Annotated in this window: 57 protein-coding genes, 2 tRNA genes, 1 other RNA gene, 2 pseudogenes and 1 riboswitch (1 of these 63 running past the window's edge); of the genes and pseudogenes, 32 read left to right on the forward strand and 30 right to left on the reverse strand. The window is 45.9% G+C overall.

The annotated features are described in order from the left end of the window. Positions 1-27 precede the first annotated feature (27 nt). Positions 28-243: riboswitch (cobalamin riboswitch) on the forward strand. A gap of 142 nt (positions 244-385) precedes the next feature. From C2755_RS07070 to C2755_RS07090, 5 genes and pseudogenes are all read left to right on the forward strand, one after another. Continuing rightward, positions 386-2,353, forward strand: a complete 1,968-nt coding sequence (locus C2755_RS07070; protein ID WP_215320403.1) for a TonB-dependent receptor domain-containing protein — start codon at positions 386-388, stop codon at positions 2,351-2,353. 27 nt (positions 2,354-2,380) lie between these two features. Continuing rightward, positions 2,381-2,668: a hypothetical protein gene (locus C2755_RS07075; protein WP_215320406.1), complete on the forward strand. Its 288-nt coding sequence runs from the start codon at positions 2,381-2,383 to the stop codon at positions 2,666-2,668. Beyond that, positions 2,649-2,864, forward strand: a pseudogene (locus C2755_RS10455) (cell division protein ZapA); the annotation flags it as partial. The gene C2755_RS07075 and the pseudogene C2755_RS10455, both read left to right, overlap by 20 nt. Positions 2,865-2,963: 99 nt before the next feature. After that, positions 2,964-3,182: non-coding RNA, 6S RNA (gene ssrS, locus C2755_RS07085), on the forward strand. Further along, the gene (locus C2755_RS07090) at positions 3,183-4,001 is read left to right on the forward strand and encodes a sulfite exporter TauE/SafE family protein (RefSeq protein ID WP_215320408.1); all 819 of its coding nucleotides are present in this window, start codon (positions 3,183-3,185) and stop codon (positions 3,999-4,001) included. On the opposite strand, the gene C2755_RS07095 is transcribed toward C2755_RS07090, so the two are convergent. The 9 genes from C2755_RS07095 to C2755_RS07135 form a co-directional block, all read right to left on the reverse strand. Next, positions 4,002-5,531 (reverse strand): malonyl-CoA synthase, encoded by a 1,530-nt coding sequence (locus C2755_RS07095; protein ID WP_215322332.1) that lies wholly within the window; start codon positions 5,529-5,531, stop codon positions 4,002-4,004. A 13-nt stretch (positions 5,532-5,544) separates the two neighbouring features. Beyond that, on the reverse strand, positions 5,545-6,900 hold the full coding sequence (locus C2755_RS07100; protein WP_215320410.1) for a TRAP transporter large permease: 1,356 nt from the start codon (positions 6,898-6,900) through the stop codon (positions 5,545-5,547). A gap of 1 nt (position 6,901) precedes the next feature. Beyond that, on the reverse strand, positions 6,902-7,420 hold the full coding sequence (locus tag C2755_RS07105; RefSeq protein ID WP_251368446.1) for a TRAP transporter small permease: 519 nt from the start codon (positions 7,418-7,420) through the stop codon (positions 6,902-6,904). A 1-nt stretch (position 7,421) separates the two neighbouring features. Then, on the reverse strand, positions 7,422-8,456 hold the full coding sequence (dctP, locus tag C2755_RS07110) for a TRAP transporter substrate-binding protein DctP (protein WP_215320412.1): 1,035 nt from the start codon (positions 8,454-8,456) through the stop codon (positions 7,422-7,424). Positions 8,457-8,598: 142 nt separating this feature from the next. Next, complete coding sequence (locus tag C2755_RS07115) at positions 8,599-9,903, reverse strand: malonyl-CoA decarboxylase domain-containing protein (RefSeq protein ID WP_215320414.1); 1,305 nt, start codon at positions 9,901-9,903, stop codon at positions 8,599-8,601. 138 nt (positions 9,904-10,041) lie between these two features. Next, positions 10,042-10,950: a LysR substrate-binding domain-containing protein gene (locus C2755_RS07120; RefSeq protein WP_215320416.1), complete on the reverse strand. Its 909-nt coding sequence runs from the start codon at positions 10,948-10,950 to the stop codon at positions 10,042-10,044. A 7-nt stretch (positions 10,951-10,957) separates the two neighbouring features. Then, the gene (gene lgt / locus C2755_RS07125) at positions 10,958-11,746 is read right to left on the reverse strand and encodes a prolipoprotein diacylglyceryl transferase (RefSeq protein ID WP_215320418.1); all 789 of its coding nucleotides are present in this window, start codon (positions 11,744-11,746) and stop codon (positions 10,958-10,960) included. Positions 11,747-11,751: 5 nt separating this feature from the next. Further along, positions 11,752-12,216, reverse strand: a complete 465-nt coding sequence (locus tag C2755_RS07130) for a DNA polymerase III subunit chi (protein ID WP_215320420.1) — start codon at positions 12,214-12,216, stop codon at positions 11,752-11,754. Between the two features lie 27 nt (positions 12,217-12,243). Beyond that, positions 12,244-13,848 (reverse strand): leucyl aminopeptidase, encoded by a 1,605-nt coding sequence (locus tag C2755_RS07135; protein WP_371816849.1) that lies wholly within the window; start codon positions 13,846-13,848, stop codon positions 12,244-12,246. A gap of 164 nt (positions 13,849-14,012) precedes the next feature. Between C2755_RS07135 and lptF the strand changes: the two genes are divergently transcribed. The 3 genes from lptF (at position 14,013) to C2755_RS07150 (ending at position 17,283) form a co-directional block, all read left to right on the forward strand. Further along, positions 14,013-15,128, forward strand: coding sequence for an LPS export ABC transporter permease LptF (gene lptF, locus C2755_RS07140; protein ID WP_215320425.1), 1,116 nt, complete (start codon positions 14,013-14,015; stop codon positions 15,126-15,128). Then, positions 15,125-16,279 (forward strand): LPS export ABC transporter permease LptG, encoded by a 1,155-nt coding sequence (lptG, locus tag C2755_RS07145; protein WP_215320427.1) that lies wholly within the window; start codon positions 15,125-15,127, stop codon positions 16,277-16,279. Before lptF ends, lptG begins: the two co-directional genes overlap by 4 nt. Positions 16,280-16,341: 62 nt before the next feature. Beyond that, positions 16,342-17,283 (forward strand): CysB family HTH-type transcriptional regulator, encoded by a 942-nt coding sequence (locus C2755_RS07150; protein WP_215320429.1) that lies wholly within the window; start codon positions 16,342-16,344, stop codon positions 17,281-17,283. 38 nt (positions 17,284-17,321) lie between these two features. On the opposite strand, the gene C2755_RS07155 is transcribed toward C2755_RS07150, so the two are convergent. Next, positions 17,322-17,406 (reverse strand) — tRNA-Leu (locus C2755_RS07155). 152 nt (positions 17,407-17,558) lie between these two features. Here C2755_RS07155 and C2755_RS07160 point away from each other — a divergent pair. The 8 genes and pseudogenes from C2755_RS07160 (at position 17,559) to rng (ending at position 24,247) form a co-directional block, all read left to right on the forward strand. Then, the gene (locus tag C2755_RS07160; protein ID WP_215320431.1) at positions 17,559-18,278 is read left to right on the forward strand and encodes a YebC/PmpR family DNA-binding transcriptional regulator; all 720 of its coding nucleotides are present in this window, start codon (positions 17,559-17,561) and stop codon (positions 18,276-18,278) included. A 64-nt stretch (positions 18,279-18,342) separates the two neighbouring features. Beyond that, positions 18,343-19,620 (forward strand): phosphoribosylamine--glycine ligase, encoded by a 1,278-nt coding sequence (gene purD / locus C2755_RS07165; protein WP_215320433.1) that lies wholly within the window; start codon positions 18,343-18,345, stop codon positions 19,618-19,620. A 42-nt stretch (positions 19,621-19,662) separates the two neighbouring features. After that, a complete protein-coding gene (gene hemF / locus C2755_RS07170; protein ID WP_215322334.1) occupies positions 19,663-20,574 on the forward strand; it encodes an oxygen-dependent coproporphyrinogen oxidase in 912 nt (303 codons plus the stop codon). Next, on the forward strand, positions 20,571-21,260 hold the full coding sequence (nadD, locus tag C2755_RS07175; protein ID WP_215320435.1) for a nicotinate (nicotinamide) nucleotide adenylyltransferase: 690 nt from the start codon (positions 20,571-20,573) through the stop codon (positions 21,258-21,260). The genes hemF and nadD overlap by 4 nt, the downstream gene beginning before the upstream one ends. Positions 21,261-21,305: 45 nt before the next feature. Beyond that, positions 21,306-21,692: pseudogene (gene rsfS / locus C2755_RS07180) on the forward strand (ribosome silencing factor); the annotation flags it as partial. Between the two features lie 23 nt (positions 21,693-21,715). Next, entirely contained in the window at positions 21,716-22,159 is a 444-nt protein-coding gene (rlmH, locus tag C2755_RS07185; protein WP_215320437.1) for a 23S rRNA (pseudouridine(1915)-N(3))-methyltransferase RlmH, read from the forward strand. Between the two features lie 4 nt (positions 22,160-22,163). Further along, entirely contained in the window at positions 22,164-22,787 is a 624-nt protein-coding gene (locus tag C2755_RS07190) for a nucleoside triphosphate pyrophosphatase (protein ID WP_215320439.1), read from the forward strand. After that, complete coding sequence (gene rng / locus C2755_RS07195; protein ID WP_215320441.1) at positions 22,784-24,247, forward strand: ribonuclease G; 1,464 nt, start codon at positions 22,784-22,786, stop codon at positions 24,245-24,247. Before C2755_RS07190 ends, rng begins: the two co-directional genes overlap by 4 nt. A 10-nt stretch (positions 24,248-24,257) precedes the next feature. On the opposite strand, the gene msbA is transcribed toward rng, so the two are convergent. Then, a complete protein-coding gene (gene msbA, locus C2755_RS07200) occupies positions 24,258-26,021 on the reverse strand; it encodes a lipid A export permease/ATP-binding protein MsbA (RefSeq protein ID WP_215320443.1) in 1,764 nt (587 codons plus the stop codon). 10 nt (positions 26,022-26,031) lie between these two features. Here msbA and C2755_RS07205 point away from each other — a divergent pair, with 10 nt between their 5' ends. From C2755_RS07205 to C2755_RS07215, 3 genes are read left to right on the forward strand one after another with little or no spacing between them, the layout of a single operon-like run. Beyond that, positions 26,032-26,793 carry a glycosyltransferase family 2 protein gene (locus C2755_RS07205; protein WP_215320445.1) on the forward strand — a complete coding sequence of 254 codons (762 nt, stop codon included), beginning with the start codon at positions 26,032-26,034 and terminating at the stop codon, positions 26,791-26,793. Then, on the forward strand, positions 26,790-27,569 hold the full coding sequence (locus C2755_RS07210) for a glycosyltransferase family 2 protein (protein ID WP_215320447.1): 780 nt from the start codon (positions 26,790-26,792) through the stop codon (positions 27,567-27,569). Before C2755_RS07205 ends, C2755_RS07210 begins: the two co-directional genes overlap by 4 nt. Before the next feature lie 2 nt (positions 27,570-27,571). Further along, a complete protein-coding gene (locus C2755_RS07215) occupies positions 27,572-28,741 on the forward strand; it encodes a glycosyltransferase family 9 protein (RefSeq protein WP_251368448.1) in 1,170 nt (389 codons plus the stop codon). Positions 28,742-28,755: 14 nt separating this feature from the next. Here the strand turns inward: C2755_RS07215 and dnaE are convergent, their stop codons facing one another. Continuing rightward, the gene (gene dnaE, locus C2755_RS07220) at positions 28,756-32,373 is read right to left on the reverse strand and encodes a DNA polymerase III subunit alpha (RefSeq protein WP_215320449.1); all 3,618 of its coding nucleotides are present in this window, start codon (positions 32,371-32,373) and stop codon (positions 28,756-28,758) included. 3 nt (positions 32,374-32,376) lie between these two features. Here dnaE and gluQRS point away from each other — a divergent pair, with 3 nt between their 5' ends. Beyond that, on the forward strand, positions 32,377-33,333 hold the full coding sequence (gluQRS, locus tag C2755_RS07225) for a tRNA glutamyl-Q(34) synthetase GluQRS (RefSeq protein ID WP_215320451.1): 957 nt from the start codon (positions 32,377-32,379) through the stop codon (positions 33,331-33,333). Here the strand turns inward: gluQRS and C2755_RS07230 are convergent. From C2755_RS07230 to C2755_RS07240, 3 genes are all read right to left on the reverse strand, one after another. Further along, positions 33,320-34,798: a DEAD/DEAH box helicase gene (locus C2755_RS07230; protein ID WP_215320452.1), complete on the reverse strand. Its 1,479-nt coding sequence runs from the start codon at positions 34,796-34,798 to the stop codon at positions 33,320-33,322. The two genes, gluQRS and C2755_RS07230, sit on opposite strands and share 14 nt — an antisense overlap. A gap of 6 nt (positions 34,799-34,804) precedes the next feature. Further along, positions 34,805-35,212: a heme-binding protein gene (locus C2755_RS07235; RefSeq protein WP_215320454.1), complete on the reverse strand. Its 408-nt coding sequence runs from the start codon at positions 35,210-35,212 to the stop codon at positions 34,805-34,807. Positions 35,213-35,356: 144 nt separating this feature from the next. After that, a complete protein-coding gene (locus tag C2755_RS07240) occupies positions 35,357-36,541 on the reverse strand; it encodes an alanine--glyoxylate aminotransferase family protein (RefSeq protein ID WP_215320456.1) in 1,185 nt (394 codons plus the stop codon). 216 nt (positions 36,542-36,757) lie between these two features. Between C2755_RS07240 and C2755_RS07245 the strand changes: the two genes are divergently transcribed. Then, complete coding sequence (locus C2755_RS07245) at positions 36,758-37,444, forward strand: GntR family transcriptional regulator (protein WP_215320458.1); 687 nt, start codon at positions 36,758-36,760, stop codon at positions 37,442-37,444. Continuing rightward, positions 37,441-40,518: an FAD-binding and (Fe-S)-binding domain-containing protein gene (locus C2755_RS07250; protein ID WP_215320460.1), complete on the forward strand. Its 3,078-nt coding sequence runs from the start codon at positions 37,441-37,443 to the stop codon at positions 40,516-40,518. Before C2755_RS07245 ends, C2755_RS07250 begins: the two co-directional genes overlap by 4 nt. A gap of 33 nt (positions 40,519-40,551) precedes the next feature. Here C2755_RS07250 and C2755_RS07255 read toward each other — a convergent pair whose 3' ends face one another. Genes C2755_RS07255 through queG form a run of 3 tightly spaced genes read right to left on the reverse strand, consistent with a single transcriptional unit; the run spans position 40,552 to position 42,818 of the window. Then, positions 40,552-40,893: an AzlD domain-containing protein gene (locus C2755_RS07255; RefSeq protein WP_251368449.1), complete on the reverse strand. Its 342-nt coding sequence runs from the start codon at positions 40,891-40,893 to the stop codon at positions 40,552-40,554. Positions 40,894-40,910: 17 nt separating this feature from the next. Next, entirely contained in the window at positions 40,911-41,696 is a 786-nt protein-coding gene (locus tag C2755_RS07260; RefSeq protein WP_215320462.1) for an AzlC family ABC transporter permease, read from the reverse strand. Positions 41,697-41,723: 27 nt separating this feature from the next. Continuing rightward, positions 41,724-42,818: a tRNA epoxyqueuosine(34) reductase QueG gene (gene queG / locus C2755_RS07265; protein WP_215320463.1), complete on the reverse strand. Its 1,095-nt coding sequence runs from the start codon at positions 42,816-42,818 to the stop codon at positions 41,724-41,726. A 43-nt stretch (positions 42,819-42,861) separates the two neighbouring features. Between queG and tsaE the strand changes: the two genes are divergently transcribed. The 7 genes from tsaE (at position 42,862) to C2755_RS07295 (ending at position 46,746) form a co-directional block, all read left to right on the forward strand. Then, on the forward strand, positions 42,862-43,404 hold the full coding sequence (gene tsaE, locus C2755_RS07270) for a tRNA (adenosine(37)-N6)-threonylcarbamoyltransferase complex ATPase subunit type 1 TsaE (protein WP_215320465.1): 543 nt from the start codon (positions 42,862-42,864) through the stop codon (positions 43,402-43,404). 14 nt (positions 43,405-43,418) lie between these two features. Next, on the forward strand, positions 43,419-44,765 hold the full coding sequence (locus C2755_RS07275) for an N-acetylmuramoyl-L-alanine amidase (RefSeq protein ID WP_215320467.1): 1,347 nt from the start codon (positions 43,419-43,421) through the stop codon (positions 44,763-44,765). 86 nt (positions 44,766-44,851) lie between these two features. Continuing rightward, positions 44,852-44,927, forward strand: a tRNA-Lys gene (locus C2755_RS07280). A 151-nt stretch (positions 44,928-45,078) separates the two neighbouring features. Continuing rightward, complete coding sequence (locus C2755_RS07285) at positions 45,079-45,369, forward strand: hypothetical protein (RefSeq protein WP_215320469.1); 291 nt, start codon at positions 45,079-45,081, stop codon at positions 45,367-45,369. Continuing rightward, positions 45,347-45,481, forward strand: a complete 135-nt coding sequence (locus tag C2755_RS10420) for a hypothetical protein (RefSeq protein WP_256441227.1) — start codon at positions 45,347-45,349, stop codon at positions 45,479-45,481. Before C2755_RS07285 ends, C2755_RS10420 begins: the two co-directional genes overlap by 23 nt. 168 nt (positions 45,482-45,649) lie before the next feature. Then, complete coding sequence (locus tag C2755_RS07290) at positions 45,650-45,892, forward strand: hypothetical protein (RefSeq protein WP_251368450.1); 243 nt, start codon at positions 45,650-45,652, stop codon at positions 45,890-45,892. Between the two features lie 152 nt (positions 45,893-46,044). Then, on the forward strand, positions 46,045-46,746 hold the full coding sequence (locus C2755_RS07295; RefSeq protein ID WP_215320471.1) for a haloacid dehalogenase type II: 702 nt from the start codon (positions 46,045-46,047) through the stop codon (positions 46,744-46,746). A gap of 33 nt (positions 46,747-46,779) precedes the next feature. Here the strand turns inward: C2755_RS07295 and C2755_RS07300 are convergent, their stop codons facing one another. The 5 genes from C2755_RS07300 to C2755_RS07320 form a co-directional block, all read right to left on the reverse strand. Next, positions 46,780-46,971 carry a hypothetical protein gene (locus C2755_RS07300; protein WP_215320473.1) on the reverse strand — a complete coding sequence of 64 codons (192 nt, stop codon included), beginning with the start codon at positions 46,969-46,971 and terminating at the stop codon, positions 46,780-46,782. Between the two features lie 29 nt (positions 46,972-47,000). Beyond that, positions 47,001-47,261 (reverse strand): translation initiation factor IF-1, encoded by a 261-nt coding sequence (infA, locus tag C2755_RS07305; RefSeq protein ID WP_215320475.1) that lies wholly within the window; start codon positions 47,259-47,261, stop codon positions 47,001-47,003. A gap of 85 nt (positions 47,262-47,346) precedes the next feature. After that, entirely contained in the window at positions 47,347-47,550 is a 204-nt protein-coding gene (locus C2755_RS07310; RefSeq protein ID WP_215320477.1) for a cold-shock protein, read from the reverse strand. Positions 47,551-47,856: 306 nt separating this feature from the next. Then, complete coding sequence (locus tag C2755_RS07315; RefSeq protein ID WP_215320480.1) at positions 47,857-48,198, reverse strand: helix-turn-helix domain-containing protein; 342 nt, start codon at positions 48,196-48,198, stop codon at positions 47,857-47,859. 44 nt (positions 48,199-48,242) lie between these two features. Further along, on the reverse strand, positions 48,243-48,569 hold the full coding sequence (locus C2755_RS07320; protein WP_215320482.1) for a hypothetical protein: 327 nt from the start codon (positions 48,567-48,569) through the stop codon (positions 48,243-48,245). Positions 48,570-48,855: 286 nt separating this feature from the next. Between C2755_RS07320 and C2755_RS07325 the strand changes: the two genes are divergently transcribed. From C2755_RS07325 to C2755_RS07335, 3 genes are read left to right on the forward strand one after another with little or no spacing between them, the layout of a single operon-like run. Continuing rightward, positions 48,856-49,449, forward strand: a complete 594-nt coding sequence (locus tag C2755_RS07325; RefSeq protein WP_215320484.1) for a response regulator transcription factor — start codon at positions 48,856-48,858, stop codon at positions 49,447-49,449. A 3-nt stretch (positions 49,450-49,452) separates the two neighbouring features. Further along, complete coding sequence (locus C2755_RS07330; RefSeq protein WP_215320486.1) at positions 49,453-51,210, forward strand: hybrid sensor histidine kinase/response regulator; 1,758 nt, start codon at positions 49,453-49,455, stop codon at positions 51,208-51,210. A 23-nt stretch (positions 51,211-51,233) separates the two neighbouring features. Beyond that, positions 51,234-51,941, forward strand: coding sequence for an outer membrane protein (locus C2755_RS07335; protein ID WP_215320488.1), 708 nt, complete (start codon positions 51,234-51,236; stop codon positions 51,939-51,941). Between the two features lie 164 nt (positions 51,942-52,105). Here the strand turns inward: C2755_RS07335 and C2755_RS07340 are convergent, their stop codons facing one another. The 7 genes from C2755_RS07340 to C2755_RS07370 form a co-directional block, all read right to left on the reverse strand. Beyond that, positions 52,106-52,267 carry a hypothetical protein gene (locus C2755_RS07340; RefSeq protein WP_215320490.1) on the reverse strand — a complete coding sequence of 54 codons (162 nt, stop codon included), beginning with the start codon at positions 52,265-52,267 and terminating at the stop codon, positions 52,106-52,108. 297 nt (positions 52,268-52,564) lie between these two features. Further along, positions 52,565-53,500, reverse strand: a complete 936-nt coding sequence (locus C2755_RS07345) for a hydroxymethylglutaryl-CoA lyase (RefSeq protein WP_215320492.1) — start codon at positions 53,498-53,500, stop codon at positions 52,565-52,567. A gap of 10 nt (positions 53,501-53,510) precedes the next feature. Further along, the gene (locus C2755_RS07350; RefSeq protein WP_215320494.1) at positions 53,511-54,704 is read right to left on the reverse strand and encodes a CaiB/BaiF CoA-transferase family protein; all 1,194 of its coding nucleotides are present in this window, start codon (positions 54,702-54,704) and stop codon (positions 53,511-53,513) included. 119 nt (positions 54,705-54,823) lie between these two features. Continuing rightward, positions 54,824-55,432, reverse strand: coding sequence for a glutathione S-transferase (locus C2755_RS07355; protein WP_215320496.1), 609 nt, complete (start codon positions 55,430-55,432; stop codon positions 54,824-54,826). A 22-nt stretch (positions 55,433-55,454) separates the two neighbouring features. Next, positions 55,455-55,766, reverse strand: coding sequence for a hypothetical protein (locus C2755_RS07360; protein ID WP_215320498.1), 312 nt, complete (start codon positions 55,764-55,766; stop codon positions 55,455-55,457). A gap of 110 nt (positions 55,767-55,876) precedes the next feature. Next, a complete protein-coding gene (locus C2755_RS07365; protein ID WP_215320500.1) occupies positions 55,877-56,029 on the reverse strand; it encodes a DUF2256 domain-containing protein in 153 nt (50 codons plus the stop codon). 8 nt (positions 56,030-56,037) lie between these two features. After that, positions 56,038-56,915, reverse strand: partial view of a cryptochrome/photolyase family protein gene (locus C2755_RS07370; RefSeq protein WP_215320504.1) — the 3' portion only. Its footprint extends 694 nt past the window's final position; only the last 878 of its 1,572 coding nucleotides appear in the window; the start codon falls outside the window, past its right edge; its stop codon occupies positions 56,038-56,040.

Here is a 56,915-nt window from a genome sequence, read left to right on the forward strand (position 1 = left end):
ATCCCCTCTTGGCGCACTTCAAATCCGCTAGAATGATGAGGTCATGGTGCTTTATTGCAGTGCAATAAAGTTAAACGGGAAACACTAAACGTGTGCTGCCCCCGCAACGGTAGGTAAATGCGTCTTTTCTAGCGGTCAAAGACGTCAGGAGTCTGACAAAGCCACTGTGCGCGTCAATCGCATGGGAAGGCCAGATTCTGATATTTACTAGCCCGGATACCGGCCAAGACAGGTGGAATTTTGCGGACGGGGACCTTCGCGCGCCAATAAAGCGCTTAGTTTCTTCATACTGCGCCCAATTGACGCCTGAACTCTTGCAAGTGAAATTCTGTTCGACCCAGCTTACGGGGAAGTGAGCTAGGCAATCGATGACAGAAAGTGGATCATGAAGCAGCAGTTCAACAACAAAAAAGCCGCACTCCTTTTGGGTGCCCTCATCAGTATTAATGCCTTCGCACAAAACAACGCACCAATAGTTTTAGCAAGTGTAACTAGCCCACTTAACCCCATCATCGTCACTGCAACGCGCACGCCAACCAAAGCGAGCGATGTATTGGCTGATAACGTTTACATTGGCCCTGAAGAAATCGAGCAAGCCGGACAGACGAGCTTGGTTGAATTACTGCAACGACAAAAGGGTGTGACCATTTCTAGTTATGGAACAGGCGGATCCAATGCCAGTGTTTTCTTAAGAGGCACTACTAATAATCAGACTCTGGTATTGATCGATGGCGTTCGTATTGATGATGCAATTAATGGCGGCACCAACTGGTCAGTCATCCCACTGACGATCATCGATCATATTGAAATCGTATTTGGCCCTCAGAGTAGTCTTTATGGCTCTGATGCCATCGGTGGAGTTGTGCAAATCTTTACCAAAAAAGGTGATGGGCCCGCTAAGGTAGGCGCTTCTTTTGGATATGGCAGTTACGGCACGAGTATTAGTGAAGCCAGTATTAATGGATCTACTCAAGACGATCAAAAAATTCGCTACTCGCTTGCCGCAAGCCAAACCCTCTCTATGGGCTTTAATACCATCGCACCTAACAATAAGGATGGGCTTACCGCATCAGGCAGAACGGGCTACGCTCAAGACAGCATTACTGGCAGACTATCCCAGGAGTGGAGTAAGGGACAAGAGTTTGGATTGCAGTTTTTAAATAGTCGCCTGAATAACCAACTGCCCGGGTTTGATCCGCAAGAGTTTTTATATCAACAAACTCAAAATCAAGTTTCTCAATTGGGAACCTATTCCCTCTACTCTAAAAATCAAGTGATGGAAAACTGGCGCAGCCTCCTGCAAGCATCCGCACAAACAGGAACCGCACTAAACCATGCTCCTGGCACACCAGATAATCCAGCATACGACAGCACCCTGAATCAAAGACAAAATATCTACACCTGGCAAAATGATTTCGCTATTGGCGCTGATGTTTTGCAAGTATTAGCGGAAAGAAAAACCCAAAAAGTTTCCAGCAATCAATTGGACTACAACAACGGTGACTTCAACAACTTGACAGCGCCCTACCCTTTTTTGGGCTTTAGTCAAACCCGTAACACCAATTCAGGTGCTATTGCTTATCAACTGAAAAGAGAAGCGCACTTAGCTAACTTCTCACTCCGCAATGACAGCATCACAGGTTACGGACCACAAACTACAGGCGCAGCAGCGTACGGCTACTTCTTCACCAAAGAATGGCGTGCGAACATTAACTATGGAACTGGCTTTAGAGCGCCAACATTTAATGACCTCTACTACCCAGGATACGGAAATACAGCCATCCTTCCTGAGAAAAGTAAAAATACTGAAGCAGGACTTCATTACGAAAAACCAGGTCTTGATGGGCATGTCGTGGTCTTTAGTAACTCCATCTCAAACTTGATTCAAGTTAGCAATTCTGACACGTGCCCGGTGGGAACGGGCATCTTTGGCTGTGCATCCAACGTGGCAAGCGCCAAAATTACTGGTAGCACTTTGAGTGGTACCGTACAAATGTCCTCACTCAGCTTAAAAGGCTCCTTCACACAGCAAAACCCAGTAAACGAGAGCACTAATAGCACTCTGATAAAACAAGCTAAGCAATACGGCAATGTGGCAGGTGAATATCTTTATCTCAAATTAACTGCCGGGATCGGGGCCACCTTTTCCGGAAGAAGGGATGACTTTCAGGGTGCGAACACCGGCATGGGCGGCTACACCATCTTTAACCTCTATGCCAACTATGATTTAGAGAAAGACTTTAGCGTCTTTGCCCGCTGGAATAATGCCTTAAATAAGACTTACCAACTTAGTTATGGCTATAACACCCCGGGCTCAAACGTATTTGTAGGACTACGTTACGCCATGAAATAAGCTCTTTTTTCAGACTACAATGCCAGTATGAGCGAGACCCCCCCTCTTTCCACTGGCGACCTAGCCTTAGGTATGGATGCGCTATGCGCATCCATCAATCGAGTGGCTGGAAAAATTCAGGTTATTGCTGAAGCTGTGCAAAGCATTAATCAAAATCGAGTGCAGCTTGAGGGTAAGATTGATGAGGCACAAAAGCGAGTTCAACGCATCTTGAGTCGCCTGCCAGAACAAAGCGACGGTCGCCAACTCAATCTACTTGGCGAAGCTATCCCACCAAATAACCCTGAGGATGACAATGAGCCAACAACGCATTGAGGTAAGTCTTGCCGGTCAGAAAATTACTCTGGCAACTAGTGCCGAGCATGAGCCATTACTCCGTGCAGCGTGCGTCTTGGTAGATGAACAAATTCAACTGGCTATTAATGGTGGTAACCGCAGTATTGAAAGAGCGAGCATGATGGCCGCACTCAAAATTGCTGGCGATCTTATTACCTTACAAAAAAATCCATCACAGCAAAGCAGTTCTTCCAATGTCAGCACAGATGAAGTTACTCGCCTACAGGGTGAGATTCGTGCACTTGAAGACCAGGTAGATGCTTTGATGCAAACCCTTTCCCTGCCTGGTTCGCCAAGGCCAATAGTTCCTTGAACCGATGCGCAAGCATCCGGAACGATCTTTACCTTGTGGGCGCGAGCGTTTTGCAAGTTCACAGTGCCAACTTAGACTTGGTTACTCCCTGAGCCTCTTAATGCACCCGAAACAGAGTAGCCGTTCCACCTTGAACCTTAGGGTTCAGGATGACGGCCTAGCGGCTAAGGCGGGGAATTCATGTTACTAAACGACATCTTGATGTTGATGTTGTGTGGTGCCATCTCTGGCTACCTGGCAGGACTGCTGGGTATTGGTGGCGGTATGATCCTGGTGCCCTTCATGATCTTGGTTTTTAATCATCTAGGATTTAGCCAAGAAGTGATTGTGCACATGGCCATTGCAACAGGCATGGCCACCATACTGTTTACAACCACCTCCGCAATTTGGGCGCATCACAAACATGGCTCGATTGATTGGAAATTAGTTTCTTATTTAAGTCCCGGAATGATTTTTGGTGGATTGGTTGGTGGCAGTGAATTATTCGAAGCACTCAAGACCTCATGGCTCTCACTCTTCTTTGCCGTCTTTATTGTTTACACCTCAATCCAAATGCTGCTCAATAAGAAGCCTAAAGCAGGTAGAGATTTGCCTGGGACGCTTGGATTATTTTCTTTTGGCACCTTTGCTGGAGCTCTTGCAAGCTTAGTAGGCGCAGGCGGGGCATTTATTACTGTGCCATTTATGCTTTGGTGCAATGTCAAACCGCATACAGCGATGGCTACTTCATCTGGCTTGGGTTTTCCAATTGCAGCAGCAGCAACTATTGGCTATATGTATGGAAGCTGGGGCAATCCTAATCTTCCGGCAGGCTCTCTGGGCTTTGTTTATTTACCGGCGGTTGCGTGCATTGTGACGGTCAGTATCTTTACTGCACCCTTGGGTGCAAAGATGGCCAGAAAACTCGATATTGCTCAGCTCAAACGAGTTTTTGGCATCATGCTTTTTTTCCTTGCAGCCTTCATGTTTAATGAAAGCCGCAAGGCATTCGGCTTCTAATTACGCCGTGTACTGCTGACGCAAAATATTCTTTTGCACCTTACCCATAGCATTACGAGGTAAATCAGCAACAATCTCTACGCGCTTTGGAATCTTAAAGTTTGCAATTTGTGTTTTCAAAGTAGCAATCATTGCTTCTGCATTGAGTTTTGCTCCGGCCTTAGGCACTACTACTGCCATCACTGCCTCACCAAAATCAGGGTGCGGAATACCAATCACAGCACTTTCATCAACACCAGTCATGTCATCAATGAAACTTTCGATTTCTTTCGGGTAAACGTTGTAGCCACCAGAAATAATCAAATCCTTGCTGCGGCCAACAATGCACAAGTAATCATTTGGAGCTTTACCACCATTGGCATCGCCACCCCAACGACCGACGTCGCCAGTTTTAAACCAGCCGTCTTTGGTAAATTCTTCAGCAGTCTTCTCAGGCATACGCCAGTAGCCAGCAAATATATTCGGACCCTTCACTTGAATACTGCCGATCTCGTTTACTTTGCATGGCTTATTATCTTCATCAACTACACGCACCTTAACGCCAGGCAATGGCAGACCAACCGAACCACCTACGCGCTTGCCTTTGTAAGGATTGGAAACCAACATCACCGTCTCACTCATGCCATAACGCTCAAGAATAGGCTGGCCAATCACTTCTTTGAAGGTATTAAATGTTTCTGTCAGCAAAGGAGCTGAGCCGGAAACAAATAGGCGCATATTGCTTGCTACTTTTTTAGTAAATCCTTTGTCAGCCAATAGACGTACATAGAATGTAGGTACACCCATCATCACTGTGGACTGTGGCATGTGCTTAATCAGCTGTGCCGTATCTAAACGTGGCAACCAAATCATCTTGCTGCCATTAATCAATGCGCCATGCGCCGCCACAAACAATCCATGAACGTGGAAGATAGGTAAAGCATGTAGCAATACATCGCCTTTTTTCCAGCCCCAGAACTTTTGCAACACTTGTGCATTGCTGCCAAGATTCTTATGAGTAAGCATTGCGCCTTTACTGCGTCCTGTTGTACCAGAGGTATACAGAATCGCTGCAAGATCATCATCTTTTGCTGGAATAGTCTTGAATTTGTCGCTCAGATTTCCTGCACGCTCTAATAAGGTACCCGTACGATTCTCATCCAGCGTAAATACATGCTTAGTGCCAGCCTTGGAAGCCACCTTAGAAACCCAAGAGAGATTCTTGCTGCTGCACACAACCACTGCGGGCTCAGCATTCTCTAGGAAGTACTGGATTTCAGCTGACTGATAAGCGGTATTCAGCGGCAAATACACATAGCCCGCACGAATCGTTGCTAGATAAAGAAAAAGTGCTTCAGGAGACTTCTCAACCTGCACTGCAACCCTGGCTCCTTTTGGAAGCTTCAGGCTAGCAAGTAAATTGGCAAGCTTGGCGGTTGCTGACTCAAGGTCACCCCAAGAGTAATAAAGACCGTCGTGCGTCTCGAGAGCGCACGCTTTTTTATCCTTTGGAAAACCTTTTTCCAATACTGAATACAAATTCATGAAAATATTCCTTGATTTCTTAAACTAGAGGCGCACCCATTACCCAATTAGATAATCCAGTGGCGATTTCTGGGAATACGCAAAGCAATACAACAGAAAAAAGCATGATGAATACAAATGGCATCACGCCGTAGATGATTTCACGCAAGGTGATATCAGGGGCAATATTCTTAATAACGAAAATATTCAGACCAACTGGTGGATGAATTAAGCCCGTTTCCATCACAATAGTCATCACCACGCCAAACCAGATTAAATCAAAGCCAGCGGCACGCAGAGGTGGCAAGAAAATTGGCGAAGTCATCAAAATAATTGAGACGGGTGGCAAGAAGAATCCTAGAACGATCACCATCAGTAGAATGGCCCCCAATAACACCCATCTAGAAGTATTTAGATCAACAATTGCCTGTGCAGCAGACTGACTTAAATGCAAGTAACTCATCACATTTGCAAATAAGAGGGACATCCCAATGATGAACATCAACATCGCGGATTCGCGGATCGTGACATCTAACAAGGGATATAAATCCTTGAAACGCCACATCTTATAAATCACTGCAATTAATAAAAATGCAAAGACTGCGCCCAAGCCCGCTGTTTCAGCAGGCGTTGCATATCCTCCGTACAAGGCTACCATTACACCAATCAATAAAACTAAGAAAGGCAGCACTCTAGGCAATGAGCTCATTTTTTGCTGAATGGTGTAGGTTTGACGCTCCAATATGGGCGTAGAAACCTTAGTGACAGCATAAGCTTCGTAAGCGCTGGTGTACTCTTTACGGAAGCGATAGACGGTGTATGCGGAAAAGAATATGACCAGCATGACGCCAGGGCCAATGGCCGCCAAGAATAAGCGCCCCAATGATTGCTCTGCTGCCACAGAATATAAGATCATGGTGATTGAAGGTGGCAATAAAATTCCCAAGGTGCCACCAGCAGCAATAATGCCTGCTGCAAAACCTGGAGAGTAGCCGCGCTTACGCATCTCAGGAATTCCTGCGCTACCAATCGCAGAACAAGTTGCAGGGCTAGATCCGGCCATAGCAGCAAACAGCGCACAAGCAAATACGTTCGCAACTCCTAAGCCGCCAGGTATCTTACCCATCCATACATGAAGAGCATCATACAAATCCTTGCCCGCGCGTGAACGGCCAATAGCGGCGCCTTTCAAGATAAACAATGGTATGGACATCAAAGTAATGCTGGACATTTCCTCATACACGTTCTGCGCAACCGTATCTAATGATGAAGCAGGCATGAAGAAATACATAAAAATAATTGCAACAATACCTAAAGCAAAAGCAATTGAAATCCCTGAAAACATAATCACAAGGGTTACAAAAGCAAATAAAAGACCAATGGTAAGAATAGACATATTAGTGACCCCCACTCACAACATCAGTAGTGATCGTTTTTCTGATGAAAATTTGTAGAAATAGTTGAAATGTGAGTAATGCCATGCCAGCAAACATCATAGAATAGGGAATCCACAAAGGAGGAGCCCAAGTGGAGTTGGTTACTTGACCATCTACCCATGCTTCCTGAAGCAAATCCCAAGTTTTCGTAGAAAAAAAGGCAAAAAATAGGCAGGAAATCACATCAATAACAATTCCGCGTACTTTATTAACTGGGTGAGGCAACAGGCCCTCAATTGCGGAAATTCCTATATGGCCACGTCTCTCTTGCACATATGAACTGCAGAGAAAAGTTACGCCCACCAAGCAAAATAGAGCGGCCTCATCTTGCCAGTCGTTAGCCGTATGAAATAAACCACGAGACATAACGCTGTAACTCAGAATGAGGGCCGCAGCCATCAGGGCGAGTGAGCCCAGTAACACCAAGAATTTATTCACTGCCGACATCACCCTGTCGGCAGCTTCTAGAATCAACATCATTTTATGAAAGCTTTTCTGCCGAGCGCATCATTGCAGCACAAGTTTCATTACGCTCCGAGAATTCTTTCCAAGCAGAATTCTTAGCCACTGCCTTCCATTTATCAACTACCGACGTATCCATTTCAAAAACCTTGTTGCCGGCTTTAGCAAATGCAATGGATGCATCAATATCATCCAACTTGGCCTGTTCGGTACCAAATTTTTCCATATCCACCCCGACCGCCATAATGACGTCGCGTTGTTTTGGTGTTAAAGAATCAAACACCGTTTTTGACATCATGAGTGGCTCTAACATATACCAATAGGATTTATTTTTGGCGGAGGTAAAGTTTTTAGTTAACTCCGCAAGCTTGAATGACATTAAGCTTGCTGATGATGTGTAGGCTGCCTCTAGTGAGCCGGTTTGCACGGCCTGATAAATCTCATTCGAAGGAATCGAGGTCATTACGGATGCACCGGCTGCCTTAAGCATGGCATCAAATTCACGACTGCCACCCCTCACCTTAACGCCCTTAACGTCGTCCGGAACCACGATAGGACCAGAACGTGTAGCAACGCCACCAGCCTGCCACACCCAACTAACAATCACAATACCCTTGGACTCCATGACCTTATTCAAGATCTTACCAACTTCAGCATTTTTCCATTTAGCGCCCTGTTCATAACTAGTAACTAGCGCTGGCATTAGACCAATGTTAGCCTCAACAACCTCTCCACCCGCATAAGGCATTGGGTAGAAACTAAAGTCAAGAGCGCCTTTGCGGAGAGCGCTAAATTGAGCATTTGTTTTCATTAATGAGGATTGCGGATAAACGTCAAACTTCAATTCGCCGTTTGTTTTTTTAGTGACCTCTTCACCGAACTTCTTGCATAAACGATCACGGAAGTCTGTGCCACTTGGAAATTGGTGAGAAATCTTTAAACTTTTAGCGCCTGATTGAGCAAACGCGCTCAGATCGTAACCAGCAACGGATGCTCCAGCCGCACCCAGCAACAATGTGCGACGCAATTGAGAAATTTCTTTTGAATCTGTCATGCTCATCTCCTAAATGACTATTATTTTTCTACTTACAACTGTGGGTACTGCCAGTTTTGTAGCCGCTGGCTTCTTCATGTTCCATTCTAAAGCGAATACTCTGTGAATTCTGCTTTAGAGCCTCCTCTACTAAATTTCTTGCTTAGGACTGCATTAAACGACCAACCGCACGGGAATAATCAATTTCACCCCGGGTAAATCGCTCATGATTCTCCTCAACAGCCGAAAGATCATATAAATAATTAACCATAAGTGCCGCGGACTGTCGCAAACCCTTGCGAGAGAGGTCTCCAGCCCAGTTAATTTGATGAAGCTTGGCGCCGTTGCCCAAGTGAAATTTGGCAACCGGGTTACCGTTACGGCCAGCAGAACCTAAACCCAAGTAAATACTTGCGAGGCACAGTAAAGCGGCTTTTTCTTTTTCAGTAGCATTGTCTGGATGCCAACCAGTACTTAAACGCTCAGACCAAGAGCGATTAGAAAGCCCAAGAACTTCCAAGGATTGCTCACGAGCTGTGCGAACTGCCGGCTTAAGTTGGGTGCCAGTCTTTTCACCGCCAACATCTGCGCCAGCAGAGACCCAGTCAATGAAACCCGGGATTGGTGAAAGGGTTACAAATGTTTTAAGACTTGGGAACTCTGCATGCAATTGCTCTGCAACCCGCTTAATCAAGAAGTTACCCATTGAAACACCACGCAAGCCTGGCTCGCAGTTACTAATGGAATAAAAAGCAGCCACTTTGTATTGTGAAGTTTGATGAACGGTCTCTGCCTTTTTATCTACCAAAGGCGTAATCACAGCGGGGATTTCTGGCAATAGCGCTACTTCAACGAAAATCAAAGGTTCATTTGGAAGCTGCGGATGAAAGAACGCAAAACATCTGCGATCAGGCTGCAAGCGGCGGCGCAGGTCATCCCAACCATCAATTGCGTGTACAGCCTCATGCTGAATGAGCTTTTCAAGAACTTCGGCGGGCGACTTCCAATCCACCCGATGCATCTTTAAAAATCCTGGGTTAAACCAAGAAGATAAGAGGTGACGTAAGTCAAAATCAACTGCTGTTAACTCTGGCTGCTTTTCAAGTAATTGCAACAGGTCACGACGCATACCTACGAGCGCAGCAGTTCCATTGGTTGCACGGTTAAGTCGACGAAACAATTCTTGCCTCGGTGGCTCAGTCACACGCTGTAATTTAATGTAATTGCGAGCACTCGCCTCTGCTGAAAAATTTTGCGCGGCAGCCATGACCGCAGCGGCATCGGGATTTAGCTTTTCAAATAGAAAATTGAAAAATTTAGAATGCTGATCTTTGGAGAGCTTGCGATAGTTATGGATGACATCATCGGCCATGCTGACAGCATTCGATTCACCGCGCTCAGAAATGAGTCGATTGACCGCGCCTGTAACGCGGGAAAAGTAACGGGCTTTTGCTAGCTTTTCAAGCATGTGTATCTCTCAAAGAATTCAACCCAAAGGGTAGCGGGTTGATTACTAATGTATAGCTGAGCCATACCTGAATCAATTAATGAAAGTGTATATTCATTAACTTTAAGTTAATGAATTAGAAAAAGTGTTTAGACGGGTTTAGGGATTATTGCGATGCAACATGCGGGTTTCAGCCGCTAGAGCAAGGATGTTGGGGTTTGATTCATTAGCCTGGAGGTACATTAGGCCGATATGCTGCGTCACCTGATATTTTGGCAATAATGGGGTAAATTCAATCGCATCACCCATTAATGCCTTCACCCTGCCGGGCAACAAAGATCTTCCCAGGTCCCCTGAGACCATATTCATGAGAGAAAAGATATCGCCCACCTTCATGACTACATTGGGGGCAAATCCAGCCAACTGGAAAGCCTCATAAAACCCTGAGGTGGTGGCAAAACCATCTTGAAGGGTTAAAAATTTCTCATTTTGGTACTCAGATAAATCAATATTAGCTTCGGTTGGCTTATTGTTTTTTGAGGAAGCCAAAAACAACTGGTCCTCAAAAAGGGGGACTACCTGGACACCCTCCGGAAGATCTCTTGTGGGAACTGCCATGACTACTGCATCTACATTTCCCTCGCTGAGCCTTTTCATCAAATCCTCGTTAGATCCTAGATATAAATCAATATCTAAGTCGGGTCTACGAATTTTGGTACCCATGATAACTCTAGGAATAATATTGGCCGTCAAAGAGTACATTGACCCCAGACGAATTTGCCCACTCTCGACACCGGCTTTGGCTCTCGTCTTTTTTAATACACGGTCTACGTCAGCCAATAAATCGGCACTTGCTTCAGCCAAATAAATAGCTGCTGGCAAGGCCTTTAACTGACGTCCATCTTTTACAAATAGAGCGCACCCTATTCCGGACTCCAGAGAATGCAGCGCCTTATGAATACTGACTGAACTTAAATGCAACTCTTCTGCTGTTTTTGAAAGACTACCGGTCCGAATAAACGAGCACAGCACCTCTAATTTTCGAAGTGTTAGCTCTTCATTCAGCATGAGCTAATTATTGACTCTTTGATTTAAATGCAGCCATGAGATAGAGACCAAAGAACATCATTGGCACACACAACCACTGACCCATCGATAAACCTAAGCCTAGAAGGCCCAAGAAGGAATCGGGCTCACGCGCATACTCAGCCAAGAAGCGGCAAATACCGTAACCCAACATGAAAAATCCAGATATCTGGCCAACACGTCTTGGCTTACCCGCATAAATCCAAAGCGCAATACCCAGGAGCACACCCTCACCAAGCAGTTGATAAATCTGTGATGGATGGCGTGGCACAGAATCCACTAAAGGAAAAATCATTGCCCATGGAAGATCGGTAGGTCTACCCCATAACTCGCCATTAATAAAGTTACCCAGACGACCAAAAGCCAAGCCAAAGGGAACTAGTGGAGCGACCAAATCACTCACCACAAAAAAAGTGGTCTTATGCTTTTTAGCAAACCAGAAAAGTGCAACTAGCACCCCTAATAAACCACCATGAAAAGACATGCCACCTTCCCATATTTTAAAAATACTCAAAGGGTGAGTTAGATAGAAGCCTGGCATATAAAACAAGGTGTAGCCCAAACGACCACCTAACACTACGCCAAGAACGCCGGCAAACAGAAGATCCTCAAGATCTTTATAGGTCCAACCCAGGGCTTGATAACGAGGTGATTTAATGCGTAAGCGACCCAAAAGCAAAAATTGAACAAAGGCCATCAGATACATCAAGCCATACCAATGAATTGCAAAAGATCCAATACGAATTGCTGCAGGGTCAAACTGTGGATGAATCAACATAGTTCTTAGCTTTTGGATTGGTCAAAGTTATGTAACTCATGGCCTAACTCTCGGTAGGCTTTAAAGCGCTCGCGCCCTGCCAAACGCTCTGCTTCATTCACCGTGACCACCTCAACAATTCTGGGAAAGCGCGCAACCAAGGCCGGTACATCAGCAGGCATACGCATTCCTAAATGAATCATGACATCAGCATGAGGAATGTTATTCAGGGATGAAGATGCAAAGTCATCAGTTAAGACAATGGGCGTTTCTACTGCGGCCTCATCCTCAATAAAACAGTGCGGCAAGAAATCGGTACTGCTAAACGCCCAAAGAAGGTCGTTCAACTTTTTCAGATCTGCTTTCTCACCCACCATCACAATATTGCGGACTGGCTCACCTTCAGGCGTAGCACTCCAAATCTTACGCGTAAGGCGACAAGCGTATTCCAACTTATCACTCACATTGCTATGAAAATCAATTCGAGCCATTCAATATTTATCCGAGATCTAAGGTGCTTACTTGTGCTCGAGCAAGAAATTCACCAAGAGCGGCACAGGACGACCGGTAGAGCCTTTGGCGGCACCGCTTTTCCATGCGGTGCCAGCGATATCCAAATGAGCCCATTTATATTTCTCGGTGAAGCGAGACAAGAAGCATGCCGCTGTCACGCTACCAGCGGGACGACCACCAATATTAGCCACATCTGCAAAATTGGATTTGAGCTGTTCATGGTAAGCAGCATCCAAGGGCAAACGCCAAACCGTATCCAAAGAAGCATGGCCTGCTTTAGTCAATTCACTTACCAAGTTCTCGTCTTCAGAAAACAATCCGCTATGTACATGACCCAATGCAATCACGCAAGCGCCAGTTAAGGTGGCAACGTCGATCACTGCCGCCGGCTTAAAGCGCTCTACATAAGTCAGCGCATCACAAAGAATTAAGCGGCCTTCTGCATCGGTGTTGAGGACCTCAATAGTCTGCCCAGACATACTCTTCACAATATCGCCAGGACGAGTTGCTTGGCCTGATGGCATATTTTCACAAGTAGGAATGACGCCAATCACATTCTTCTTTAATTTCATCAAAGCAACGGAGTACATCGTACCGATCACTGAAGCTGCGCCACACATGTCGTACTTCATTTCATCCATAGCTTCGCCTGGCTTTAATGAAATTCCGCCAGTATCAAAAGTGATTCCTTTGCCAACAAGAACAATCGGGGCCTCTCCTGCTTTACCGCCTTGATGCTTCATCACAATAAATTGTGGCGGGGTATCAGAGCCCTTAGCCACAGATAAGAATGAACCCATTCCCAAGGCCTCAATTTGTTTGAGCCCAAGTACATCCACTTTTAGAGCGGTCTTTTTACTTAAGCCCTGCGCAGCCTTACCGAGGTAAGTTGGTGTACAGATGTTTGGAGGAAGATTACCCAAATCCTTCGCCAGGTTCATCCCCTCTACCATCGCGACGCCTTGCTCTACTGCAGGCTTCAGCTCTTTAGCACACGCATCGTTACCTGCAAAGACGAGATGCTTAAATGTGTCTGCTTTATCTTTTACTTTGAATTTCATTGCTGGTTGACGCACGCCAAAACGATAAGCTTGGTCGCCAGCGTATTGAACAGTTAGGCGAACCTCTTCGGCAATGAAGTCAGCTTTGTGTGCAAGCGCAAAGCTTGGTGTAAACCAAAGCGCACTTTCAACTGATCCGCCACTTAAAACCTTCAAAGCTGCGCGAGCAACTTTGGAATAAGTAGTCAAACTCCGTTCGCTAGCAAGATGCACATCGCCCAAAGCCACGAGTAATACTCGTTTTGCCTTAACCCCATTGGTGGACCAAGATTTTTCTGCGCGTAGCATGCATACGGAAGCTTGCGTGGAATCTAAATCCCCAACCAGATTGGCATGATTGACTGAGCCTCCGAGCAAAAGGTCTAGCCCTGGCAAAAATCCTACTTTTGCCTTTGCGTCTTTGGCGCCTGAGAAACCATCAAAATCCGCCTTGGAATACGCCAAAACCAAGCAGTCGGTATTGTAGCTAAGCAAGGATTTGAGGCTAGATTTCTGGAGTTTTAGACTCTGAAGGTCTGCTTGAGGGAAAATCTTGGTGCTGAATTGAATTGTCATAATCTATTACAGTGTTTTGGTCGATTCAAAAGGGGGTAATCTGCTAATTTGGGACGTTTATCCATTATCCTCCGACATGAGAATAACTTCCCTTACCTGCAGCAATATAAGCCATTTACAAGCCCAATAACCCTTCATATCCAGACCTATAAATTCTCATGATTTTTAACCAGGCCCTTCGCCGCGAACTCAGTTTTACGACTGGCGGGGTCTTTTTGGTCTTAGTCACCATTATGGTGACCACCTTGGTGATCCGAATTTTGGGTTATGCTGCTAACGGGGCGGTCAATCCAAAAGACGCTCTAGTGTTAATTGCCTTAGCTACCCTGGGTTATCTTGCGGTTCTTTTAACAGTCTCACTATTTGTCGCAACATTAATTGTTCTGGTGCGCTGGTACAAAGATTCTGAAATGATTGTGTGGTTTGCTAGTGGTCTAAGCGTTACCAATCTTATTCGCCCTATCATGCAATTTGCCACGCCGCTCATTATTGTGATCGCGCTCCTGGCTCTTTTTGTGTGGCCCTGGGCCAACCGAGAATCCACTTTAATTAGTCAACGCTTTCAACAACGTGATGACGTATCCATGGTGAGCGCCGGACAATTCAAAGAGTCCGCAAAAGCAGAGCGTGTATTTTTTATTGAAGAGCTCGATGTTGATAAAAGCGAAGTCAAGAATATCTTCGTAGCTGATTCCAAGAATGGTCGGCTGAGCATTGCAGTTTCCCAAACTGGATTTATTCAAAACTCTGCAGGTGGTGAGAAATCCGTTGTGCTTCATAGCGGTAGACGCTATGAGGGGCAACCCACTCAGCCCGATTTCAGAATTCTAGAATTTAACGAATACAGCACCAAGATACGGAGCAAAGAATCATTGGCACCCCCGCCACGTGATCGCGAGAAGACGATCACTGAGCTTTTAAATGACCCTAATCCAGTCTCTATCAGCCCTAATCGCGCTGAGTTACTGTGGCGCATTGGCTTGCCATTAATGGCATTAGGTTTGGTGCTGATTGCAATTCCGCTTGCTTATGTAAACCCTCGCCTGGGCAATTACACTGCGATGTTTTATGCGGTCTTAATTTATTTAATCTATAGCAACTTACTGAACCTGACGCAAAATTTTGTCTCACAAGGCAAGGTCAGTGTATTTGTTGCAATTTGGCCTATTCATTTGCTCGCCCTATTAATTGCGATAGCCTTAATTCGCAATCGTATGAATCCTTCTCTAAAGTGGTGGCGCCGTCAATTGCCCGCTTCAATGGCTACCAAATGAAATTGCTCTTTCCTTTTATTTACGAGCGCTATTTAGCCAAGCAGATTTATGCTGCTTTTGGCTTTATCTTGTTCGCCTTGGTAGCTTTGTTTTTGTTCTTCGATATCTTGAGCGAGTTAGGGTCCGTGCAGGGGGGCTACACGCTTCCTCTAGCGCTACTTCATGTACTTCTGAAAGCCCCAAGCCGCATTTCAGAAATCATCCCCATTGCAGGCTTGATTGGCAGTATCTATGTATTTGCAATGCTGGCTAGCCAGTCTGAGTTCACCATTTTGCGTATCGCTGGATTAGACGTTAAACGTGGGCTCATTACTCTCACAAAAATTTCACTTCCATTAATAGCGCTCACACTCATCATGAGTGAATGGGTTGGCCCTTATTCCGAAGCAAAGTCTGACCAGATTCGCATGAAGGCTATGGGCTCAGCCTATACGTCACAATTTAAAACGGGTGTTTGGGTAAAAGATCGGCTACGCGATGAGGATGGCAGCGGACCCGTGCGCCCAGGAGTGCGCTATGTCAACGTGGGCAAAGTTGACAAAGATAATGAGATTCAAAACATCCGTATGTATGAGTTTGATGATACCTATCATCTTCTCTCAATCCGTAGCGCAGCCTCCGGACAGTTTGATGAGACTGGCATTTGGGTTCTAAATGATGTCACCGAAACTCGCTTTAAAGAATCAAAGCAGTCCGACCCACTGAACCCCGTTTTTTCTGCGCAAACTTTTACGCACCCGATTCTCACTTTGGAATCGGAGGTCACGCCCCAAATTTTGAATGTTCTTTTAATTAGTCCTGAAAAAATGTCGATCATGAGCTTGGGTCGCTTTATCTCCCACCTTCGTGAAAACAAACAAGATGCGCAGAGACATTCCATCGCCTTCTGGAAGAAAGTGGTTTATCCCTTCACTATTTTTGTGATGCTCGCGCTAGCACTTCCCTTTGCATATCTTAAGGTTCGAGCAGGTAGCGTGGGTATTAAGGTGTTTGGCGGAATCATGCTGGGCATGAGTTTCCAGCTATTTAATTCCCTCTTCTCTAACGTAGGGCTTTTGGGCTCTTGGCCAGCGCTTCTAACAGCACTTACCCCGCCTTTGCTCTACTTCCTTTTGGCGCTATTCGGGTTGCGCTGGGTTTCCAAGGCTTAATACTCATAAATCATTTAGAATTTGATTCCTATATCATTGCTGATATATAGACAGGAATCCTCATGAATCTCCACCAATTTCGCTTTGTGCGTGAAGCCGTTAGGCAAAACTTCAACTTAACCACTGCTGCTAAAGCCTTATTCACCTCTCAACCAGGGGTTTCTAAAGCAATTATCGAATTGGAGGATGAGTTAGGCGTGGAGATCTTTCGTCGCCATGGCAAGCGGATTCGCTCCTTGACGGAACCAGGTAAACGCATTTTGAGCTCGGTTGAACGCATCCTTGATGAAGTGGAAACACTGAAGAGAGTGGGTAAGGATTTTGCTAGTCAAGATCAAGGCAGCCTCGTTATTGCCACTACCCATACACAAGCGCGCTACGCACTTCCTAAAGTGCTGACTGAATTTACTAAACGCTTTCCAAAGGTAAAGGTGAGTATTCAGCAAGGTAACCCAGGTCAAATTGCAGAGCTACTCACACATGATCGTGCGGATATTGCCATCGCTACTGAAGGGATTGCGAATACTCCGGGTGTACTGGCTTTACCCGGCTATCAATGGCAGCACGTACTCATGGTGCCGCTAAGCCACCCCCTTCTCAACCAGGCAACACTTACTCTAGAAGAGATTGCTAAGTACCCAATCATCACCTATGACAAAGCATTTGCTGGTCGCAGCAAGGTTGATGCAGCCTTTGCGCAAAGAAACATTGCGCCCGATATTATTTTGGAAGCGATTGATGCCGACGTCATTAAGACTTATGTAGAAACGGGTATGGGCATTGGTATTGTTGCGGGTCATGCTTATGACCCGGATCGAGATCGCAATCTTAAAGTGATTCCTGCAGGACATCTATTTGGCAACAATGTCACCCATCTTGGCGTCAAACAGGGTGCTTACTTGCGCTCATTTGTTTACACCTTCATTGAACTCTTCTCACCAACGCTCACCAAGAAAATTGTTGAGCAGGCGATGAATAACGAATCCGAGACTTACGAAATTTAAATAATCTGGGAATGCTCAAGGACTGAAGAGTCTTTGAGTGGTGCCTCGGGGCGGACTCGAACCGCCACGCCTTGCGGCACCGGATTTTGAGTCCGGCACGTCTACCAATTCCATCACCGAGGCAGGTGTTTGCAGTGGAAATTCTGCTTACTTTGCTACTTTGTTACTGCTAAGACATGAGAGTGTAACAAAAAATGGTTAGTTACCCCCTACCTTGGGTCTAGAACCCCTTAAAATGAGGTCTTCTAGCCAAATTATTAAAAGGACTTACCCGTATGGCCGGCCATTCGAAATGGGCCAATATTCAGCACCGCAAAGGTCGTCAGGACGAAAAACGCGGCAAGATTTGGACCAAACTCATTAAAGAAATTACCGTAGCCGCCAAATTAGGTGGCGGTGATATCGCTACCAACCCACGTTTACGTCTGGCTATTGATAAGGCCAAAGACTCCAATATGCCGAACGATAACGTGCAAAGAGCGATTCAACGCGGCACTGGATCTCTTGAAGGCGTGAACTACGAAGAAATTCGTTATGAGGGTTACGGCATGAATGGCGCCGCCATTATTGTGGATTGCTTAACCGATAACCGCACTCGCACCGTCGCTGAAGTTCGTCATGCTTTTAATAAGAATGGCGGCAATATGGGCACCGAAGGTTCTGTTGCATTTTTATTCAAGCATTGTGGGCAGATGTTATTTGCTCCAGGCACTAGCGAAGATCAACTCATGGAAGTAGCTTTAGACGCTGGCGCCGAGGATGTAATTACTCATGACGACGGCTCTTTAGAAGTGTTGTCTCCTGTTCCTGATTTTTCAAACGTACAAGATGCCATTAGTAAAGCGGGCCTCAAGCCTGAGCTGGCAACCGTTGCAATGCGCCCTGAAACCGAGATTACTTTGGAAGGTGATCAGGCTGAGAGCATGCAGAAATTGTTAGATGCGCTTGAGAATTTGGATGACGTTCAAGAAGTGTTTACGAACGCTGCTCTTTAATTGACTTTGCATATATAAAAAATTTACTGCATTTTTACTTCATTAATACTGACAAACTATCGTTATGAAAATTCTCCTAATTGGATCCGGCGGACGCGAACATGCTTTAGCCTGGAAACTGGCTCAATCCCCACAAGTCCAAACGGTTTATGTTGCTCCTGGTAATGGCGGTACAGCTACTGCTAAACAAACTGCTGCAGGCATTGAGAACTTACCGATCACTGGACTACAGGAACTGGCTGATTTTGCCAAGCGCGAGAAGATTCACTTAACCGTTGTTGGACCAGAAGCGCCACTTGCTGCTGGCATCGTGGATGTATTCCGCAATAATGGCTTGCGTATTTTTGGCCCAACTCAATTGGCAGCTCAATTGGAGTCTTCTAAAGACTTTTCTAAAGCCTTTATGAAGCGTCATGGCATTCCAACAGCCGATTACCAAACATTCTCTAGTGCACTTGAAGCGCATGCTTATATTGATGCTAAGGGTGCGCCGATTGTGATTAAGGCCGATGGCCTTGCGGCAGGTAAAGGTGTTGTAGTTGCAATGAGCCTTGAAGAGGCTCATGCCGCAGTTGACATGATGTTGGCTGATAACAAATTAGGCAATGCAGGCGCCCGCGTTGTGATTGAAGAGTTCCTAACCGGTGAAGAAGCTAGCTTCATTGTTCTCGTGGATGGCAAGAATGTTCTTGCATTAGCCACTAGCCAAGATCACAAGCGTTTACTCGATGCTGACCAAGGGCCGAATACTGGTGGCATGGGTGCTTACTCCCCCGCACCAGTTGTTACCCCAGAAATTCATGCACGTGCATTGCGTGAAGTGATCATGCCAACAGTGAAGGGCATGCAAGCAGATGGCATTCCGTATACAGGCTTCTTATATGCGGGCCTCATGATCACGCCTGATGGCAAGATTAAGACTTTAGAATTTAACTGCCGCATGGGCGACCCAGAAACACAACCGATCATGGCTCGCCTGCGCAGCGACCTTGTCAATGCACTAGATCATGCAGTTGACGGCACGCTCAATGAAGTTGAGCTGGAATGGGATCGCCGCACTGCCCTAGGCGTTGTGCTTGCGGCCCACAATTATCCCGACACCCCGCGTGCTGGGGATGTAATTACCGGCATTCCGGCTGACACGGCAGATCAAATTACATTCCATGCTGGTACAAAATTGCAAGATGGCACAGTAGTGACCTCCGGTGGACGGGTGATGTGCGTTGTTGGACTTGCCGATACCGTACGTGGCGCCCAACAAAAAGCATATGAAGCCATCAACCATATACAGTTTGACGGCATGCAATATCGTAAAGATATCGGCTACCGCGCAATTAAGTAAATCCATCAAGTTAGAACGCCCTTGTCAGATCAACAGACCCACATCGATATCACTACCTTAAAAGAATATTTTTTAGGTCTGCAAGATCGCATCACAAGCGCCATGAGCGCTTTGGATGGTAAGGTCTTTGTTGCAGATGAATGGCATAAGCCCGAAGACAGCAAACTCAAAGGCTATGGTCGCACCTGCATTTTGGATGGCGGCAATATTCTGGAAAAAGGGGGTGTGGGCTTCTCCCATGTCCGTGGTGATCAAATGCCTCCATCGGCATCTCATCATCGCCCAGAAGTCGCAGGTCGCAGCTTTGAAGCGATGGGCGTGTCTTTGGTATTCCACCCGAATAACCCTAAAGTACCCACCACGCACATGAACGTCCGTTGCTTTATTGCGCAAGCACCTGATAAAGAGCCCGTATGGTGGTTTGGAGGCGGCTTTGACCTCACGCCCTATTACGGCGTTGATGAAGACTGCAAACACTTTCATCAAACCGCTAAAGATGCCTTAGACCCTTTTGGCGAGCAGCTCTACCCTCGTTTTAAAAAATGGTGCGATGAATACTTTTACTTAAAACATCGCGAAGAGCCGCGTGGTATTGGCGGCGTTTTCTTTGATGACTTTAATGAGCTTGGGTTTGAAAAGAGCTTCGCTATGACTCGTGCAGTGGGTGATGCATTTATTAACGCTTACCTACCAATCGTACAGCGCCGCTATCAAGATAGCTTCACCCTTGATGAAAAGTCTTTCCAAGAATATCGCCGCGGCCGCTATGTGGAATACAACCTGATCTTTGATCGCGGGACTATCTTTGGTTTGCACTCTGGTGGCCGCACCGAATCTATCTTAATGTCGATGCCGCCAGTAGTTCAGTGGTGGTACAACTGGCAACCCAAGCCTGGCAGTCCTGAGGCTAAGTTGTATGACTATTACCTCAAGCCACGAGATTGGCTAGCTTGAGCGCTATAAAGAAAATTGGCATTCTTGGAGGTACATTTGATCCTCCGCATGTGGGTCATTTGAAATTAGCTACACATTTTGCAAAGCTACTTCACTTAGATGCACTACTGCTTATTCCGAGTGGTGAGCCATGGCAAAAGGGAACCGGCATTACTCCCGCAGAAATACGCCTGAAGTTGACTGAAGCTGCGGGCATTGATTTAGCGCGCGCATTTTTATATCTCAAGATTCCCACTCAATTAGGCATTGATCGTATGGAGATTGACCGCGCTGGGCCAAGTTATGCGATTGATACCGTTAAAGCCCTACGTGAGCGCTTTGGAACAAGCGCTAACCTAACTTGGCTGATGGGAGCAGACTCTCTTGTTGCTCTGCCTAGCTGGAACTCCTGGGAAAAACTGAGCCAGTATGTGAATTTTGCGGTGGCGACTAGGCCACACCATGATTTAAAGCTAGAAATAAGCTCTGAAGTAGGTCAATTTTTGGAGACCCATCAAACATCAGACCCCGATGCCCTTGAAAATAGCGCTGCAGGCCTCATATACATCGATGAAAGCTTGAATATTGATCTATCCTCAACCGCATTACGAGAACGCCTCAAATCCAGCTCACGGAGCTCTATTGCATCCGAGCAAATTCCAACCCACACCCTAGAAATCATTACAAATCTGGGCTTGTACCAGTAATCAAGCTAAGATCACCCTAAATAGAAAAATTATTGTCGAGAAAATATGGACTTACGTAAATTACAACGCGTCGTGATTGATGCCCTAGAAGATGTTAAAGCACAAGATATCCGCGTGTATGACACCACTAAATTAAGCGAGTTATTTGATCGAGTGGTTATTGCCACTGGTTCTAGTAATCGTCAAACCCGCTCTTTAGCTATGTCGGTTAAAGAAGAGGTGAATGCTAAAGGTGGAGAAGTCATTTCTATCGAAGGCTTAGAAACCGGCGAATGGGTATTGGTTGATTGTGGCGATATCGTCGTGCATATTTTGCAACCGATGCTGCGCTCTTACTATCAGCTTGAAGGCATGTGGGGTGCTAAACCTGTACGCGTGAAATTAGCTGGTGATAAAGGTCTTGTTAAGGCCAGCGAATCCGAAGACGACGAGTAGTCTCGTCGTCACTTGCGACAATGCGGCTCACCATCGTTTCTGTTGGTCATAAGATGCCTGATTGGGTTGCCACGGCAACCCATGACTACATCAAACGAATGCCTGCGGATTGCAGCATTGAAATCAAAGAGATCAAACCTGATCTCACACCCGCAAAAGAAGCCGTCAAAATTGCAGCAGCCATTCCCAAGGGATCCAGAGTGATTGCTTTGGATGAACGAGGCAAAGACCAAACCACTCAGAATCTTGCCACTCAACTGGCTAGCTGGCGCCAAGAAGGCTTTGACATTACCTTTTTAATTGGTGGTGCAGATGGCTTGGATGCTGGCTTAAAAGCAAGTGCGCAAGCTATGTGGCGACTCTCCAGTCTTACCTTGCCTCATGCCATGGCTAGAGTCATGTTAGTAGAGCAGCTTTATCGAGCATGGACTATCCTGCAAGGCCACCCCTATCATCGCGAGTAATCCGTTGCACTCTTTTATTTATCTCGCTTCGCAAAGTCCTCGCCGCCAAGAGATCTTGAGGCAAATGGGTGTTCGCTTTGAAATGCTACTGCCAAGTCCCGGTGAAGATAATGAGAGCATCGAAACACCTCTCCCACAAGAAAAAGCACGCACCTACGTAGAGCGCGTTACCTTGGCAAAAAGTGCTGCAGCACTCAGTCGATGGGAAAAAAGCGGCTTACCTTGGGCGCCGATACTCTGCGCCGATACCACTGTAAGCCTACCCAATCATCCCAATGGTGAAATTCTGGGTAAGCCAGTTGACGTAGCAGATGCCACCCGAATTCTGACTATGCTCAGCGGCAAAATGCATGAAGTTCTTAGCTCAGTAGCAGTGACCGTCAACCCCAATGAAAAACCCATACAGCTTGTACAGGTTTCTAAAGTTCAGTTTGCTGATTTGTTGATAGAGCAGATTGACGCCTACATCGCCAGCGCCGAACCCTTTGGTAAGGCTGGCGCCTATGGCATACAGGGCTTGGGCGGATCTTTTATTCCCTCAATTCAGGGTAGCTATAGCGGTATCATGGGTCTACCTATTTATGAAACGAAGCTTTTACTAGATCGTGCCCAAGTTAGCAGCATATGAATGAAGAAATACTAATTAATATCACCCCGCAAGAAACGCGCGTTGCTTTAATTCAGCAAGGAGCAGTTCAAGAGCTACAGATTGAGCGCACTCGCCAACGCGGTATTGTGGGGAATATCTATTTAGCCAAAGTGGTTCGTGTACTACCAGGCATGCAATCGGCATTTATCGAAATTGGTCTTGAGCGCACAGCATTTATGCATGTCGCTGACATCACACAAAATAATCCTCAAGCACAAATTGAAAAATTATTGTTTGAAGGTCAAACGCTATTAGTGCAAGTCTTAAAAGATCCTTTAGGAACTAAAGGCGCGCGCTTAACAACTCAGTTGAGTATTGCTGGACGCAATTTAGTTTATCTACCTCCAGCAGGTAGCGATACTGCTACTGAAAAATATATTGGTGTTTCTCAGCGGATTGATCAACCTGAAGAGCGTGATGCCATTAAGGTACGTCTTGCAGGCCTAATGGCTGAAGACGAAAAAGGCGGCATCATCGTCCGTACCAGCGCTCAGGATGCATCCGATACGGAACTTCAGCATGACATGCTTTACCTACGCACCACCTGGGAAAACATTCATGCTGCCATGAAACACAATCCAGCACCAACCCTACTCTATCAGGACCTTAGCCTAGCTGAGCGGGTATTACGCGATGTTGCCGGAGAAGACACGACTCAGATCCGCGTGGATTCGGCTGAGAATTTCGAGAAGCTCAAAGCTTTTACAAACGCTTATATGCCCAACCTTCTGGGCAAACTGACCCTACATCGTGGCGAGCGCGCCCTGTTTGACTTATTTGATGTTGATGCCGAGATTAATAAAGCACTAGGTCGCCGAGTCGATCTCAAGTCTGGCGGCTATCTCATGATTGATCAAACTGAGTCCATGACTACGATTGATGTAAACACGGGTAGTTACGTCGGCGCACGCAATCTCGATGACACCGTCTTTAAAACCAATCTAGAAGCGGCCCAAGCGATTGCACGCCAACTCCGTTTGCGCAATCTAGGCGGAATCATCATTATTGATTTCATCGACATGCTGGGCAAAGACCATCAAGAATCAGTATTGCATGAACTCAAACGCAATCTTGAGCGCGATCATGCGCGCACCTCAGTGAGCGACTTTTCCGCATTGGGCTTAGTGGAAATGACCCGCAAGCGGACACGGGAGTCATTGGCCCACATCACCTGTGAGCCCTGTGCCACTTGCCTGGGCAAAGGTGAGATTAAAACCGCCCAAACGATTTGTTATGAGATTTTGCGTGAAATTGTGCGAGAGCATCGCCAGTTTAATCCGCGAGAATTTCGAATTGTGGCTGCGCCAGATGTAATTGATTTATTCCTAGAGGAAGAGAATCAATTCTTGGCGCAGTTAGGGGATTTCATTGGCAAGCCAATTACCCTGCAAGCGGAAGGTAGCTTCCGCCAAGAGCAATACGATATTGTTCTGAGTTAAGTTTTCTGAATTAAGCGTTAGAGAATTGGATGCGATGTAAGTTCGCATACAAGCCATCATGCTTAATGAGATCCTCGTGCGAGCCATTCTCGACAATCTTGCCATGCTCCAGAACCACAATTCTATCGGCATGTTCAATAGTAGATAAACGATGCGCAATCACTAAGGTTGTTCTATTCACCATTAAGCGCTCGAGCGCTTCCTGAACCTGACGCTCAGATTCAGAATCCAATGCTGAAGTTGCTTCATCCAAAATCAAAATTGGCGCATTCTTATATATTGCTCGGGCAATAGCCATACGCTGGCGCTGTCCGCCAGATAAGCGATTACCGTTATCCCCCACCATCGAATCAACGCCCTCAGGCAACTCTTTGATCAGCGCGCTCAGATTGGCAGCCTCCAAAGCCTCCATGACACGTCCGCGATCAATGCCATCATGATCGTTAGCGCCATAGGCGACGTTGGCAGCAATCGTATCGTTAAAGAGAATGACATCCTGACTTACAAAGGCAATCTGGCGTCGCACATCAGCCAACACAATATCTTCAATAGGAATGTCATCCAAGAAAATGTGGCCGCTGGTCGGCTTATAGAAGCGTGGCAATAAATTAACGAGCGTAGATTTACCGCCACCTGAGGGACCAACGAAAGCTACAACCTCACCCGGTTTAATGTTGAGATTGATATTGCGTAAAGCATCTTTTCGCCCTACATCTTGTTGATATGAAAAGCCAACATCATCAAAACGAATAGCGCCTTTTGCCTTATTGAGCGACTTCATGTTTTGCTTACGCTCTTCATCTTCTTCAAAAGGTTGATCCATCAATCCAAAAATCATTTCCGCAGCAGTAAGGCCACGTTGTAGCGGCTGATTAATATCAGCCAAGTGCTTAAGTGGTGAAATCACCAACATCATGGCGGTAATAAAGGCTGCAAACCCGCCGACAGTCGTGCCTTCGGTGGCAGATTGCATCAACGCGATTACTAGCACTACGGATAAGGCCATAGAGGCAATCAGCTGAGTAATTGGCTGATTTAGCCCGCCCGCCACAGCAGACTTCAAAGCAAACTGACGTGCACGTTCAGCCTTTTGCTTAAAACGATTCGCTTCGTACTCTTGAGCACCATGAACTTTAACTATCTTGTATCCCGCAGCTGCCTCTTCCACAATATAAGCAAGCTCACTGGTGAGTGTTTGCTGTTCTCTATTGAGCGATCTTAGGCGACGATTAATTTTGCTCATGATGAATGCAATCACGGGAAAAATAAACAGAACAACCAATGTCAATTGCCAGTTTAGGTAGATGAGATAACCCATTAAACCAATTACAGTGAGTGAATCACGAACTAAGCTAATTAACATTCCACCCATGATGGAAAGAACATTATTTACCTCAAAGACAACGGCGTTAATCAGATTTGATGCGGAGTTCTGTTGAAAAAAAGTGGTCCTTGCATGCAACAGTGTTTGAAACATTTGCTCACGCAATTTTAATAACACCGCATTAATTACGCGAGTTAATAGATAGTTGGATAAAAATTGAGCCAAACTACGAACCAAGGCCAAGCCGACCAAAAAAACAGGGACTTGCCAGAGCTTGCTATTGAGCTGACCAGTGAACCCGCGGTCCAACAAAGGTTTCATCAGAGCCGGAATGGAGGTTTCGGCGCCAGCCACCAAAGCCATGGCTAAAAGTGATCCAATAATCAAGCTGTAATGGGGCTTGAGGTAGGTAATTAAGCGATTTAGGGCGGTGCGGTCTTGAGCATTCATATAATGAATTATGCCCACCTTATCAGTCATACTCATCACCCGCAATGAAGAGGCCAATTTGGACGATTGTCTGGCCTCTCTGGAGGGGATCGCCCAGCAGATCGTGGTTGTCGATACCAATAGCTCTGACCGCACCCTAGAAATAGCCAAAAAGCATGGGGCAAGCATTTCTCAGCCTGTGGATTGGCCCGGGTTTGGACCCCAGAAGAACCGCGCCCTGGATTTAGCTACCAGCGAATGGGTTCTATCACTGGATGCCGATGAAAGACTGACTCCGGCTCTCAAATCGGAAATTCTGACAGCGATTCACCATAGTGCCCATGTAGATTGCTTTGCCATCCCCAGACTTTCTTGGTATTGCGGACGCTTTATCCGCCACTCTGGCTGGAGCCCGGATTATGTCGATCGTTTATTTAAACGCGGTACCGCCCGCTTCTCGGATGATTTAGTTCATGAGCGCCTGATACCGAATGGCCAAGTCGCCAAGCTAGAGAACCCCATGTTGCATTACAGCTTCATGAATTACTCTCAAGTCCTTCAAAAGCTAGATCGCTACTCCACCGCTTCCGCAGAGCAAGCATTTGCCAGAGGTAAAACCAGTAGCCCCCTCAAGGCAGCCCTGCATGGCGCTTGGGCATTTTTCCGTACCTATGTTTTGCGTGCGGGATTCTTAGACGGCCCCCAAGGATTTGCATTGGCAGTATCCAATGGTCAGGGAACCTATTACCGCTATATTAAGTTGTGGCACCTGAATCAGGAAACCAGTAAATGATTTCGATTTTGCTGGCTACCTATAACTGGCCACAAGCACTCAAGCTTTGCCTAGAATCTCTAGCCACTCAAACTGATCAGAACTTTGAAATCATCATTGCTGATGATGGCTCTACTGAGAGCACAAAACACCTCATTGAATCCATTAAAGCCTTACACCCGGCCTCTATTACTCATCTTTGGCAAGAAGACCAAGGCTTTCAGAAAACCAAGATTCTTAATAAAGCAATCGCTGCAGCCCATGGCGACTACCTGATTTTCTTGGATGGCGATTGCATTGTCCAGCCAGACTTTGTAGCAAAGCATCGTGCGCTGGCACAAAAGGGGTACTTAGTTACTGGCAGCAGAGTCCTGCTAAATGAAAGCCTCACCACCGAATTGCTGACTTGGCCTCAGTGGAATTTTGAGCGATTTTGCTCTAACCTCATTAGCAAGCGCTTGAGTGGAGGCATCAATAAATATTGGCCCCTCAAAGTAAAGCTAGGCAATGGCTCTTGGCGCGACTATAAAAAATTTGTTTGGCGTCGCATTAAGGGTTGCAATATGGCTTGCTGGAAGGCCGATGCTGAAGCTATTAACGGCTTTGATGAAACTATGACCGGCTGGGGCCATGAAGATGCCGATTTTATCTTCCGCTTACAACACCATCGTATTCGCCGCAAGTCAGGCTCATGGTCTACTGAAGTCCTCCATCTCTTTCATCAAATCCATGATCAGAGTAACGCCGCTGAGAATGCTCGACGGGTTCGTGAGAAGATCTTGGCTAAGGCCCTTTGAGCATGCGCACTGCCATGACTGCGTACTCCACACTTAAACCTAAAAAGGTTTTATTTATTGCCACGAGGCAAATTGGAGACGTATTAGTAACAACACCCTTAATTAGCAAGGCTAGAGAGCTTTGGCCTGATGCGGAGTTTCATTTTTTGGGGTATCGCGGCAAGTTAGAGATGCTTCATGGCAATCCCGACATTGCTGAAGTGATAGAAACTTCAGATCGTCCCGGTTTTGGTGAATACCTCTCGCTCTTTAATCGCCTGTTTCAACGCTATGACTTAGCTTTTGTTACGCAACCCAGTGATCGCGCTTACCTTTATGGCTTAGTAGCAGCCTTTAAAAGAGTCGGTGTTCTGGGTGGTCATCCTCAAGGCAAAGATGCGCAAGATCAACAAAAGCGAAGTAAGAGTGAGAAGCAAAATACCTGGAAGAAATTCATCTGTATGCACACAGTGGATGTTGACTACTTTCAGCAGCATGTCATTACCGAAAAACTGCGCCTGCTAGAGGTCTTTTTTAAAAACCGAGCTGAATTATTTTCCAAACCGATCACAGTTACTCCGCCTACAGGAGAGCCCTTAACGCCGGTCATTACAAACGAACTTAAGCAACCTTATGTTGTTGTACACCCAGGACCCTTAACGGCCTATAAGCGCTGGCCCCTTGCGTATTGGCAAGAGCTCATCACCTGGCTCGTAAAGCAGAACTTCCAGGTAATCCTCAGTGCTTCACCCGCCAAGCAAGATGTACAACTCAATCACGACATCATTTCTCTGCTAAATGAAGAAACTAAGAAAAAAGTGGTTAATGCTGCTGGTAAATTATCCATTCCGCAAGCGGGCACCTTGATTCGTGGTGCTGCTTTGTATATCGGAGTTGATACTTCAATCACCCATCTAGCAGCAGCATGCAACACACCAACCATCGCCCTCTTTGGCGCCACCCCACCAACGAACTTTGGGCCATGGCCCAATGGTTTTATTGGTGAACAGCCATATCAATTGCGTGCTCGCACCCAAACCGTTGGCAGTGTCACCATCCTGCAAGGCCCTGGTGAATGCGTGCCTTGCCGTAAAGCAGGATGCTTAGATAAGGCCGATAGTTATAGTGAGTGCTTGGACTTACTAAAGCCCAAGCAAGTCATCGAGGCGATTCAGAAAGCATTACCGAACTAGATCAACCAATACGATCAGTGATACTGAATCTGTACAGGATCTTTTTGCTTAGAAGCTAGGATTTGATTTAGTCCGTGCAAGCAAGCATCGTCTGGATAAATACGCAACTCTTCTGGGAACTGCATCAAGCATGCGCCCCCACTGGTAGTAACGGCAGCCGTCAGCATTAAGCCTTTCATACCATCATTCGATCCCGGCGCAGCAGGGGCAGATGCACCAAGCTTAGGATCACGCACACGATTAGCCATAAGGTAGGGATTAATTTGGCTACGGAGCATCTTGATATCAATTGCGTTATCAATGCAGACATGAACATTGCGAGCAAAACGCATACGCGCACCCGTGATATCCATCACTGCCTCAGACACAATGCGCATACCGCCTGAGAACTTATCAGGCGTCACATTGACCTTGGCAACCAAGAGCTCATCTTCTTTTAGCCAAGAGCGATTAGGCTCGTAGACTTCGCTATACAAAGTGACTTCGAGGGCAGCAGAGCCATCATCGATAGTTGCAATCATCATGCGACCGCGTTGCCCAGTCAGCATTCGTGCTGAAGTGATAATGCCGGCAATGAGTTGATCTTTACCCTCTGTTACCTTAGCTAAAGGCTGCCGGATAAAGTGAGAAGTCTCATCGCGATAGGCGTCAAACATGTGCCCCGTTAGGCAAAGACCTAAGGCATTCTTCTCTTCTTGCAAACGCTTCTTCTCAGACCAGATAGGCTCGCGCACTAACTCTGGAAGATGGCGATCCTCTTCGCCAGCTGCCTCAAACAAGCTCACCTGGTGAATCGATGCCTCCGCTTGCTCAGCAGCCTCAATCGCTCTAGCTAAAGAGGCAAGCAAGGTAGAGCGAATGTCATACAAATTTCCGCCCGCAGGAAGAGAGTCACGATACAAGCTATCAAACGCACCAGCACGCATCAGCGCTTCAATAGCGCGGCGATTGACTTGTCTACGATCCACTCTTGCACAGAAATCAAACAAATCTTTAAATGGCCCGCCACTTTCACGCGCCTTCACGATGGATTCAATTGCTGCCTCACCAGTACCACGCACAGCACCTAAGCCATAACGAATGTGGCTGATGGATGAATCTGGAGCTGCATCGGGTGCGCGCAATGGCGTGAACTCATAAACACCAGTATTGATATCAGGAGAGAACACCCGAATGTTATTGACTAAGCAATCGTCATACAGAATTTTCACCTTATCGGTGTCATCCATTGCGAGTGATAAGTTGGCCGCCATAAATTCAGCTGGGTAATACGCTTTGAGCCAAGCAGTTTGATACGCCAAGAGTGCGTATGCAGCAGCATGGGACTTATTAAATCCGTAGCCAGCAAAACGCTCCATCAAGTCATAGATCTCATTTGCCTTTGACTCGGTAATGCCGCCCGCTTTTGCACCATCACTAAAGATTTTGCGATGCTGAGCCATCTCTTCAGGCTTTTTCTTACCCATCGCACGACGTAACATGTCGGCACCACCTAGTGAGTAGCCACCAATCATCTGCGCCATTTGCATCACCTGCTCTTGGTAGACCATAATGCCGTAGGTCTCACGAAGAACAGGCTCAATTCGGGGATCTGGATACTCCACTTTTTGACGACCATGCTTACGTTCAATAAAGTCTGGGATCAAATCCATTGGGCCTGGACGATACAACGCTACCAAAGCAATAATGTCCTCAAAGCGGTCAGGCTTGGCTTCACGTAGCATGCCTTGCATACCGCGGCTTTCTAGCTGGAACACGGCAACGGTATTGGCGCGCTTGAGAACATCAAATGCTTTTTCATCATCGAGCGCAATCTCACCGATATTCCAGTCTCTGCGATCAGCGTGTAATGCTTTAATCCAACGCTCTGCTGCTGCCAAAATAGTAAGCGTAGTCAGACCCAGGAAGTCGAACTTCACCAAGCCAATCGCTTCTACGTCATCCTTATCGAACTGGCTAATAACGGAGCTACTGTCTTGATCTTTACTTTCTTGCGTATAGAGCGGACAAAAATCGGTGAGACGCCCTGGAGCAATTAATACGCCACCCGCATGCATACCGACGTTACGGGTCATACCCTCTAGCTGTTGCGCCAAGGAAAGTAGTTGACGCACTTCATCTTCATTCTTTTCGCGCTCGGCTAATTGCTTCTCTTCCTTCTTAGCCATCTCAATGGTCATGTACTGACCTGGCTTATTCGGAATGAGTTTAGCGATACCGTCTACGAAGTTATAACCCTGCTCTAATACGCGCCCTACGTCACGAATCGCCGCTCTCGCAGCCATCGTGCCAAAGGTAGCAATCTGACTTACCGCATCTTTGCCGTATTTATCTTTTACATACTGAATCACACGGTCACGACCATGCTGACAGAAGTCGATATCGAAGTCGGGCATCGATACCCGCTCTGGATTTAGAAAGCGCTCAAAGAGTAGGTTGTAACGGAGCGGATCCAAATCGGTAATCCCGAGTGAGTAAGCCACTAAAGAACCAGCACCCGATCCGCGACCAGGGCCTACAGGCACGCCATTATTTTTAGCCCAGTTAATGAAGTCCGCCACAATCAAGAAATAGCCTGGGAAACCCATTTGAGAAATCGTCTTGACTTCAAATACCAAACGATCGTGATAGCGCGCCATTTCTTTTTCGCGCTCTTCTACATCCGGGAAATTGCGCTCCATGTGGCGCTTCAAACCAATTTCCGATTGCTGCAAAAGGTAGTCATCGAGCGTAATACCAGGAGGCGTAGGGAAATCTGGTAAACGCGGTTGACCTAATACCAATGAGAGATTGCAACGCTTGGCAATTTCAACCGAGTTCGCCAATGCGGCTGGCAAATCTGCAAAACGTTTTTCCATTTCCTCTTGGGTTAGGAAGTACTGCTCGTCATTAAACTTTTTGGTTCGACGTGGATTGCCGAGTAACTCGCCTTCAGCAATACAGACCCGGGCCTCATGCGCAGTAAAGTCGCTCTTTTGCATGAACTGCACTGGGTGTGTTGCCACCACTGGCAAATTTAACTCGCTGGCCAGATGACAGGCAAGTTGGAGTTGTTTTTCATCTTGAGGATTACCACCGCGCTGGACCTCGATATAGAAAGACTTCGGAAAGAGTTTTTCGTAGCGTCTAGCAACAATCTTCGCTTGATCTTCTTGCCCACCCAGTAGCGCGATGCCGATTTCACCCATACGTGCGCCAGAAAGTGCAATCAAGCCATAAGAGAGTGTGCGCTTGGCAGCTTTATCCTCTGCTTTTGCAGCGGGCTCACTAAACCAAGCGGCATCGACTTCAGCGCGACCACGGGATTGATTGTCGAGAGATGCCCTACTGAGCAACTCACATAAATTGAGGTAACCGGAATGATTTTGTACCAAGAGCAATAAGCGATGAGGCTGATCTGGATCCTGAGGATTGCTCACCCAAACATCCGCCCCAGCAATGGGCTTGATCCCGCCAGAACGGGCGGCAGTATAGAACCGCACCAAACCAAATAAATTACTTAAATCGGTAATTGCTAACGCACCCATCTCATCTTTGACGGCAGCAGCCACCGCATCATCAATGCGCACGACTCCATCCGTAATCGAAAACTCGGAATGGACGCGGAGATGTACAAAACGGGGTGAAGCCATGAGATGATTTTAGCTGTGTCGACATTCAAAAACCCTCCACCCCCAACCGGCGGCTATCGCGGGCGATTCGCCCCCTCGCCTACTGGTCCGCTACATGCCGGATCCCTGGTTGCTGCCCTGGGAAGCTGGCTAGATGCCCGAAAAAACGGGGGTAAATGGCTGCTCAGAATCGAGGATTTGGACACCCCAAGGTGCCTCCCTGAGGCAACCAGGCAAATTCAGGCTCAATTGCTCGCCTGTGGCCTTTCTTGGGATGAGGAGGTCGTACAGCAATCTCAGCGCCAAGAGGCTCATCAAAGGGCTTTAGAACGCTTAAATGGGCTTCAATGCCTGTATTCCTGCACTTGTTCAAGACAAACCATTGCCAATGCCCTGGCCAAGCTCGGAATAGAAACTTCCCGAAACCAAGAAATGGTCTATCCCGGCACCTGCCGCCCCGCTACCTTAATTAGCAATCCCGCAGAATCTTTCGGGGAATTGCAGCGGGCTTGGCGGATTGCCCTTCCCCAAAATTGCCATATTGAATTTAGGGATTTAGCTCTAGGCTCTCAAAACCAAAACCTCAATACAGAAGTGGGTGATTTTGTAATACGCAGAACTGATGGCTTATTTACTTATCAGCTAGCTGTAGTGGTTGACGATGCCGAGCAGAACATTACACACATCGTTCGTGGCAAAGATTTGCTGAGTAATACTGCAAGGCAAATTTATCTACAAGAGATATTGGGATACAAGCGGCCAGAATATCTTCACCTGCCACTGGTGCTGGATGAGCACGGTGAAAAACTCAGCAAGCAAACTTTAGCCACCCAAATCAATACGCAAGATGCAAAGCACTCGCTGATAGAGCTACGTAAAGCGGCAACACATTTGGGATTGCAGAATTTGCCGGATGGCGAGAATGTCACTATTGCAGAGTGGCTGCTTGCAGCCACTCATGCATGGCCTACTTTTTCTTAAAGCCGCCGAGTAAAGCGCCAACAGCGGGCTTAGCAGGGGTAATGCCCGCCTTCTTCTCTTCTGGCTTAGCGGGATCTGCAGAAGCTGATGGTGCTGCAGATGGCTCGTAAGGCTTGTAGAAAAAGGGGTCAGACATTTTGGCTGGTGCACTGTAAGAACTTCTAGATCCACTGGAGCCGCCATAACCACTAGATGAAGGGCGGCTTTGTGAAGGTTCACCTGCTGGTAAAGGCTGCACATCCAGCTTGCGCTTCATTAGCTTTTCGATATCGTCAAGCAAACGCTTTTCACTGGCATCCACCAAAGCAATCGCATCACCTTTACTACCAGCACGACCCGTACGGCCAATGCGGTGAATAAAATCTTCTGCGTTGTAAGGCAGCTCGTGATTAATCACGCACGGCATATCGGGAATATCTAAACCTCGAGCAGCCACATCGGTTGCTACTAATGCTTCGATTGCGCCAGATTTAAATGCGTCCAAAGTTAAAGTACGCTCACCCTGACTCTTGTCACCATGAATCGCGCCCGCTTTAATACCGTCACGCTCTAAGGCACGAGATAACTTTGCACAGCCTAAACGACTATTGGTAAAGATGATGCATTGGCGTGATAAACCAGCACGCGTGCGCGCTTCTAATACTTTGACAATGGCGCGTTGCTTATCAGCTGATGACACCATATGAACTACTTGCTTCACCGTATCGGCGGCGGCATTTTGACGAGCCACTTCAACCGTTACTGGAGTGCGCAAATAACTTTGTGCCAGCTTCTTAATTTCTGGTGAGAACGTTGCAGAGAACAACAATGTCTGTCTTTGCGCAGGAATCAAATCAATGATGCGCTGTAGGTCAGGCAAGAAACCCATATCAAGCATGCGATCGGCTTCATCTAAAACCAAAATCTCCACTTGGGAGAGGTTGGCCACTTTAGAGCCAATGTGATCAAGCAAACGTCCTGGAGTGGCGATCAAGATCTCTACGCCATTACGCAGTATTGATACTTGTTCTTTCATATCCACGCCACCATAAACAACGGCAGCGCGTAAATCAGTGTGTTTGGAATAGCTTGCCGCATTCTCGGCTACTTGCACTGCCAGCTCACGGGTCGGAGTGAGAACCAATGCACGGATTGGATGACGTGCTGGCGATGCGCTATTACTGGCGTGACGCAATATCTTTTGAATAATCGGCAATACAAAGGCAGCTGTTTTACCAGTACCAGTTTGTGCTGCACCCATTAAGTCACTGCCCGCCAATACATGCGGAATAGATTGCGCTTGAATCGGAGTAGGAATGGTGTAACCCTGCTCAAGAACCGCTTTTTGAATTTTCGGATCTAAACCAAAGTCAGCAAAAGTGATTGTTGCCGCAGGGGCAGCAGCAGCGCTAGTAATATCAGTAACGCTAGGGGTAGCGGTGTCGCTAACCCCTGAAGAATTTATTTCAGTAGCAGTATTTGTCAAGGTAACTTACAGGATGGCCGCAATGCCAGCCTTAGCGGTTTCAGCATCCTCGGTCGATTTAACGCCGGAAACGCCGACTGCGCCGATGGTAAACCCATTTACATCGATATTGACCCCACCCTCCAACATGCCCGAAATATGTGGGGCAGATAAGAAAGAGGTGCGGCCGTTGTTAATAATTTCTTCATAAACGCGACTCTCACGTTTACCCATTGCAGCTGTACGTGCTTTTTCTTGTGCAATGTATGCAGATACCGGAGCACAACCATCACGACGAATCAAGCCCAACATATGACCGCCGTCATCACAAACGGCAATCGTTACAGCCCAATTATTGGCAGCCGCATGATTATTTGCTGCGTCCAAAATCTTTTGAGCATCAGCTTGAGTGAGGTAAGGTTTAGTCGCAGTCATGTTTAATCTTTCTATCTCGAATATGGTGTATTTATTTTATGCACTTCTATATAAGTACTTGAATTATAAGGGGTGTAACCAGATTGAACCTGAGGAATCTAGCTCCACCCACCCTAATTTGCTCTAAGTTGCCCTAAGTACTTCTTATTTAAGGAACTCTTGGGCTGCAACGACTCCGCTGGCCTTCGGTTTGTAACCCATAGAGCCCAGACTCATCTCTACCCCACTGAGGGCGGCCATCAAGCTCAATTCATTGCAATCGCCTAAATGGCCAATGCGAAATGCCTTGCCTTTGATCTTGCCTAAACCCGTTCCCAAGGAGAGGTTAAATTTCTCCAGTGCATGTTTACGCAATACGTCAGCATCCATACCTTCTGGTGTCGCGATACAAGTAAGCACCGGTGAATAGCAGTCTTTATCTTGACACTGAATTTCTAGACCCCATGCATTAACCGCTTCACGACAAGCAGCAGCTAAACGTTGGTGACGTGCAAAGATCGTATCCAATCCTTCGGCCATCATCATGTCCATGGCTTCATGTAAACCATACATCAAATTGGTGCTGGGAGTCGTTGGCCAATATCCATTTTTATTAGACTCTAGAATCTCATCCCAAGCCCAATACGATTTATGTATTTTGTTTTTTTCACTAACTTCAATTGCACGCGGTGATAAAGCATTAAAGCCAATTCCAGGTGGCAACATCAAGCCTTTTTGTGAGCCGGAGATAGTTACGTCCGCGCCCCATTTGTCATGTTCGTAATCGGCTGAACCCAAGCCGGATACGCTGTCTACGAGCAATAAGGCAGGATGCTTTAAGGAATCAATTGCTTTACGAACCGCTGCAATATTGGAGGTAACGCCAGTTGAAGTTTCGTTATGCACAACACAAACTGCTTTGATCTCATGACCAGTATCTTTGCGCAAACGCTCTTCAATCAGAGATGCATCTACACCCCAACGCCAAGAATCTTGTCCGGCTTTACCAACCACTTCAACGTCTAAACCAAGACGCTTACCAAGTGCACGCCACAAGTTTGCAAATTGACCAGTTTCATAGAACAACACTTTGTCACCAGGATTGAGAACGTTGACTAATGCACCTTCCCAAGCACCCGTTCCGGATGCGGAATAAATAATGACCGGTTGCTCAGTTTTAAAAATCTTTTTGATGCCATCCAACACCTTGAGGCCGAACGCACCAAATTCTGGACCACGATGATCGATAGTTTGATAGCTAATGGCGCGCAGTACGCGTGGGGGCACAGGACTTGGGCCAGGGATATGTAAAAAATGGCGTCCTGATGCGTGGTTATCAAGTTTCAACATGCTTTGTCTCACTTTTAAAGTGTTTATAGGTAGTAATTTCTGTTGATAGTGTATGACAATTTTTAGTAAATTTCCATTTTGTATACAAATTATTTTAAATAATCATCAGAATAAAGCCTAAATTAAGCATTTAAAGGCTGTATTTATACCTTAAGATAGTTTATTCTTATTTTGTATACAAATTAATAAGCCAATAGCTTAACTAAGGGTTGATCCATGACCGCAATAGAACAGCCAAATTCACAAAATTTGCATGAAGCGACTTTCGAGAAGCTGAGATCCCTCTTGGTTGAGGGCAAGATTGCCCCTGGCAGCAAATTGAATGAACGTGAACTGGCTGAGAGCCTCAACGTCTCCCGCACACCCATTCGGGAGGCGATTCGCCGTCTAGCAGCCGAAGGTTTGGTAGAGCTGATCGCCAATCGTGGTGCGATTGCTGTGCAACTCAGCCTTGCAGATGTTTTAAATACGTTTGATGTCATTGCAGACCTCGAGGGATTTTCTGGAGAATTGGCTGCCAACAATATTAGCGATGCCACCCTCTCTGAATTAGAAGCCCTCCAATATGAAATGATGGCCTCCTATGCGCGCCGAGATTTATCGAGTTATTACAAACTCAATTTACGTATTCATCACTTGATTAATCAGGCGGCAAACAATCCTGTTCTCTCCAAACTCTTTACGCAAGTCAATGCGCGCATTGAAGCATTACGCTTTCGTTCCAATCAAGATGGCGTTAAGTGGGAAAAGGCTGTGGAAGAACATCAAGAAATACTCGATGCCCTTAAGGCAAGAGATGGTGTCCGCATGCGCAAAATCATGATCCAGCACGTCAGAAATAAACGCGATGTGGTTGCTCAATTACTCCAATCAGAATCCCCGTTAGAATCCGCCAAATCATGAACAAACCCTTAGATCTTAAAGAACTCATGGTTGATCAAGCGGCTTTAGCGGCACGTCTTCGCAAGGAGACTTCAGGTGAGGTGATGACTGATAGCGCCAGTCGTGGCCGCTATGCAACCGATGCCTCAATCTATCAAGCCATGCCGGTTGCAGTCTTTGTGCCGAAGACTGCACAAGATATTGCTAGCGCGATTCAGATTGCAGCGGAGATGGGTGTACCCGTTCTACCGCGTGGAGGCGGTACTAGTCAGTGCGGTCAAACTACTGGCGCAGCACTAGTTATTGATAACACCAAATACTTCAGAAATGTTTTAGATCTCAATCTGGATCACGGTTATGTTGAAGTTGAACCAGGCATTGTCCTAGACCATCTCAATGGCTCACTCAAACAACACGGTCTTTGGTATCCAGTGGACGTTTCTACTGCTGGACAAGCGACGATTGGCGGTATGGCCGGAAATAACTCTTGTGGTAGCCGCTCAATCGCTTACGGCAATATGGTGCATAACGTTTTAGGTATTGATGCTTGGTTAGCAGACGGCAGAGTTGCTAACTTTAGCGATTACGCAAGCAGTACTGGTGCGGCAAAGCAGTTGGGTGGTTTTGTTAAAAACCTAGCCACCACTCTCCAACCAGAAATCGAAGCACGCTTTCCTAAGGTGTTGCGCCGTGTTGCAGGATATAACCTCGATATCTTCCACCCTCAAAGTGAATTACCTTATACCCAAGATGGCAGCGTCAACCTTGCGCACCTTTTAGTTGGTAGCGAAGGCACCCTTGGGTACTTTAAGTCCCTCAAACTCAAGCTTGCGCCTTTGCCACAACATAAGGTGCTGGGTATTGTGAACTTTGCTAGCTTTTATAAAGCTATGGATAGTGCTCAGCATATTGTGAAGTTAGGTCCAACTGCTGTTGAGCTGGTTGATCGCACCATGATTGATTTAGCGCGTAGCAATCCCAGCTTTAAGAAAACCATTGAAACCGCCTTAATTGATCACACAGCCCAGACTCCGGAAGCCATCTTGTTGGTAGAGTTTTCTGGTGGGACTCATGCACCATTACTTGAGAAGCTAAAAGCCTTACAAGAACTCATGAGTGATTTAGGTTTGCCAGGATCTGTTGTACCCATGCCTGATGCTTCTTTGCAAAAGAACTTATGGGAAGTGCGCAAAGCGGGCCTCAACATCATGATGAGTCTCAAGGGTGACGGCAAGCCGGTGAGCTTTATTGAAGACTGTGCTGTTCCACTAGAGAGTTTGGCTGAATATACCCAAGCCTTAACAGATGTGTTTTCTAAATATGGATCACGTGGTACTTGGTATGCCCATGCTTCTGTTGGCACCTTGCATGTGCGCCCTATTTTGGATATGCGCAGAGATGGCGCCCAGAAAATGCGTGCGGTTGCTGAAGAAGCTTCCGCCTTGGTACGCAAGTACAAAGGCGCCTATAGCGGTGAGCATGGCGATGGCCTCTGTCGTGGCGAATGGATCTCTTGGCAGTTTGGCCCCAAGATCACTGAAGCCCTCGCACAAATCAAACACGCTTTTGATCCAAAGGGATTATTTAATCCAGGCAAGATCATTAATCCACCTAAGATGGATGATGCGAGCAACTTTAGATTTCCGCCAAGTTACAAAGTCATTCCTCTACAGCCTGTATTAGATTGGTCTGCTTGGAATGTGCAAAACGATGCTATTACAGAAGCAACTACTGCCCCTGGCACAGGCGGTGACCCAGCCATGGGCTTAGCTAAAGCAGTGGAGATGTGTAATAACAATGGCCACTGCCGCAAGTTTGATGCTGAAGTGATGTGCCCTAGCTATCGCGTAACGCGTGATGAGAAACACCTCACCCGTGGTAGAGCAAATACCTTGCGTCTAGCGCTTTCGAATCAACTCGACATCAAAGATGAGGCCTCACCGCTCGGTAGCGATGCGATTAAAGAGGTGATGGAGCTATGTGTGAGCTGTAAGGCTTGTCGTCGCGAATGCCCTACTGGCGTAGACATGGCGAAGATGAAGATTGAGTTCCTCTCCGCCTATAAGAAACGTGTTGGACACTCGTTACGGGATTTAGCGGTTGCCTATTTACCTAAATACGCCCATACGATTAGCGCTATTCCATTCTTGCCAGCATTACTCAACTTGCGCAATCACATTAAACCTATTGCAACACTCCAAGAGTGGGTCATGGGTATTTCTGCACAAAGAAGCTTGCCGAGCTGGAAAAGCAAGACCTTCTGGAATCAGAAAGCAGCAAACTCTTATGAGTACACACCAGAGCAGCTTGCTAGCAACCCTGATGGCAAAGGCATAGTTCTGTTGGCAGATACCTTTAACGCCTACTTTGAAGATGAAAATCTCCAAGCGGCATTAAAAGTACTCAATGCTGCTGGCTATCGCGTGCATATTCCGCACAAGAGTCAAACAAATAAAACAAAGCAAGCTAATAACAATGAAAATGGCTGCTCTAAAGAATTTTGCTGTGGCAGAACCTATTTAGCTGCAGGCATGGTCGATAAGGCAAAAGCCACTCTCGGTGAATTGGTTGATCACCTCGCGCCATACGCAGCTAAGGACATCCCAATCATTGGTTTAGAGCCTTCCTGCTTATTTACCTTGAAGGATGAAGCCTTGGTGATGGGTTTTGGTGACAAAGCAATAAGTGTTTCTAAGCAAGCGCAATTACTCGAAGAGTTTTTATCTAGCGAAGTACGAGCAGGCAAGCTCAAATTGAATCTCAAAGCGGCCGATAAGTCAGTGCTTTTTCATGGTCACTGCCATCAGAAGTCATTTGCTGCAGTGACCCCTGCAATAGAATTACTCAAGCTCATTCCTAATGCAGAGCCTAAATTGATTGAATCTTCTTGCTGCGGTATGGCCGGTAGTTTTGGCTATGAAGCCGAGCACATTGAAGTGTCTAAGCAAATGGCAGAAGCTAGTCTTTTGCCTAGTATTCGGAAATCACCAGACAGTTGGGTGGTAGCCGATGGCACTAGTTGTCGCCATCAAATTGCCGATGGCACCCAACGAGAGGCTGTACATATCGCCAGAATTTTGGCGGCGCATCTATAGGAGAAAAAAGAGAATGGAGCGGCGTATTTTTATTTAACGAATGACGCCATAACCCACCATTAGCAAAGTTCCTGTCAGCAAGGCAGGAACCAAACGCTTGGTGGGTTTAGAGATCATCACGCCGATAGCTAAAGCACAAATCAGCGCTCGTATCCACAAAGGTACGGTTGCCATCAGGCCGAGCGGCATCACAATCAAACGAATAGTTAAAGCAGCAACCATCGCATAGGTCACAGCAGCCAGCCAGCGGAAGATCTCGCTATCTTGGTTGATGCTTTGCGATAGCAATACACCGATCGCACGACAGAAGTAGGTGCCCAGACAGGCGCCCACTAAGGCAATCCACAAACCCCATCCAGAGAGGGCGTTAGTCATGGTGTTGATTGTGTCTATCATCCAAGCACCCCAGATTTTTTGCGCAAGAACTTACGGTCAATAAAGTAGGCGATAGTTCCGGAGACTAATCCTGCGGTTAATAGGCTGGTATCGCGATCAACTATGAAGAAGATGGGGCCAAAGATACAACCTAAGCAAATCGCAATACGGTTAATCCAAGGCTTTACTTCAGTAAATGTCAGTAAGAAAAACAAGGGATTAATAAATACCAATCCTAAGGTGACTGGTTTGGGCACCATACCCGCCAAGTAAAAACCCAGAATGGTTCCCGGAATAGAAATCAACCAGCATAGCAATCCCAAGCCAACAAAATAGCTAAGGCGATGCTTCACTTCAATCGCATGAAACTCGCGCATGGAGATAGCCCATGCTGTCATCGCTAATAGATGAACAGAAGCATATAGACTGCGATTGCGATCTTTTTGGTGGAACTGAGGAAAGAGTGTCACCGTCATCGTAATGAAGCGCGTGGATGTCAGCGTGACAGCCAAAGCGATAGCCACAACAGATGAGCCGGTAGTAGCCATCTCGAGCAAGACCACCTGCCCCGGTAATGCAAACATAAAGAAGGAAGTAAAGGTCGTAAACCAAACATCAAAGCCGTTGGTTTTACCCATTGCTCCGAAGCCCACCATGCCAGCAAAGAGCACCATTGCTGGAGCGCCCGCTGCATCCCGGATACCAGACCAAAACGCATCGCGTGAATTTTTAAAGCGCTCTGCCGCAGACTCTTCTAGCGCGATTTCGCTGGGATCAATATAGGGCTGGTCTGCGGATGACATAACTTAATTGTAAGCTTTATAGGACTTCTAAGCCTTCAGGGCCCATTTAATATGCTCAGCTACTAGAGCATCAGCTTGGGCAAGTGCCTCACTTAAAGCTGCGCGTATGGCTGACTTATCAGCTTCGACTACCTGATTACTTGCTAGCCCATTACCCATTGCTACAGCCAAATTACGACGCCAGCGGCTATAACCAATTCTGCGAATGGCACTGCCTTCATGTCGCCGCTCAAATTCCGCTTCAGTCCAGGACCACAGGTGCAAAAGTGATGCCTGCCCCAAGCCATGGCGTCTGGCAAAGTCTGGTAACTCAGTGCGTTTAGCAAATTTATTCCATGGGCAAATCAGTTGGCAATCATCACAGCCATACACACGATTACCCATCGCACTTCTAAATTCAACTGGTATGGCTTCAGGATTTTCAATAGTGAGATAAGAGATACATCTACGTGCGTCTAATTGATACGGCGCAGTAATGGCTTGAGTAGGGCAAATATCGATACAAGAGGTACAGGTACCGCAATGCTCTTCAATCTCTTGATCTAATGGAAGTGGTACATCCACCAAGATCTCACCCAAAAAGAATGTCGAGCCAGATTCTCGATTCAGTAAGAGCGTGTGTTTGCCGCGCCAACCTAAACCCGCCTTACGTGCCAACTCTACTTCCATCAGCGGAGCCGAGTCTGTGAACACGCGATAACCTAATTTACCAATGCGCTCTTCAATGAGTAGGGCAAATTCTTGCAAACGATTACGAAGTACCTTGTGATAATCACGCCCTCTGGCATACATCGAGACCACTGCTTGAGTGGGATCTTCCAAGCGTTGCCACTCAGTATCGAAATCAGTTTCGGGCGGAAGGTAATTCATGGACACACAGATGACGCGCACGGTACCGGGAACTAAGAGCTCGGGATTGGAGCGTAATTCAGCATGGCGTTGCATGTATTCCATGTGACCGTGACGACCCTCAGCCAGCCATTCCTGCAAACGTTCTGTTGCAGGCCCCAAATGAGTGTCGGTAATGCGTAAGCCATCAAATCCTAAGGATGCAGCCTGCTCCCCAAGCCAATCACGTAGATTGGACTCACCTAAAGATTGAGGACTAGTAGATAAAGGCATATGGAATACAGAATGTAGCGCAATAATTGAATAAACTAGGGGAATGGCTCAAACACAGGCAACCACAGCAATTCCGCTCACTGCAATAGATCTCTATTGTAGGCAGGAAGCCGATACCGCCTCTCTTGCTAAGCATCTGGCTGCCAGTTTTGAGCACTTTCTGACTAATCAGCCAGGTTCCCATTTAAACATCTCTCTAGAGGGTGATCTTGGTGCTGGCAAAACGACCTTTGCGAGATACCTCATCCAGGCGCTAGGTCACGAGGGCAAAGTAAAGAGTCCTACCTATACTTTGTGCGAGCCTTATCCGCTGCAATTAAAAGAGCAAGCAATCACTGTTCATCACTTTGATTTGTATCGCATGCGTGATCCCCTGGAATGGCAAGAAGCGGGATTTGCAGAGCATTTTGATGTCCCGGGTATTTGCTTAATTGAGTGGCCAGAAAAAGCAGAGGGCACTTTGCCTGCATTTGATATTCAGATTCAGTTAGCTGCTGGTGCGGATGAAAATGAGCGCATCATCACAATCAATGTTTTATCTGCGCAAGGTAAAACCTTGGTTGATGACATACAAGCGTCTCGGTAAGAGCTAAGCAGTTAATGAGTAATCAAAAAATCAATCTCTCCAGAAGGCAACACCTCAAGACTTCTGCGAAGTTCTTAAGCTTTGCTCTTTTGCTGACTGAGCTTGATATTGCTTGGGGTGCCAAGATATTAGGTGTGCGTGTCTGGCCTTCTGAGGACTACACTCGCGTTACCCTGGAATCTGATAAGCCGCTCCCGATTACGCAGCAGATTTTGACGAACCCAGATCGCTTGGTAGTTGATGTACAGGGATTAGAGCTAAATCCGACTCTTAAAGATTTAGTAGCCAAGGTCAAGCCAAATGATCCGTATATCTCGCAAGTTCGGGTTGGGCAGTTTCAACCGGGGGTTGTGCGTTTGGTGTTTGATTTAAAAGAACCGATCAAGCCGCAACTCTTTACGCTTGATCCCATTGGTGAGTACAACTACCGCATGGTGTTTGACCTCTACCCCACTACGCCACCAGATCCATTAATGGCTTTAGTGAGAAGTAGCGCCAAGAAAGAAAGCGCCCTGGAAAAATCCAATGAAGAGGTGGATCTCATTGCACAGTTCGCCACCAAGAAAGAAAAAGAGCTGGCTAAAACTCCAGCAGCACCAGTTGCGCAAGCCATTCCAGACCCCAAGGAATTGCCAGCGCCTGCTAAGTACAAACGTTTGATCACGATTGCAATTGATCCTGGTCACGGTGGTGAAGATCCTGGCGCCATCGGTGCAGCCGGCTCACGAGAAAAGAATGTAGTGCTTGCAATTGCCAAGAGACTCAAAGACAAGATTGAAGGCGAAGCCTATATGCGCCCTTTCTTAACTAGAGATGGCGATTACTTTGTCCCACTGCATGTCAGGGTTCAAAAAGCGCGACGTGTTGAAGCTGATTTATTTGTATCAATCCATGCAGATGCCTTTATTGAAAGAAACGCCAAGGGAGCATCCGTATTTGCACTTTCTCAAATGGGAGCTAGTAGTACTGCTGCCAGATGGATGGCCAACAAAGAAAATGCTTCCGACCTTATTGGCGGCATCAATATCAAGACTCAAGACAGGCAAGTTGCTAACTTGCTATTGGATATGTCAACTACGGCCCAGATCAAAGACTCACTACAAGTGGGCAACTCGATTCTGAAGCAAATTGGAGGATTTGCACCCCTACATAAGGGGAAGGTGGAGCAAGCCAGTTTTGCGGTATTGAAGGCTCCAGATATTCCCTCAATCCTCGTTGAGACGGCTTTTATTAGCAATCCACAGGAAGAAGCCCGATTAAACGATGATGGCTACCAAGACCGAATAGCAGAGGCTATTTTGAAGGGAATTAAGGACTATTTTTCCAAAAATCCACCGGTGGCCAGACGGGTCAACTCCTAGGAACTTGTAAGTACAAGGGCTGAAGGGCAGACCCCACAAACCCAGGGAAGACCCACAAACTTCTTGCTATAATTTATGGCTTAACTGGGTCGGTAGCTCAGTCGGTAGAGCAGCGGACTTTTAATCCGTTGGTCGCGAGTTCGAATCTCGCCCGACCCACCAGTTATACAAAAGCCTCTGGAGAAATCTAGGGGCTTTTTCTTTTAACAATCGGTTAATTGGCATTACCCCCTTTCAATTGAAACCTTAATTAGCATCTTGTTTTAATATCATGCTATAATGCAATCATGCTGCATGAATATAGGAGAACGCCATGGGCGCAGTGATAGATCATCAAGTTATTAAATCCATTGGATCCAGTGGGCAGATCTCGCTTGGCAAAGAGCATGCGGGACGTCAGGTATTAGTGGAAACGCCTGAACCTGGCGTTTGGGTTATTCGTACCGCCACAGTTATTCCCGACAATGAGCGTTGGGTACATACGCCCGCCATTAAAAAGGACTTATCAGCAGCCTTGGTCTGGGCACAAAAAACGCCAGCCAAAGCAACTGACCTTTCTAAACTAAAAATGGCTAAAACTCATGGCGCAAAACGCAAAGCCTGAGCCTTTAGTTGAGCTTGATCTGAATAGCCCCATCTTCCAATCTACCTGGGAGAGTTTGGAGCCATCCGAACAAGAGAAAGCCTTAGCCACTTTTAGAAAATCACGCAATTGACCTGGAACCAGGTTTACCGCGATAAGGGATTGAAGTGGGAAAAGATTCATAGCATTCCCACACCAAAAGGCATTGATGCACTCTACTCATTTCGAGTTAGCAAATCAATCCGGGGAATTGGCTTCAGAGAAGATCATTTCCTAAGGGTTTTATTAATTGAACCAGATCATGATGCTGCTTATGGAAAAAAATAATCCCATAGAAAAGCCTTTTGCGGTAACTCCAAGCAAAGATATACGTAATTCATCAGATCCTGATATTGCTGGATCCTACTACGCCATGCAACGTGCTGGACAAGCTGCAATAGACTTGGCAATTCAAACCAATACTGCAATCGTAACTATCATTGATGGCAAGATAGTGCGGATCCCTGCCGCAGAACTCATTAAGCTGCGCCAACTTACGGCCTAAACACCGTTGGTCGCGAGTTCGAATCTCGCCCGACCCACAAGTGATATGAAGCCTAAGAATGAAAGTTCGGGAGTTTTTTATTTGGAATTCCGCTAATATCCGATAAGAGGGGCTCCTTTCCACTACATACCAACCCAAAAAGAACTTTAAAAATGAGTACAGATCCCAAAATACTAGCCTTTGATGTCTTTGGAACGGTGGTTGACTGGCATGGATCAATCGCGGCCGAAGCCAAAAGACTCAGCCTGCCAGTTGATGCAGATGAATTCGCTACCGCATGGCGTAATGGTTATAAACCAGCAATGGCCAAGGTGCGCTCTGGAACTCTGCCATGGACAAAGATTGATGATTTGCATCGTATGATCCTTGATGACATATTGAAGACATTCAACATTACCTCGTTGTCGGAATCACAAGTACAAGAATTAAATCTAGTTTGGCATCGCCTCAATCCCTGGCTAGATACAGTCGAAGGGCTGACAAGATTAAAAAGTAAATTTACTATCGTTACCTTATCCAATGGAAATCTCGGCCTACTTGCAGATATGGCTAAGAATGCAGGACTTCCTTGGGACTTAATTCTTTCAGCAGAAGTATTTCGTCACTACAAGCCTGATCCAGAAACTTATTTAGGTGTCGCGGAGATTTTCAATGTCCTCCCCGAACAAGTGATGCTTGTGGCAGCTCACAAAGATGATCTTCTGGCAGCAAATGCCTGCGGGCTTCAAACGGCCTTCATTGAAAGACCGCTAGAGTTTGGCCCTAACTTCTCAAGGCAAGACTTGCATCGTGAAGAATTTACCACTTACCACGCCAAAGATCTTACGGACCTTGCAACTCAATTGCACTGCTGATACCCAATTATTGCAATAGACATCAGGCAGATTTTAGTGAGCAGCTTGAATACTGTTGATCATAATGAGGACATCTTTTAATCCATCTTTTGCTTGTTTGGAATGTGTCGGTAACTTATGGTGGCAATAGGCGATTAAAGAAAAACCACCCGAAGGTGGTTTTACTATTTCTTGCTTGCCTGGGGCAGCATCGACCAGAGCCTGAGATTCTTTGCAAACATTCATTTAACTTGCAGTTTTAAACTTCAAAGCTATCAATATCGCCTCTTCGGCGCACCAGCGAAAGATTGCTTCTTCTCAAGATGTCTAAATGTAATGCGGCCTTTGCTCAAGTCATAAGTAGAGATTTCTAAAGAAACCTTATCTCCTGCCAATATACGGATGTGATTTTTTTTCATTTTTCCCGCTGTATAGGCAATAAGCTTATGGCCATTATCTAAAGTAATCCGATAACGAGAGTCTGGCAAAATTTCATCAACAAGACCTTCCATTTCAAGCAATTCTTCTTTTGCCATTTAACATCCTTAATAAAAATAAAAAGCCCAGTCATGCTGGGCTTTGGACCAGGCAAATAATTTCCGCCTGGCATTTACTGCTGATTTAAACAGGTTGAATATTGGATGCTAACTTGCCTTTAGGGCCAGTAGTAATATCAAAAGTCACTTTTTGACCTTCAGCCAATGTCTTAAATCCGTTGCTATTAATTGCTGAAAAATGGGCAAATAAATCTTCGCCACCGAGTTCAGGGGTAATAAAGCCGAAGCCTTTAGCGTCGTTAAACCATTTCACAATTCCGTTTGCCATATCTGACTATTCCTTAAAAAATATAAAAGGGGCTAAGCCCCAAATGAGGCGAAAGTCAAGAATGGCGGGGGAGATGCTAAGAAGAACTATCGCAGAACTGCGGTATTAATTACTAGTACAACAACACTATTAGCTTGAAAATCGTTAAATGTATTTTACTCTACTTTAGTAACAAAAGACTATTTACCAACAAATCACCTTTATAACAGCCCTAGGTAACGTTAAAAGCACCTTGGCAACCCGCTGGTTCCGAGCTGGAATCTTGCCCGACCTACCAGCTATAGCAATCTTTGGGCTGAGCGGCCCTTAATGCAGGTGCTCTGATACAGGCAGAGCCAAAGGTGCAGGATTGACCATTAACAGCTCATTAGCACTGAGCCCTGAAGCAAAGAGCTGGGCTAGCTCAGGCGGAATGTTCTCATTGGCACAATAAATTCCCCTTTGGCAACCAAACTTGATAACAATTAACCCAACAGCCGTAAGTCTCTTCAAATGAAAATCTAGCGTGCCTGAGTCCACACCAAATTTATCAATAATTTCTTTTGGTCTTACCCCCACTTTTCCGGAGCGATAGATGGACATGAATACCTTAAATCTGGTCTCATGACCAAGAGCTTCAAAAATCGGCAGGTATTGGGAGATTTCCATAAATTTATCCTCAAACATTGAGAATGAAGATCTAGACAAGTGAACTAGTTTGATGTGCCTGTTGTGAAATCTAAGATAGGTTGTGATTGGCCATGAAAATCGCGCATTGCAATATCGTGCACTGATTCACCAACTTCTAAGACCTCTTCTCTCACTTCATATTTAATGAGTCGGATTTCTTCGGATAGGGCTTCAGACTTCGGATCCAAATACGCAGGGATCTGGTGCGGATTATTTGGATTGGCGCGAACAACGTCATCCCCGCCCAATTGGATGTTCGTTGCGGCAATCGCCACAGAGCCAAATACGAGCAATACAAGCATTAATAAAGCAACGAGTTGGTGGCGACCAAAAATAGAAGTTGATGGCATGGCGGATCTCCGAAAAATTGAACTTGAGCCATCCTAAAAGCTCCACTATCTCTTATCCATAGCACTTTAGCTCTAGTCATGCAATTGTCATGATTTTCTCCAAGACTGAGTTTTGCGGATTCTGGTAGAACCCGCTGATTAGCTCTTCTAATTAAAGGTTTGATCTTAAAAATTGATCTTGGTCAATATTCGCCCTAGAGCTAAAGTACTAGGTAGATTGAAGTTACAAATGACATAATTATTCAACCAAATATAGCCATTAAAACAAGCAAAAATAGGGGTTTACATGCATTCTGTGTCATTGTTGATCGTCGATGATCATCCGGTATACAGGGATGCTCTCCATCAGTTTCTTACTCGAAAATTCTTTTCCTCTGGTACTCAAGTATTTTCAGCAAATTCGATTAAAGAAGGTCTCAATATCGTCCGCTCTAAGAAGTCCAAATGGATCATTCTTTTGGACCTATTAATTCCGGATTCAGAAAATCAGCTTTTCGGGATCCAAGAATTTAAAAAGTGCGAAGACATCATTGCGATTGCCGCGATATCAGGTCTAGAAAAAGAAAGTCTAGAAAACGAGTGTCTTGATGCTGGTTGCAGTATTTTTATCCCGAAAAGCAGTGACACCTCCTTCATTTATCAAAGTTTGTGTAACTTGATGGGATTGAGTCCAAATGAGGCTGAACTGACGCAGCTTACAGACAGGCAAAAGCAAATCCTTCACCATATTTCCAATGGTGACTCCAACAAAATGATTGCCTACTCTCTTAATATCAGCGAACAGACTGTAAAGGTCCACTTAGGTGAGATCTTTAAGAAGATCAAAGTATTTAATAGAACACAGGCTGTTATTAAAGCCAAAGAGAATGGGTGGGTATAAGACATGGATGCCTTCTCAATGCAAAACAGCAATGAATTACTGCTCGAAGAAAAGTATCAATTTCTTGAAACAGCCTCTAAAGCTAATACGGCTGGAACAGTTATTGGGCCCTTGCTCACTGGAATCTTAGTATTTCAGGAGGCGCCCCTTAGACCCCTCTCCATCTGGCTAGGAGTCATGTTGCTCTGCGTGATATTCAGGGCCTATATGGTCTTTACTAGAAACAAAGATCCACAATTGTCGGTCAAAAGAAAAATATTCAACCTGAATCTTGGTGTATTCACAGTGACTGCATGTTGGGGCTTAGGCTGGCTCATTGTTGCACCAACCCTCCCATTTAACTTGCAGTGCTTATATCTTTTGATGAGCTCAACTGCAGTGTTTGTAGGGCTTTATGGTTACTCGATTCATCGCTCAACCTTTATCTGCTTTGCACTACCGATCTTTGCAGGTCAATTTATTTCCTCGCTGACACCTCCGTTCATGTTTCCATGGCCGATCCTCATGGGTGAATTTGCGTTTTCACTGTACGCAATCAAAATGTCATCTTATTTTTCCAGCTCATGGATTAAAACAGTCAGCCTACAAATTCAAAACCAAGCTCTCAATAAAGAATTAGAGCTCGAGCGCAATAGTGCAATTGCGGCAAATATTACCAAATCAAAATTTATTGCAACCGCTAGCCATGACCTCAGGCAGCCACTTCATGCTGTCAATATCTATCTAGATCTATTTGAGCCAAATAAACTCAATCCCAAGGAAAAGATTAACTTCCTACAAATCAGAAAGAGTATCCAAACCTTAAACTCCATGTTTAAGTCTCTTTTAGACTTGAGCAAGTTGGATGCGGGTGCATCCAATAAGCTAGAAAAGCCTTTTGAACTCATAGAGCTGGTTGGCTTCTTATCCAATACCTTTACCCCCATTGCAGCCAGTAAAAATCTAGTGCTTCAGTTTGACTTCTTTAACATGGGAGTCAATGGTGACAAGTTTCTGCTGCAGCAGCTGCTTGGCAACTTAATATCTAATGCAATTCAATACACGGCATCGGGAACGGTTAAAGTCAAACTCACCTCCAGTAATGATTGCTTGCACATATCCATCAAAGATACAGGCTATGGCATTGACCCAACCCTACTAGATAAGATATTTGATGAATTCTTTAGGGTGGATAGCACTCGAAACATGCATGATGGTCTTGGCTTGGGTCTATCGATCGTCAAGCGACTCTGCAAAACATCCAATACAGACTTGGTCGTTGAATCAGAGCTGGGATCTGGTACCACTTTCAATCTTCAAACACAGTATTCCACCATTACCCTCGCTGAGGGTGCTGAAACACTAACCCAACGATCAAACCTATTGGCCCCAAATACTCAAGAAGCTCTTTTGGAAGCAAAAACAATTGCGGTTTTTGAAGATGATCACACTATTTTTGAAGCCTATAAGCAAGCGCTGACACAAAATGGGTTCAATGTTCTATTACTCTCCGAGAATAGTCACGAATTGGCAAACCAATTAGCCACTATTAATCACATTGATTGCATTCTCAGTGACTATCGCCTGGAAACGACTACTGGAGATCTCATTATTCAGCAACTGCGCGATAGTTTTGGCATAGACATTCCATCCATCATCATTACCGCGGACACCTCCCCCCAGCATATTCAGCTATTTAAAGGCTTAAATATTGAGGTGCTATATAAGCCCATCGGCTATAGCGATATCGTCGACGCAATCAAGCTACTACTAAAAAAATAATATTAAATTGAAAGATCTAATAAATGAGTACTTTTAAATTCATCCGCCTTGCAACAATCATTACCATCCTATTTTCTGGCTACGTGTATGCAGAGACCAAAGCAAATTCCTGGTCTGGCGCATACGGACAAGTGGGTTTAATTGGGTACGAGAGTTATATACCCAAAGGCGCAAGTGGGACAACAACAACTGCGAGCGGGGTTACATTTCCGAATACCTCAACTGCAGATCACGCCAATGGGCCTGCAGCCAATATCGGAATCGGCTACAACTTTGATCTAGGCAGCAGCTATTTATTGGGCATTGGCGCTGCTTTGTATCCCGGCCACTCGAGATCTGCAAGCTCTACGCTAGTGACAACTACGCCCGCCGGTGCATCTGTGAAAACCGGAACATATGATGTGTCAAACATTTTTAGTTTTTCTTTGCTCCCGGGTTATGTCATTGATCAGGCCCGTTTGGTTTATGGAAAGATAGGTTACGCTGGGTCAACCCTCAACGCAAATTCACCCGGAAACTATCCGCAGCAATCCAATAGAGTGAATGGGACCGTTTATGGCATTGGCTATAAGCAATTTATTGCAGGATCCATCTATGCATTTGGCGAAGGAAACTACGCTGTGAATAGAGCAAAAGCAGTAACCGTGCTAACGGATAGTGGCGCTACCGTGAAATCTACTGCCGATGCAACTGGATACGATATTGTTTTGGGCGTTGGCTACCACTTCTAATAGGCACAGATCTTCAGAGCAAAAAAAACCACCCCGAAAGGTGGTTATCAATATTCAAAAAACCGTCATGGAAATTTGAATAGCTACTGGATTCCTTTATAAAAGCTATCATCAAGAAGAATCTTGATCTAGGTCAATCATTCACTGCCGCTAGAACTAAAGTATTAGTCTTGAATCGCTCTAACATTACCCATTGGGTCTGAGTGAACGCTCGGCAATGCTGGAGATTGATCCTCTGCATTAAGTTTATTAAAGGCCATCGCGCTTGCGATACCGATCAAGAATGCGCATACCGCCACAATTAAATTTGTATTGAGTTTTCCCACTTGACTTCCCCATATGAATTAAAAAATGAAAGCTAATTTCTTTAGCCGGGGGAATAGTAATTCATAAAATGTGAAAAATTTATTAAAAACACATTTATTAGAGCTAAAGTATTAGCGAGAATTTAGAGACGCTAGCACTAAAGTTTTATATCAAATTTATTTCAGTCTCTTATGATGAATCGTCATTCAGCGATCAACAAAGGAGTCTCTATAAAAATCCACGCACTCAGCCTCCTTTGCGGTGGTGAGAACTAAGTGATCTAAATGGTCAATCATGCTTGTCTTCTTATCTACGCCTTATTGAGCGCGGCGTAATTCATCCACGTAACTTGGCTCAGGATGCAACGTGGAGGTAGTACCGGCCTTTGCTACCTGCCCCGGCACCTCGTGCCCCACAATCTTTGGCAATTCTCTTGCCAGCTGTATTAGCTTGGGAATATTCATGCCGGTGTCATAACCCATCGCATCGAGCATATGAATCGCATCTTCACTGGAAATATTGCCACTTGCACCTGGTGCATACGGGCATCCGCCCAGGCCACCCAATGAACCGTCAAAACGAACAATACCGGACTGTACTGCAGCTAAGACATTGGCTAAGCCCATGCCTCTAGTGTTATGGAAGTGCAACGTCAGCTGTAGATTTGGGAATTGCTTCTGCAATGTATCGCACATTCTCTTTACTTGGTCAGGATTTGCCATGCCTGTGGTGTCGCAGATTGTTACACCTCTTACACCGAGGTCTGCAAAACGTTTAGCGAACCCTTTAACCACCGTTTGAGAAACCTCCCCTTCCATGGGGCAGCCAAAACTAGTGGAAAGGGAAACATTAATGGGTGTTCTGCCATTAACGTACTTAATTACTTCAGCCAATCCAGTAAAACTTTTTTCTCGACCCATTCGTAGGTTGGCTAAGTTGTGAGTCTCTGAAGTCGACATCACGAGATTAAATTCATCAGCCTTAGATTCCAAAGCGCGCTCGGCACCTCTTAAATTGGGGACTAAGACGGTGTACTCCACTCCAGGCACACGCTTAATACGCCCCATCACTTCCTCGGCATCTCGTAGCATCGGAATCGCCTTAGGCGAAGTAAATGAGGTCACTTCAATTTTGGCAAAGCCGCACTCACTAAGCTCATCAACCAGCTTTACTTTATCGTCTGTTGGTACAAAATTGGGCTCAATCTGGAAACCGTCCCGCATTACAACATCATTGAAATAAATTCTGGTCATGGTTTAATCTTTATTTAGAAAATGCAATGCCGCGCTCTTTTAAAGAGGCGACCTGATCATCACTCAAACCAATGCTTTTGAGTATTTCATCGGTGTTCTGCCCAATATCTGGCGCAAGAGTCTTTATGGATCCTGGTGTACGCGATAACTTCGGAATCACGCCCGGCACATCCAACTTTGTGCCATCTTGCATCTGAATCGTTTGAATATTTTCTCGGGCTTTGTAGTGTGGATCGTTTGCAATATCAGCAACCGTATAAATTTTTCCCGCTGGTACGGATACAGAATCTAACGCCTCTAATGCTTTGGTGGTAATGACTGTTTTAGCCCACTCGCCGATAGCTTGATCAAGCTCAGCGACTCGTTTGACGCGACCGTCATTGTTTTCTAGCTGAGGATCATTGCCTAAATCTTCACGCCCAATCACTGTCATTAGGCGCTTGAATATGCTGTTGCCATTGCCAGCAACCAATACATAACCGCCATCAGCACACTGGTAGGCATTAGTTGGGGCAATGCCAGGTAAGGCGCTACCGGCCGCTTGCCGCACTTCACCAAATGCGCTGTATTCAGGCAACAGACTTTCCATGCAATTAAAGACTGCTTCATACAATGCAATATCAATAATCTGACCTTTACCACTGTTATGACGCTCTTGCAGTGCTAGCAAGATACCAATCACACCATGTAAAGACGCTAAAGTGTCGCCAATGCTGATACCAACCCGCACCGGCACTCTGCCAGGCTCAGCAGTGAGATGTCGCAAACCGCCCATAGCTTCTGCAACCACACCAAATCCTGGTTTATCTCTGTATGGGCCAGTCTGGCCATAACCACTAATGCGAAGAACAATTAACTTAGGATTGAGTTGAAGTAATTTTTCTGGATCAAGGCCCCAATTCTCCAATGTTCCAGGGCGAAAGTTTTCGATTAATACATCAGCCTCTTTGACTAAGGTCCTGACAATATCCTGCGCTTCCGCTTTTCTTAAATCCAGGGAAAGTGATTTCTTATTGCGTGACTGCACTTGCCACCATATTGAAGTGCCATCTTTAAGAAGACGCCACTTGCGCAATGCATCGCCCTCTTTGAGTGTTTCGATCTTGATAACATCAGCACCAAAATCAGCCAAGGTCTTTGCGGCAAAAGGTCCAGCAATGAGTTGCCCCATCTCTACGACTTTTAACTTTGATAATGGCTCCATCAAATCCCCTGAATTATGCTTTTATGCTCCAAGTGGGTACTTTAAATCAATCAGCAATTGATCTAATAAAAGCCTATTTTCTGAGCTTAAAACTTCGCCCTCAGTATTACGGGGAGTGCTCAATCATTCCAGGTGGGATATTTTTGCATGACTGAATCGAATAATTCAGATTCAAGCTGCTGAGTGAGCCATTTTTTGACTGCGGGTATAGAGGTTTGCTCAAACCTTTTGGGATCCACCATTGAAAACTGTCTAATGAATGGGAAGATAGCCACGTCCACCCAAGTTAATCTATCTCCCATTAGGTATTGGAAGTTTTGCAGCGCATGCTCCATAGGGAGCAACATGACTTGCAATGCTTTATCTAGAATTGCCTCTGGATCTAGCTCTGGGAATCGATTGGGATATTTATATTGATCTAATAGAGTCTTAAATGGGCCATCATTTTGTTCAATCCAAGAATTCGCGATAGACTCATCAACCTCCCCCCACCCATGCGGGTCAGACTGTTGCAACGCCCAATGCAAGATATCTAGGCTTTGATCTAATACGAGATCATCAATCCGCAAAACAGGGACCGTTCCTTTGGGAGAGAGCTGTAACATCGATTGCGGTTTATTGCGCAACTCAATTTCTCGGTGCTCAACCTGAATACCCGCATACTTCAATGCCATGCGGGCTCGCATGGCATATGGACATCTTCGATAAGAATACAAAGTGGGTGTCATGCAAGCACTTTACTCCCAGCAACTAATAGCTCACCCGTTGCCAACCGCTTGGGCAGGCCTGTGTCTGTGGATAGTACAGTCCATTTTCAGGGCAATAGGCGGCAGCTTGTGATTGCGGTGGATAAACATATTGTGGAGTGTAATAAATGCGCGCAGGCCTGTAGTACGCATTGGCAACAGCCGCTCCAGCCACAGCACCAACAGCAAAGGGCGCCCAGCCACCACGCCAACCACCATATCCACCGTACCAACCCCTACCACCATGAGCACTGGCTGAGCTAGCCATCCCTGCAAGCATGACTCCAGTAAGCAGGCATATTAGTATTTTTTTCATATAGAACCCCATTCATAAAGGCATTAAGCCCTTTCTTACATAACGGATCAGCTTTGAGGTGGGTTGACGCTTCTAAATTAAATACTTTCGTAAGTATTTATAACCAAGGCTTATGGAAGTTTTTTCTTTCGACAAGCTTCAGAGCAATATTTGACCAATTCCCAATTTTTAGCCCAGGATTTTCTCCAAGTCATTTCCTTTTTGCAGACAACGCAAATCTTACTTGGAAGAAAACTTTTATTTCCCTTATGTGTTGTCTTCATGAGCACTCTTAAAGGATGTCGAGCTGATTCAGAATCTTTTGGGCATGCAGCACAATTTCTTTTTGATCTTCATCACTAATTCTTTTGAGGTTGGCCGTCATTAACTTAGTACGCGGGCTCGCTTCAAATTGAGCGCGATGCTTGATCAAAAAGTTCCAATACAAAGTTGTGACTGGGCATGCCTCTTCCCCATAACGTATCTCAGGCTTGTATTTACATGAGGCGCAATAATTACTCATACGCTTGATGTACGCCCCGCTCGCTATATAGGGCTTGCTAGTAAACCGCCCGCCATTCGCAAATAAGGCCATTCCAGCCGTATTAGGCAGCTCCACCCACTCAATCGCATCTACGTAAATCGCCAAATACCAATCACACACTTCTTGAGGCAGGATTTCAGCTAGAAGTGCAAAGTTTCCTGTCACCATTAAACGCTGAATATGGTGAGCATAGCCATATTGCAATGTTTGACCAATAGCATCTTTCATGCAAGCCATCTGGGTTTGCCCAGTCCAATACCATTTGGGTAATGAGCGCTGATGCTGATAGTAGTTATCTTGCGCCATCTTAGGCATATCAAGGTAATACATACCCCGAACAAATTCACGCCAACCCAATATTTGTCGAATGAATCCTTCGATTGTCGATAGATCTAAAGCATATTTTTTCCAAGCAATGATGACCGCATCAATCACCTCGCGAGGATTCAGTAGCTTTAGGTTTAATGCGCTCGACAAAATTGAATGCCATCCAAATGGAGTATCCATCCACATAGCATCTTGATAAATGCCAAAGTTTCTGAGGCGGTATTCGACAAAATACTCAAGGGCTTGGAGAGCCTGGTTTCTCGTAACGGGCCAGTTAAATGAACCCAAAGATCCAGGAT

The organism is Polynucleobacter sp. MWH-S4W17, assembly GCF_018687535.1.
GTDB lineage: Bacteria > Pseudomonadota > Gammaproteobacteria > Burkholderiales > Burkholderiaceae > Polynucleobacter.

What these genes read in the sequence shown, in the direction of transcription:
- C2755_RS07090 (WP_215320408.1), top strand. Translation starts at nt 3,183, where the DNA reads ATGTTACTAAACGACATCTTGATGTTGATGTTGTGTGGTGCCATCTCT.
- C2755_RS07360 (WP_215320498.1), bottom strand. Translation starts at nt 55,766, where the DNA reads ATGAAAAAAATACTAATATGCCTGCTTACTGGAGTCATGCTTGCAGGG.
- C2755_RS07210 (WP_215320447.1), top strand. Translation starts at nt 26,790, where the DNA reads ATGATTTCGATTTTGCTGGCTACCTATAACTGGCCACAAGCACTCAAG.
- lptG (WP_215320427.1), top strand. Translation starts at nt 15,125, where the DNA reads ATGAAATTGCTCTTTCCTTTTATTTACGAGCGCTATTTAGCCAAGCAG.
- C2755_RS07290 (WP_251368450.1), top strand. Translation starts at nt 45,650, where the DNA reads ATGATGCTGCTTATGGAAAAAAATAATCCCATAGAAAAGCCTTTTGCG.
- lgt (WP_215320418.1), bottom strand. Translation starts at nt 11,746, where the DNA reads ATGTTGATTCATCCACAGTTTGACCCTGCAGCAATTCGTATTGGATCT.
- C2755_RS07160 (WP_215320431.1), top strand. Translation starts at nt 17,559, where the DNA reads ATGGCCGGCCATTCGAAATGGGCCAATATTCAGCACCGCAAAGGTCGT.
- C2755_RS07315 (WP_215320480.1), bottom strand. Translation starts at nt 48,198, where the DNA reads ATGGAAATCTCCCAATACCTGCCGATTTTTGAAGCTCTTGGTCATGAG.
- dnaE (WP_215320449.1), bottom strand. Translation starts at nt 32,373, where the DNA reads ATGGCTTCACCCCGTTTTGTACATCTCCGCGTCCATTCCGAGTTTTCG.
- C2755_RS07275 (WP_215320467.1), top strand. Translation starts at nt 43,419, where the DNA reads ATGAGTAATCAAAAAATCAATCTCTCCAGAAGGCAACACCTCAAGACT.
- rlmH (WP_215320437.1), top strand. Translation starts at nt 21,716, where the DNA reads ATGCGGCTCACCATCGTTTCTGTTGGTCATAAGATGCCTGATTGGGTT.
- C2755_RS07335 (WP_215320488.1), top strand. Translation starts at nt 51,234, where the DNA reads ATGAGTACTTTTAAATTCATCCGCCTTGCAACAATCATTACCATCCTA.
- C2755_RS07260 (WP_215320462.1), bottom strand. Translation starts at nt 41,696, where the DNA reads ATGTCATCCGCAGACCAGCCCTATATTGATCCCAGCGAAATCGCGCTA.
- lptF (WP_215320425.1), top strand. Translation starts at nt 14,013, where the DNA reads ATGATTTTTAACCAGGCCCTTCGCCGCGAACTCAGTTTTACGACTGGC.
- C2755_RS07345 (WP_215320492.1), bottom strand. Translation starts at nt 53,500, where the DNA reads ATGACCAGAATTTATTTCAATGATGTTGTAATGCGGGACGGTTTCCAG.
- C2755_RS07205 (WP_215320445.1), top strand. Translation starts at nt 26,032, where the DNA reads ATGCCCACCTTATCAGTCATACTCATCACCCGCAATGAAGAGGCCAAT.
- msbA (WP_215320443.1), bottom strand. Translation starts at nt 26,021, where the DNA reads ATGAATGCTCAAGACCGCACCGCCCTAAATCGCTTAATTACCTACCTC.
- C2755_RS07070 (WP_215320403.1), top strand. Translation starts at nt 386, where the DNA reads ATGAAGCAGCAGTTCAACAACAAAAAAGCCGCACTCCTTTTGGGTGCC.
- C2755_RS07105 (WP_251368446.1), bottom strand. Translation starts at nt 7,420, where the DNA reads ATGATGTTGATTCTAGAAGCTGCCGACAGGGTGATGTCGGCAGTGAAT.
- C2755_RS07255 (WP_251368449.1), bottom strand. Translation starts at nt 40,893, where the DNA reads ATGACTAACGCCCTCTCTGGATGGGGTTTGTGGATTGCCTTAGTGGGC.
- C2755_RS07150 (WP_215320429.1), top strand. Translation starts at nt 16,342, where the DNA reads ATGAATCTCCACCAATTTCGCTTTGTGCGTGAAGCCGTTAGGCAAAAC.
- C2755_RS07215 (WP_251368448.1), top strand. Translation starts at nt 27,572, where the DNA reads ATGCGCACTGCCATGACTGCGTACTCCACACTTAAACCTAAAAAGGTT.
- C2755_RS07295 (WP_215320471.1), top strand. Translation starts at nt 46,045, where the DNA reads ATGAGTACAGATCCCAAAATACTAGCCTTTGATGTCTTTGGAACGGTG.
- tsaE (WP_215320465.1), top strand. Translation starts at nt 42,862, where the DNA reads ATGGCTCAAACACAGGCAACCACAGCAATTCCGCTCACTGCAATAGAT.
- gluQRS (WP_215320451.1), top strand. Translation starts at nt 32,377, where the DNA reads ATGATTTTAGCTGTGTCGACATTCAAAAACCCTCCACCCCCAACCGGC.
- C2755_RS07285 (WP_215320469.1), top strand. Translation starts at nt 45,079, where the DNA reads ATGGGCGCAGTGATAGATCATCAAGTTATTAAATCCATTGGATCCAGT.
- C2755_RS07115 (WP_215320414.1), bottom strand. Translation starts at nt 9,903, where the DNA reads ATGCTTGAAAAGCTAGCAAAAGCCCGTTACTTTTCCCGCGTTACAGGC.
- C2755_RS07310 (WP_215320477.1), bottom strand. Translation starts at nt 47,550, where the DNA reads ATGGCAAACGGAATTGTGAAATGGTTTAACGACGCTAAAGGCTTCGGC.
- C2755_RS07250 (WP_215320460.1), top strand. Translation starts at nt 37,441, where the DNA reads ATGAACAAACCCTTAGATCTTAAAGAACTCATGGTTGATCAAGCGGCT.
- C2755_RS07240 (WP_215320456.1), bottom strand. Translation starts at nt 36,541, where the DNA reads ATGTTGAAACTTGATAACCACGCATCAGGACGCCATTTTTTACATATC.
- purD (WP_215320433.1), top strand. Translation starts at nt 18,343, where the DNA reads ATGAAAATTCTCCTAATTGGATCCGGCGGACGCGAACATGCTTTAGCC.
- C2755_RS07325 (WP_215320484.1), top strand. Translation starts at nt 48,856, where the DNA reads ATGCATTCTGTGTCATTGTTGATCGTCGATGATCATCCGGTATACAGG.
- C2755_RS07130 (WP_215320420.1), bottom strand. Translation starts at nt 12,216, where the DNA reads ATGGCTCGAATTGATTTTCATAGCAATGTGAGTGATAAGTTGGAATAC.
- rng (WP_215320441.1), top strand. Translation starts at nt 22,784, where the DNA reads ATGAATGAAGAAATACTAATTAATATCACCCCGCAAGAAACGCGCGTT.
- C2755_RS10420 (WP_256441227.1), top strand. Translation starts at nt 45,347, where the DNA reads ATGGCGCAAAACGCAAAGCCTGAGCCTTTAGTTGAGCTTGATCTGAAT.
- C2755_RS07235 (WP_215320454.1), bottom strand. Translation starts at nt 35,212, where the DNA reads ATGACTGCGACTAAACCTTACCTCACTCAAGCTGATGCTCAAAAGATT.
- C2755_RS07350 (WP_215320494.1), bottom strand. Translation starts at nt 54,704, where the DNA reads ATGGAGCCATTATCAAAGTTAAAAGTCGTAGAGATGGGGCAACTCATT.
- C2755_RS07120 (WP_215320416.1), bottom strand. Translation starts at nt 10,950, where the DNA reads ATGCTGAATGAAGAGCTAACACTTCGAAAATTAGAGGTGCTGTGCTCG.
- C2755_RS07330 (WP_215320486.1), top strand. Translation starts at nt 49,453, where the DNA reads ATGGATGCCTTCTCAATGCAAAACAGCAATGAATTACTGCTCGAAGAA.
- queG (WP_215320463.1), bottom strand. Translation starts at nt 42,818, where the DNA reads ATGCCTTTATCTACTAGTCCTCAATCTTTAGGTGAGTCCAATCTACGT.
- C2755_RS07355 (WP_215320496.1), bottom strand. Translation starts at nt 55,432, where the DNA reads ATGACACCCACTTTGTATTCTTATCGAAGATGTCCATATGCCATGCGA.
- infA (WP_215320475.1), bottom strand. Translation starts at nt 47,261, where the DNA reads ATGGCAAAAGAAGAATTGCTTGAAATGGAAGGTCTTGTTGATGAAATT.
- C2755_RS07075 (WP_215320406.1), top strand. Translation starts at nt 2,381, where the DNA reads ATGAGCGAGACCCCCCCTCTTTCCACTGGCGACCTAGCCTTAGGTATG.
- C2755_RS07300 (WP_215320473.1), bottom strand. Translation starts at nt 46,971, where the DNA reads ATGAATGTTTGCAAAGAATCTCAGGCTCTGGTCGATGCTGCCCCAGGC.
- C2755_RS07100 (WP_215320410.1), bottom strand. Translation starts at nt 6,900, where the DNA reads ATGTCTATTCTTACCATTGGTCTTTTATTTGCTTTTGTAACCCTTGTG.
- dctP (WP_215320412.1), bottom strand. Translation starts at nt 8,456, where the DNA reads ATGACAGATTCAAAAGAAATTTCTCAATTGCGTCGCACATTGTTGCTG.
- C2755_RS07320 (WP_215320482.1), bottom strand. Translation starts at nt 48,569, where the DNA reads ATGCCATCAACTTCTATTTTTGGTCGCCACCAACTCGTTGCTTTATTA.
- C2755_RS07365 (WP_215320500.1), bottom strand. Translation starts at nt 56,029, where the DNA reads ATGAAGACAACACATAAGGGAAATAAAAGTTTTCTTCCAAGTAAGATT.
- C2755_RS07245 (WP_215320458.1), top strand. Translation starts at nt 36,758, where the DNA reads ATGACCGCAATAGAACAGCCAAATTCACAAAATTTGCATGAAGCGACT.